The 57,544-nt window shown below is 52.9% G+C and carries 54 protein-coding genes, 3 tRNA genes and 1 other annotated feature (1 of these 58 running past the window's edge); of the genes, 40 read left to right on the forward strand and 17 right to left on the reverse strand.

Going from position 1 to position 57,544, the window contains the following annotated elements; genetic code table 11:
* Positions 1-149: 149 nt before the first annotated feature.
* The 4 genes from pobA (at position 150) to bglJ (ending at position 3,819) form a co-directional block, all read left to right on the forward strand.
* Positions 150-1,334, forward strand: coding sequence for a 4-hydroxybenzoate 3-monooxygenase (pobA, locus tag ABK821_RS02515; RefSeq protein WP_343178659.1), 1,185 nt, complete (start codon positions 150-152; stop codon positions 1,332-1,334).
* A gap of 21 nt (positions 1,335-1,355) precedes the next feature.
* On the forward strand, positions 1,356-2,225 hold the full coding sequence (locus tag ABK821_RS02520) for a helix-turn-helix domain-containing protein (protein WP_138361831.1): 870 nt from the start codon (positions 1,356-1,358) through the stop codon (positions 2,223-2,225).
* 273 nt (positions 2,226-2,498) lie between these two features.
* Positions 2,499-3,191 carry a LuxR C-terminal-related transcriptional regulator gene (locus ABK821_RS02525; RefSeq protein ID WP_395033809.1) on the forward strand — a complete coding sequence of 231 codons (693 nt, stop codon included), beginning with the start codon at positions 2,499-2,501 and terminating at the stop codon, positions 3,189-3,191.
* The gene (gene bglJ, locus ABK821_RS02530) at positions 3,181-3,819 is read left to right on the forward strand and encodes a DNA-binding transcriptional activator BglJ (RefSeq protein WP_171034904.1); all 639 of its coding nucleotides are present in this window, start codon (positions 3,181-3,183) and stop codon (positions 3,817-3,819) included. Before ABK821_RS02525 ends, bglJ begins: the two co-directional genes overlap by 11 nt.
* Before the next feature lie 57 nt (positions 3,820-3,876).
* On the opposite strand, the gene ABK821_RS02535 is transcribed toward bglJ, so the two are convergent.
* The gene (locus tag ABK821_RS02535; RefSeq protein ID WP_343178660.1) at positions 3,877-4,335 is read right to left on the reverse strand and encodes a YbaK/EbsC family protein; all 459 of its coding nucleotides are present in this window, start codon (positions 4,333-4,335) and stop codon (positions 3,877-3,879) included.
* Between the two features lie 344 nt (positions 4,336-4,679).
* Here ABK821_RS02535 and ABK821_RS02540 point away from each other — a divergent pair, with 344 nt between their 5' ends.
* The gene (locus ABK821_RS02540) at positions 4,680-6,023 is read left to right on the forward strand and encodes a PTS sugar transporter subunit IIC (RefSeq protein WP_138361833.1); all 1,344 of its coding nucleotides are present in this window, start codon (positions 4,680-4,682) and stop codon (positions 6,021-6,023) included.
* A 42-nt stretch (positions 6,024-6,065) separates the two neighbouring features.
* Here the strand turns inward: ABK821_RS02540 and fhuF are convergent, their stop codons facing one another.
* Together fhuF and ABK821_RS02550 are read right to left on the reverse strand one after the other, a co-directional pair.
* Positions 6,066-6,854, reverse strand: a complete 789-nt coding sequence (fhuF, locus tag ABK821_RS02545; RefSeq protein ID WP_343178661.1) for a siderophore-iron reductase FhuF — start codon at positions 6,852-6,854, stop codon at positions 6,066-6,068.
* 111 nt (positions 6,855-6,965) lie between these two features.
* A complete protein-coding gene (locus ABK821_RS02550; RefSeq protein WP_138361835.1) occupies positions 6,966-8,012 on the reverse strand; it encodes a GGDEF domain-containing protein in 1,047 nt (348 codons plus the stop codon).
* A gap of 265 nt (positions 8,013-8,277) precedes the next feature.
* On the opposite strand from ABK821_RS02550, the gene ABK821_RS02555 reads away from it, so the two are divergent.
* Complete coding sequence (locus ABK821_RS02555; RefSeq protein WP_138361836.1) at positions 8,278-8,517, forward strand: DUF1435 domain-containing protein; 240 nt, start codon at positions 8,278-8,280, stop codon at positions 8,515-8,517.
* Positions 8,518-8,536: 19 nt separating this feature from the next.
* Here ABK821_RS02555 and ABK821_RS02560 read toward each other — a convergent pair.
* The 4 genes from ABK821_RS02560 to rsmC all read right to left on the reverse strand — a co-directional run bounded on the left by ABK821_RS02560 (position 8,537) and on the right by rsmC (position 10,050).
* Positions 8,537-8,623: transfer RNA gene (locus ABK821_RS02560), tRNA-Leu, on the reverse strand.
* Between the two features lie 31 nt (positions 8,624-8,654).
* Positions 8,655-8,741, reverse strand: a tRNA-Leu gene (locus ABK821_RS02565).
* A 27-nt stretch (positions 8,742-8,768) separates the two neighbouring features.
* Positions 8,769-8,855: transfer RNA gene (locus tag ABK821_RS02570), tRNA-Leu, on the reverse strand.
* Positions 8,856-9,021: 166 nt separating this feature from the next.
* Entirely contained in the window at positions 9,022-10,050 is a 1,029-nt protein-coding gene (rsmC, locus tag ABK821_RS02575; protein WP_138361837.1) for a 16S rRNA (guanine(1207)-N(2))-methyltransferase RsmC, read from the reverse strand.
* A gap of 157 nt (positions 10,051-10,207) precedes the next feature.
* Between rsmC and ABK821_RS02580 the strand changes: the two genes are divergently transcribed.
* From ABK821_RS02580 to deoD, 13 genes are all read left to right on the forward strand, one after another.
* Entirely contained in the window at positions 10,208-10,621 is a 414-nt protein-coding gene (locus ABK821_RS02580; RefSeq protein ID WP_138361838.1) for a DNA polymerase III subunit psi, read from the forward strand.
* Complete coding sequence (gene rimI / locus ABK821_RS02585; RefSeq protein WP_138361839.1) at positions 10,590-11,036, forward strand: ribosomal protein S18-alanine N-acetyltransferase; 447 nt, start codon at positions 10,590-10,592, stop codon at positions 11,034-11,036. The genes ABK821_RS02580 and rimI overlap by 32 nt, the downstream gene beginning before the upstream one ends.
* Positions 11,037-11,050: 14 nt before the next feature.
* A complete protein-coding gene (yjjG, locus tag ABK821_RS02590) occupies positions 11,051-11,728 on the forward strand; it encodes a pyrimidine 5'-nucleotidase (RefSeq protein ID WP_142503049.1) in 678 nt (225 codons plus the stop codon).
* A 92-nt stretch (positions 11,729-11,820) separates the two neighbouring features.
* Entirely contained in the window at positions 11,821-13,410 is a 1,590-nt protein-coding gene (gene prfC / locus ABK821_RS02595; RefSeq protein WP_138361841.1) for a peptide chain release factor 3, read from the forward strand.
* Positions 13,411-13,628: 218 nt separating this feature from the next.
* Positions 13,629-14,240: a molecular chaperone OsmY gene (gene osmY / locus ABK821_RS02600; RefSeq protein ID WP_308564564.1), complete on the forward strand. Its 612-nt coding sequence runs from the start codon at positions 13,629-13,631 to the stop codon at positions 14,238-14,240.
* 123 nt (positions 14,241-14,363) lie between these two features.
* Positions 14,364-14,525: a DUF1328 domain-containing protein gene (locus ABK821_RS02605; RefSeq protein WP_071200058.1), complete on the forward strand. Its 162-nt coding sequence runs from the start codon at positions 14,364-14,366 to the stop codon at positions 14,523-14,525.
* 120 nt (positions 14,526-14,645) lie between these two features.
* A complete protein-coding gene (locus ABK821_RS02610) occupies positions 14,646-15,719 on the forward strand; it encodes a patatin family protein (RefSeq protein WP_138361843.1) in 1,074 nt (357 codons plus the stop codon).
* Complete coding sequence (locus ABK821_RS02615; protein WP_138361844.1) at positions 15,716-16,495, forward strand: TatD family hydrolase; 780 nt, start codon at positions 15,716-15,718, stop codon at positions 16,493-16,495. Before ABK821_RS02610 ends, ABK821_RS02615 begins: the two co-directional genes overlap by 4 nt.
* Before the next feature lie 146 nt (positions 16,496-16,641).
* A complete protein-coding gene (locus tag ABK821_RS02620; protein ID WP_138361845.1) occupies positions 16,642-17,919 on the forward strand; it encodes a NupC/NupG family nucleoside CNT transporter in 1,278 nt (425 codons plus the stop codon).
* A 421-nt stretch (positions 17,920-18,340) separates the two neighbouring features.
* Entirely contained in the window at positions 18,341-19,120 is a 780-nt protein-coding gene (deoC, locus tag ABK821_RS02625) for a deoxyribose-phosphate aldolase (RefSeq protein WP_343178662.1), read from the forward strand.
* Between the two features lie 135 nt (positions 19,121-19,255).
* Positions 19,256-20,578 (forward strand): thymidine phosphorylase, encoded by a 1,323-nt coding sequence (gene deoA / locus ABK821_RS02630; RefSeq protein ID WP_138361847.1) that lies wholly within the window; start codon positions 19,256-19,258, stop codon positions 20,576-20,578.
* A gap of 52 nt (positions 20,579-20,630) precedes the next feature.
* Positions 20,631-21,854, forward strand: a complete 1,224-nt coding sequence (gene deoB, locus ABK821_RS02635) for a phosphopentomutase (RefSeq protein WP_308564580.1) — start codon at positions 20,631-20,633, stop codon at positions 21,852-21,854.
* Positions 21,855-21,955: 101 nt separating this feature from the next.
* The gene (gene deoD, locus ABK821_RS02640; protein ID WP_138361849.1) at positions 21,956-22,675 is read left to right on the forward strand and encodes a purine-nucleoside phosphorylase; all 720 of its coding nucleotides are present in this window, start codon (positions 21,956-21,958) and stop codon (positions 22,673-22,675) included.
* A gap of 78 nt (positions 22,676-22,753) precedes the next feature.
* Here the strand turns inward: deoD and lplA are convergent, their stop codons facing one another.
* Positions 22,754-23,770, reverse strand: a complete 1,017-nt coding sequence (gene lplA / locus ABK821_RS02645) for a lipoate--protein ligase LplA (protein WP_138361850.1) — start codon at positions 23,768-23,770, stop codon at positions 22,754-22,756.
* A 10-nt stretch (positions 23,771-23,780) separates the two neighbouring features.
* Positions 23,781-24,422: a YtjB family periplasmic protein gene (locus ABK821_RS02650; protein ID WP_138361851.1), complete on the reverse strand. Its 642-nt coding sequence runs from the start codon at positions 24,420-24,422 to the stop codon at positions 23,781-23,783.
* 104 nt (positions 24,423-24,526) lie between these two features.
* Here ABK821_RS02650 and serB point away from each other — a divergent pair, with 104 nt between their 5' ends.
* From serB to nadR, 3 genes are all read left to right on the forward strand, one after another.
* Positions 24,527-25,498: a phosphoserine phosphatase gene (gene serB / locus ABK821_RS02655; protein WP_138361852.1), complete on the forward strand. Its 972-nt coding sequence runs from the start codon at positions 24,527-24,529 to the stop codon at positions 25,496-25,498.
* A 9-nt stretch (positions 25,499-25,507) separates the two neighbouring features.
* A complete protein-coding gene (gene radA, locus ABK821_RS02660) occupies positions 25,508-26,890 on the forward strand; it encodes a DNA repair protein RadA (protein WP_343178664.1) in 1,383 nt (460 codons plus the stop codon).
* 139 nt (positions 26,891-27,029) lie between these two features.
* Positions 27,030-28,271 (forward strand): multifunctional transcriptional regulator/nicotinamide-nucleotide adenylyltransferase/ribosylnicotinamide kinase NadR, encoded by a 1,242-nt coding sequence (gene nadR / locus ABK821_RS02665; RefSeq protein WP_138361854.1) that lies wholly within the window; start codon positions 27,030-27,032, stop codon positions 28,269-28,271.
* Positions 28,272-29,155: 884 nt separating this feature from the next.
* On the opposite strand, the gene ettA is transcribed toward nadR, so the two are convergent.
* Positions 29,156-30,823 (reverse strand): energy-dependent translational throttle protein EttA, encoded by a 1,668-nt coding sequence (gene ettA / locus ABK821_RS02670; protein ID WP_138361855.1) that lies wholly within the window; start codon positions 30,821-30,823, stop codon positions 29,156-29,158.
* A 336-nt stretch (positions 30,824-31,159) separates the two neighbouring features.
* Here ettA and sltY point away from each other — a divergent pair, with 336 nt between their 5' ends.
* Positions 31,160-33,097, forward strand: a complete 1,938-nt coding sequence (gene sltY, locus ABK821_RS02675) for a murein transglycosylase (RefSeq protein WP_142503044.1) — start codon at positions 31,160-31,162, stop codon at positions 33,095-33,097.
* A 117-nt stretch (positions 33,098-33,214) separates the two neighbouring features.
* Positions 33,215-33,547, forward strand: a complete 333-nt coding sequence (gene trpR / locus ABK821_RS02680) for a trp operon repressor (protein WP_138361857.1) — start codon at positions 33,215-33,217, stop codon at positions 33,545-33,547.
* On the opposite strand, the gene yjjX is transcribed toward trpR, so the two are convergent.
* Entirely contained in the window at positions 33,534-34,049 is a 516-nt protein-coding gene (gene yjjX, locus ABK821_RS02685; protein ID WP_343177945.1) for an inosine/xanthosine triphosphatase, read from the reverse strand. The two genes, trpR and yjjX, sit on opposite strands and share 14 nt — an antisense overlap.
* A 115-nt stretch (positions 34,050-34,164) precedes the next feature.
* On the opposite strand from yjjX, the gene gpmB reads away from it, so the two are divergent.
* A complete protein-coding gene (gpmB, locus tag ABK821_RS02690; RefSeq protein WP_138361859.1) occupies positions 34,165-34,812 on the forward strand; it encodes a 2,3-diphosphoglycerate-dependent phosphoglycerate mutase GpmB in 648 nt (215 codons plus the stop codon).
* On the opposite strand, the gene robA is transcribed toward gpmB, so the two are convergent.
* The gene (gene robA / locus ABK821_RS02695; protein ID WP_138361860.1) at positions 34,809-35,678 is read right to left on the reverse strand and encodes an MDR efflux pump AcrAB transcriptional activator RobA; all 870 of its coding nucleotides are present in this window, start codon (positions 35,676-35,678) and stop codon (positions 34,809-34,811) included. The genes gpmB and robA overlap by 4 nt on opposite strands.
* Before the next feature lie 209 nt (positions 35,679-35,887).
* On the opposite strand from robA, the gene creA reads away from it, so the two are divergent.
* Positions 35,888-36,361 carry a protein CreA gene (gene creA / locus ABK821_RS02700; RefSeq protein ID WP_138361861.1) on the forward strand — a complete coding sequence of 158 codons (474 nt, stop codon included), beginning with the start codon at positions 35,888-35,890 and terminating at the stop codon, positions 36,359-36,361.
* A 305-nt stretch (positions 36,362-36,666) separates the two neighbouring features.
* Here the strand turns inward: creA and arcA are convergent, their stop codons facing one another.
* Positions 36,667-37,383, reverse strand: coding sequence for a two-component system response regulator ArcA (gene arcA, locus ABK821_RS02705; protein ID WP_138361862.1), 717 nt, complete (start codon positions 37,381-37,383; stop codon positions 36,667-36,669).
* 95 nt (positions 37,384-37,478) lie between these two features.
* Here arcA and yjjY point away from each other — a divergent pair, with 95 nt between their 5' ends.
* From yjjY to thrC, 6 genes are all read left to right on the forward strand, one after another.
* Complete coding sequence (yjjY, locus tag ABK821_RS02710) at positions 37,479-37,619, forward strand: protein YjjY (protein WP_138361863.1); 141 nt, start codon at positions 37,479-37,481, stop codon at positions 37,617-37,619.
* Between the two features lie 397 nt (positions 37,620-38,016).
* A complete protein-coding gene (locus ABK821_RS02715) occupies positions 38,017-38,703 on the forward strand; it encodes a tRNA/rRNA methyltransferase (protein WP_138361864.1) in 687 nt (228 codons plus the stop codon).
* A 212-nt stretch (positions 38,704-38,915) separates the two neighbouring features.
* Positions 38,916-38,984: a thr operon leader peptide gene (thrL, locus tag ABK821_RS02720; RefSeq protein ID WP_138362052.1), complete on the forward strand. Its 69-nt coding sequence runs from the start codon at positions 38,916-38,918 to the stop codon at positions 38,982-38,984.
* Positions 38,923-39,040 (forward strand) — a sequence feature (Thr leader region). (Overlaps the previous gene by 62 nt.)
* 26 nt (positions 39,041-39,066) lie before the next feature.
* Positions 39,067-41,529, forward strand: coding sequence for a bifunctional aspartate kinase/homoserine dehydrogenase I (gene thrA / locus ABK821_RS02725; RefSeq protein ID WP_138361865.1), 2,463 nt, complete (start codon positions 39,067-39,069; stop codon positions 41,527-41,529).
* A 1-nt stretch (position 41,530) separates the two neighbouring features.
* Positions 41,531-42,460, forward strand: coding sequence for a homoserine kinase (thrB, locus tag ABK821_RS02730; RefSeq protein ID WP_138361866.1), 930 nt, complete (start codon positions 41,531-41,533; stop codon positions 42,458-42,460).
* Positions 42,461-42,463: 3 nt separating this feature from the next.
* Positions 42,464-43,744, forward strand: coding sequence for a threonine synthase (gene thrC, locus ABK821_RS02735; protein WP_142503042.1), 1,281 nt, complete (start codon positions 42,464-42,466; stop codon positions 43,742-43,744).
* Positions 43,745-43,790: 46 nt separating this feature from the next.
* Here the strand turns inward: thrC and yaaA are convergent, their stop codons facing one another.
* Together yaaA and ABK821_RS02745 are read right to left on the reverse strand one after the other, a co-directional pair.
* A complete protein-coding gene (gene yaaA, locus ABK821_RS02740) occupies positions 43,791-44,564 on the reverse strand; it encodes a peroxide stress protein YaaA (protein ID WP_138361868.1) in 774 nt (257 codons plus the stop codon).
* A 77-nt stretch (positions 44,565-44,641) separates the two neighbouring features.
* Positions 44,642-46,072: a sodium:alanine symporter family protein gene (locus tag ABK821_RS02745; protein WP_138361869.1), complete on the reverse strand. Its 1,431-nt coding sequence runs from the start codon at positions 46,070-46,072 to the stop codon at positions 44,642-44,644.
* Positions 46,073-46,275: 203 nt separating this feature from the next.
* On the opposite strand from ABK821_RS02745, the gene tal reads away from it, so the two are divergent.
* From tal to ABK821_RS02760, 3 genes are all read left to right on the forward strand, one after another.
* Positions 46,276-47,229 (forward strand): transaldolase, encoded by a 954-nt coding sequence (gene tal, locus ABK821_RS02750; RefSeq protein WP_138361870.1) that lies wholly within the window; start codon positions 46,276-46,278, stop codon positions 47,227-47,229.
* A 99-nt stretch (positions 47,230-47,328) separates the two neighbouring features.
* A complete protein-coding gene (gene mog, locus ABK821_RS02755; RefSeq protein ID WP_142503039.1) occupies positions 47,329-47,916 on the forward strand; it encodes a molybdopterin adenylyltransferase in 588 nt (195 codons plus the stop codon).
* A gap of 121 nt (positions 47,917-48,037) precedes the next feature.
* Positions 48,038-49,348 (forward strand): MFS transporter, encoded by a 1,311-nt coding sequence (locus ABK821_RS02760; protein ID WP_138361872.1) that lies wholly within the window; start codon positions 48,038-48,040, stop codon positions 49,346-49,348.
* Between the two features lie 48 nt (positions 49,349-49,396).
* Here the strand turns inward: ABK821_RS02760 and satP are convergent, their stop codons facing one another.
* A complete protein-coding gene (satP, locus tag ABK821_RS02765; RefSeq protein ID WP_138361873.1) occupies positions 49,397-49,963 on the reverse strand; it encodes an acetate uptake transporter in 567 nt (188 codons plus the stop codon).
* A 474-nt stretch (positions 49,964-50,437) separates the two neighbouring features.
* Here satP and dnaK point away from each other — a divergent pair, with 474 nt between their 5' ends.
* The 4 genes from dnaK to nhaR all read left to right on the forward strand — a co-directional run bounded on the left by dnaK (position 50,438) and on the right by nhaR (position 55,981).
* Positions 50,438-52,354 (forward strand): molecular chaperone DnaK, encoded by a 1,917-nt coding sequence (dnaK, locus tag ABK821_RS02770; RefSeq protein WP_343177944.1) that lies wholly within the window; start codon positions 50,438-50,440, stop codon positions 52,352-52,354.
* Between the two features lie 86 nt (positions 52,355-52,440).
* A complete protein-coding gene (dnaJ, locus tag ABK821_RS02775; RefSeq protein ID WP_138361875.1) occupies positions 52,441-53,571 on the forward strand; it encodes a molecular chaperone DnaJ in 1,131 nt (376 codons plus the stop codon).
* A 282-nt stretch (positions 53,572-53,853) separates the two neighbouring features.
* A complete protein-coding gene (gene nhaA, locus ABK821_RS02780; protein ID WP_138361876.1) occupies positions 53,854-55,029 on the forward strand; it encodes a Na+/H+ antiporter NhaA in 1,176 nt (391 codons plus the stop codon).
* A gap of 52 nt (positions 55,030-55,081) precedes the next feature.
* Positions 55,082-55,981 carry a transcriptional activator NhaR gene (gene nhaR, locus ABK821_RS02785; protein ID WP_138361877.1) on the forward strand — a complete coding sequence of 300 codons (900 nt, stop codon included), beginning with the start codon at positions 55,082-55,084 and terminating at the stop codon, positions 55,979-55,981.
* 167 nt (positions 55,982-56,148) lie between these two features.
* Here the strand turns inward: nhaR and rpsT are convergent, their stop codons facing one another.
* Positions 56,149-56,412 (reverse strand): 30S ribosomal protein S20, encoded by a 264-nt coding sequence (gene rpsT / locus ABK821_RS02790; protein ID WP_003018940.1) that lies wholly within the window; start codon positions 56,410-56,412, stop codon positions 56,149-56,151.
* 330 nt (positions 56,413-56,742) lie between these two features.
* Here rpsT and ribF point away from each other — a divergent pair, with 330 nt between their 5' ends.
* Positions 56,743-57,544 carry the 5' portion of a bifunctional riboflavin kinase/FAD synthetase gene (ribF, locus tag ABK821_RS02795; protein WP_138361878.1) on the forward strand. It continues 137 nt past the right edge of the window, so the window shows 802 of its 939 coding nt (coding positions 1-802); its start codon is at positions 56,743-56,745; its stop codon lies off the right edge, out of view.

The raw sequence follows: 57,544 nt of genomic DNA on the forward strand, positions 1-57,544 counted from the left end.
ACCTCTGCCACATTTCCGCAAGATTGATAAAAAGTGCAATTTTTGCACCAATTCTTACCTTCTTTTTCCTGCCCGACTTATCAAAAATGCAAATTCGAACTTCTAATAAACAAAAAATCAACAAATAATTAACTTACCGAGGCGATCCTATGAAAACACAGGTTGCGATTATCGGCGCGGGTCCTTCCGGACTCCTGCTGGGGCAGTTGTTACATAACGCGGGGATCCAGACGGTCATTCTTGAGCGGCAAACGCCTGAGTATGTGTTAGGGCGGATTCGTGCGGGGATTCTGGAAACTGGAACGGTGGAGTTGTTGCGTGAAGCGGGCGCTGCCCGGCGGATGGATGCTGAGGGTCTGGTGCACCACGGGATCGAGTTTCTGTTTGAGGGACAGCGCGTACCGGTTGCGTTGACGGAGCTTACTGAAGGCAAAAGCGTCATGGTTTATGGGCAGACCGAAGTGACGCGCGATTTAATGGCGGCGCGTGCGGAATGCGCAGCACCGATTATGTATGGCGTTACGGACATCATCATTAATGATGCGAAAAGCGACCGGCCCTCGATCTCGTTTCGCTGCGATGGTGAAAACTACCGTCTGGCGTGCGACTTTATTGCGGGCTGCGATGGGTTTCACGGTGTTTCCCGGCAAAGTATTCCTGACGGCATCCTTAAAGAGTATGAAAGCGTCTGGCCGTTTGGCTGGCTTGGGCTGCTGGCGGATACGCCGCCGGTTAATCCGGAGCTCATTTACGCCCATCATGAGCGTGGGTTTGTGCTTTGCAGTCAGCGTTCACTAACCAGAAGCCGCTACTACTTGCAGGTACCGCTCAGTGAAAAGGTTGAAGCATGGTCTGATGAACGTTTCTGGGATGAGCTCAAACGTCGGTTGCCTGATGATCTGGCGAATAAGTTAGTGGTTGGTCACTCACTTGAGAAAAGTATCGCGCCGCTGCGTAGCTACGTGGTGGAACCGATGCAGTATGGGCGATTATTTCTGGTGGGGGATGCGGCGCATATCGTACCGCCAACGGGGGCAAAAGGGCTGAATCTGGCGGCATCCGATGTCAACTATTTGTGGCGGATCCTGCGTGAATATTATCACCATGGACGCGCCGATCTGTTAGCAAGCTATTCTCGTCTGGCGCTGGATCGTGTCTGGAAAGGTGAGCGATTCAGCTGGTTTATGACGCGTCTGTTGCATGACTTCCCCCAGCAAAGCGAGTTTGACAGAAAAATGCAGGCGGCGGACCGTCGCTATTTTCTTGAATCACGTGCCGGTTTAACCACTATCGCTGAAAACTATGTCGGTCTGCCGATGGTGTGTGTGGCGTAAGCGATAAGATCCGGAGCCATCATGCAGACAGATAACATCGTTCCCGTTTTTAAACTGTATGGTGAAGATCGCGACTGGCCAACGCCCGACCTTTTGCACTGTGAATCGATACTGCAGCGTAGCCGTCTGTATGAATGGCATATCCGCGTGCATCAGCATGCGGAGTTGGTGCAATTGCTGTATCTGCATAAAGGGCAGGCTGCCATCGAAATTGAAGGGGCCACCACCGTGATGACGGAATCCTGTATTCAGGTTGTTCCGGCGTTATGTATTCATGGGTTTCATTTTTCGCCGGGAACGGAAGGATATGTTTTATCGCTGGCGTTGCCGCTGCTTAGAGGTTTCGAAAATCAGTTTGGGCGGCAACTGGATGTACTCGACCAGCCGCAGTGTGTGCCGGTGAAAACGTCCAGGAGCCATATCCGGGCCCTGTTTACCGCCATACAGGAAGAGTACCGTGAGGATCATGATGCGCGCGAAATGATGCTGCATTCGCTGTTGGGGGCGCTGCTGGTCTGGTTAAACCGGCGGTATCGACCGCAGCTAATCACGGAGGATAAAGCTGAGCGTAAGCGCACCGTCATGCGTCATTTTTCGCGTCTTATTGAAAGCCACTATCGCGAGCATATGCCTTTGACGGGTTATGCCCGGCGGGTTGGTATATCTGTGACGCATCTGAATTATTTATGCCATGAATTTTATGGCTGTAGCGCGCTGGGCGTTCTACATCAACGGTTGATGCTTGAGGCTCGTCGTAACCTGCAGTATACCAGCATGACAATTGCGCAACTTTCTGATTATTTGGGATTTACTGAGGCTGCTTATTTCTCCCGTTTCTTTCGTCGCTATAGTGGGGAATCACCTAAAGCATTTCGGAAGAAAATAAAATAAATCATAGTTGGCTCATCTCTCTTGCGTTAGCATATCTAACGAAGGTTTTAACCATTTCTAATTTATTGCTGACAAATACCTGTGTTAATGTTAATTATTGGCATGGATAACGGCAATATGTTGCTCGCCATAATATAAATTGACTTCAGCGCACGAGATAGTGTGCTCGCCAGGGACGACAAAGATTTATTTCGGCAGAATAATCTGATGGATGCACAATTATTCATCTGATCTTTTGCCTGGGCTGAATCTTCAACAGGAAGCGGAGAGTTTATGTTACCAGGAGAGGGGAAGCACTGTATTATTATTAGTAGCGCTCCGGTTATGCAGTGTGGGCTAAAGGCCATTGTGGGGGAGTATCGCCCTGATTACGAATTCAGTTTCTGTCGCTCTCCGGAAGCGTTAACCTTACTACAATTACGTTGTGCGCTGCTGGTTATTGCAGATCTCTCCAGCGGAATCGATCAACCTGGAGATATATGTGAATATTACCATTCTTTAATGATTCAATATCAGAATATACACTGGGTATTTATGGCCGGAGATGCCTGTTATCCATTAGCGGTTGAGTTATTAATGCGGTCGGGAAGCACATTAATTTCTAACAGTGAACCGGTGAACTACCTCATTGACGCGATTTGCCCCGGAGGAAATGCGACTGAACGCGTCAGCGAGGTGGGATGCCGCCCGGAAAGGGGAAATATTGATGAAGAGATGCATCAACGGGCCATACTGACGTTTTCTGAGCGGAAGGTGCTGAGGCTTCTCGCAAAAGGGTGGGGAATTAATCAAATCGCCGCTTTATTGAAGAAAAGTAATAAAACAATAAGCGCGCAAAAAAATAGCGCTATGCGGCGCTTATCTTTACGCAGCAACGCAGAAATGTATGCCTGGATTAACAGTGTTCAGGGAATGAGAACGCTGAATATTGATTCGGCCAATGAGGACCGGCAGAATGGAAAATAATCACATAACGCGATATATTGCTGTCGTCGAAAAATGTACGATGACGGAAGTGGCGCTTCACCACATATTAATGAATGAAAGCGATAAGAAATTTTGTGTTCGTTTTTTTAAAGATACTCAGACATTAAAGCAAGCATTTAAATCTGATAATTTTTCCGCGATTATTTTTTCACTTTCGGGTAATCGTCGAGCGCGTCTGGAAAGTTTACTTTTCCTTAATGAAGTCGCACACTATTACCCTGAAATACAAAGAATTGTCCTGGCAAATGATGAAGCCGAAATGCGTTTGATCGTTCATCTGGTATCTTCTCGTTTACATGGTCTGTTGAATAAATCGGCGTGTCGGATTGAGTTGCAGGAACGCTTGCTGCAGATTCTTAATCTCAACCCTCAGGTAAATGCGGCAGATATGAACCCAAAAACGAGGTTGTGTCATCAGATCCTGAGCCCAATGGAACATACGATTCTGAGATATATGTCCTACGGCTATTCCCTGGCGGAGATAGCGACGCAGCTGAAACGAAATATCAAAACTATCCGTGCGCATAAATCGAATGCGATGACTAAGCTTGGCGTCAGTTCTGATATGGGGCTATTGAGCGCAGCAGATATTCTGCTGCGCCTGTAGTGGAGCTCGGATGTTGCCAGAAGCACGAGAGGCCTGCTCTCTCCAGCCTGGTGTTACTTAACAGCAAACATCAATCCAGGTGGCGTCAGTCAACTGCGCCATTCGTTCGGGTGAAATGCGAACGGCGCTATGGATTGATCCTGCGGCTGGCAGGACTTCGGGGTATTGCTTGAGTGATATGTCACAGTAAACCGCCAGCGGAATTTCCAGGCCAAATGGGCACACACCACCGACGGGATGCCCGGTTAGCGTAACCACCTCATCACTGCTTAGCATACGTGCTTTAGCGCCGAACGCTTCCTTGAGTTTTTTATTATCCAGGCGTGCATCGCCTTTCGCGACAACAAGTACGACACTTTCTTTGACTTTTAAGGACAGGGTTTTTGCTATTTGCCCGGGCTCAACGTTATGCGCCGCTGCGGCTAAGGCGACCGTTGCTGTACTCTGATTAAGTTCGATGATTTCGATATCGGGGGCGCGGTCAGCAAAGAACTGCCGCACGGACTGCAGACTCATTGGAATCTCCTGATTAAGGCTTGTTAAAAATCTGTCACAAGCTTCGCAAAGTGTAAATATCATTGGGGGATAATCAAGAATCTTTCCAATTTCTGGATCTCCTTCACAATCACTGCAACCGGTTACTGTAACCGGTTGCGGGTTTTCATATAGATATGAATACTGGCAACGTGATTTCCCGCGTCACCTATAACAAAAGAGCCGTATATGAACCGGATCTGGTTGCGCAGCCAGTGCGCCAGGAGTGCTATCCGACGTGCTGACCCACTCACCAAGCCGGGGTCATTGCTGCGGCAAGATAATCGTTGCCGGGACTGTTTATCTAGCCTGTCAGGAGGGCTGCTATGTCTGCTAACCATGCTGCATTTAATTTGATATTTCGCTTTGTAGAAAATTACATCAGCCCGGCCGCGGGACGTATTTCGTCTCAGCGCCATGTTATGGCTATCCGCGACGGTTTTATTTCCGCCATGCCGTTTATGATTGTTGGCTCTTTTCTTCTCGTCTTTGCTTACCCGCCGTTTTCGCCGGATACCACCTGGGGGATTGCCCGTGCCTGGCTGGATCTGGCAAAAGAGTATGAGGGGCGAATTCTGACGCCGTTTGATATGACGATGGGCATTATGTCTATCTATATTTGTGCCGCGATTGCCTATAACCTCGGCAAGCATTACGAAAAAACGAATCAGCTTGATCCTTTTATGTGCGCGATGCTGTCGATTATGGCCTTTCTGCTCGTAGCGGCACCAAAGACGAATGGCAGTTTGCCGGTTGATAGTCTGGGGGGAACGGGGATCTTTACCGCCCTTCTTGTGGCGGTTTACTGCGTCGAAATGATGCGCTTTCTGAAAGCGCATAACATCGGTATTCGCCTGCCGGATCAGGTGCCGCCGATGATTAAAAACTCTTTTGATCTGCTGATCCCGGTGCTGGTTGTGGTGGTGACGCTCTATCCGCTCAGTCTGTTTATTCAGCATCATTTCGATATGCTGATCCCTCAGGCCATTATGGCTATCTTCAAACCGCTGGTTTCTGCGGCGGATTCGTTGCCCGCCATTTTACTGGCGGTACTGATTGCTCATCTGTTGTGGTTTGCCGGTATCCACGGTGCGGCGATTGTCTCCGGTATGCTGCAGATGTTCTGGCTAACCAATCTTGGCATGAACCAGCAGGCCCTGGCGCAGGGCGCACCGTTACCGCATATCTTTATGGAAGCGTTCTGGACATTCTTTATCGTCATTGGTGGTTCGGGAGCCACAATGGGGCTGGTATTTTGCTATCTGCGCAGTCGCTCCGCGCATTTGCGTTCGATTGGTCGTTTGAGCGTGGTGCCAAGCCTGTTTAACATCAACGAACCGGTGATTTTCGGTACGCCAATTGTGATGAATCCGGTGTTCTTTATTCCTTTCCTGTTGGCGCCGATGGTTAATGCGGTACTGGCCTGGGCGACAATGAAGCTGGACCTGATTAGCCGGGTGATTTCAGTGGTGCCGTGGACGGCGCCGGCACCGATTGGCGGCGCATGGGCGTTAGGCTGGGATTTCCGGGCAGCTATTCTGGTCGTTATTCTGGCGTGCGTTTCGGCGATCATTTATTTCCCATTCTTTAAAGTGTACGAGAAACAGTTGCTGACCCAGGAGGCAGAAGAGGCGCAGCGTATTGCCGCGGAGAGTCAGCAGACGGCATAAACATGACGGGTGGCCGGGCTGGTCGCCCGTTTCAGGAGAAGGCTATTTCAGCGTACAGTCGCCGCACTGTTGAACATCCGCCAGACGATAGCGCTGGCAGCAGGTGCGGCGCACGAGCTGTCCTTCGCGTAAAACCACCGTTCGCCACAGCGGGTTATCCTGACCGTCGGCAAGCTGTTTTTCAAAGAAGCAGTGTTGGCGAATTTCGGTGACTTTTTCATCCCCCAGCAGGGCTTTCATTTCCCCCAGATACCAGTTGATCAGATAGCCAGTATTGCTCCAGATAAGCTTGCCGTTGATATCACCAGTGGCTTCCAGCGCCTGAACGACGGGCTGTAAAGCATGGGTGACCAGCCTTTCCATTCGTGATGAAGCGGATTGTCCGGAGATGTTCTCCGCTGAATGGATGGCGATCCAAAAACAGGCGGCACGGCCAGTTTCATGAAATTCGACGCGAATATGCTCCGGCGCCAGGCTAATGGCACGCTCCTCGCTCAGCAGAGCCAGCATTAGCGGCGGAACCAGTAAACCGATGTACCATTGCGCCCACAGGGATAACAACGGTTTTTGTTCACGCGCATGCTTGGGATGGTTGCGATAAATGTGGTCTGAATACGTCGCCAGCAGGGAACTTAGCGCCACCGGCTGTGACCATTCCGTCAGGGTTAATGCATGATGTGGCGCTTGTTCATTCAGTCGGAGAAAATCCAACAGATGGGGGCGTAATGTCGCGATCTTGTCCCGAATCGTATTCGCCAATGCCTGCTCAGGCGAAGGGAGCGGCGCCCGCCAGATGAGATCATTGTTGAATGAGAGTGATCGGTAAGCCATCTGATATAAAATGAAAATATAAATGAGAATGATTTTTGATATTAATATCCTGGCGTTGACCTGGCAAGAGATTTGTCTACGCGATGATGTCGTGCAGGGGGACAGCCAGATCTAGCTGGCGAGAATGATGTTACGCCCCATATTTTTGGCTTCATAAAGGGCGTTATCCGCCCGTTTCAGCGCACTATCAACATCGGCATCAATCAGCGGCGTCATACCAATACTGATAGTGACATTGGTCGCGACACTTTCATTAAACATATGGGGAATTTTCAGGTCGTAGACTCGTTGACGGATCCGTTCCGCAGCCTGAAGCGCATTTTCCGCCGTACTGTTGGTCAACAGCACCATAAATTCTTCGCCGCCAAAGCGGGCAACGATATCGCGTGAGCGCACGGCGTTGCGGATGGCGGCGGAGACCTGAATCAGCGCCTGATCGCCCATCATATGCCCATAATGATCGTTGTAAGCTTTGAAATGATCAATATCCAGCAGCAGAACGTAGTGCTCGGTATTTTCTAATGAAAGAACAGTATTCAACTGATTCTGTAAACCTCGGCGGTTATACAAACCAGTAAGCGGATCTAACATACTGAGATCGTTAAGCGTGTTACGTTCCTTCAGAAGCTTATCCATAAGCCCTTGAGTGAATATTTCGCTACGCTTCTGAATGACGTTCTGTAGCGTGATACCGACAATGGGCAGAAAAAAGTACCAGCACATCCGTATCCATTGCCCTCTGTCATCAAGAATCAAACAGACAGTAAATGTCGGCAAAGAGTACAGGGTGAACGCAATGATATTGCTGGAAAAAGCAATAGTGCCAATAAACAGTACGCTTAATAAGGCAATCACCAGGTAGTTAAAATGCGGTGAACCTATCACCGCTGATTTTACCGCAATGTGCCATGCCCAAAGCAGGCCAAATATAAGAGAAATAACTGAAATACTTATTTTACGCCGGGAAAATCGCCAGTGCCATAGCAACAAAACCGTACTGCAGCCAACAATCATAAAGCAAGGCAGAGTATAAGTAATGACGCTAAAGAGTGGACTGACCAGAGACAACGTGGCAGAAACAAAACTAAGCAACAGGAAGAGCCGTAAGGAATACTGATATTTTTGCTTGTGATGTACGCGCCAGGATTGTGCAGTCATGTTGGGGTAGTCATTATTAGTCGTTAAAATACAATATGATGGGTGCTAAAAATAAATAATGAAAAAACACCACACAAAATAAGCTTTTTTGTGCATTAATCAGGAATTTTAATATATAGTTTTCGTCCGCTTAATTTATCACCTTCATGAATGTATGTCATTACCGTAAACGTAAAGAATAGAGTCTTGCAGCTTACCAGATATGACAAATGATAAAAATTACCATATGATATTGGTTATCATTATCGTTGTGAGAGGTGGAAACATGTTGCAGCGAACCTTAGGGAGTGGTTGGGGCGTTCTGATCCCTGGCATATTGATTACCGCCCTCGGTTTTGCCGATTTGTCGGTTGAGGCCTGGCGCGGATTAGTCACTTCAGGAATGCTGATGTCAGCCGCGATGATTTGGCATCGTCAGTTACGGCATTTCGTTCTGTTACCGTCATGTCTCGCGCTGGTAAGTGGGATGATGCTGATGATAATGAATTTAAGGCTGATGGGATAATTCAGAAGAGGAAGAATATTGGTGCGAGGGGGGGGACTTGAACCCCCACGTCCGTAAGGACACTAACACCTGAAGCTAGCGCGTCTACCAATTCCGCCACCTTCGCACAGTATTCTTCATTTTTGATATCGCCTCGTTGGTGCGAGGGGGGGGACTTGAACCCCCACGTCCGTAAGAACACTAACACCTGAAGCTAGCGCGTCTACCAATTCCGCCACCTTCGCCCAGTGCGAGCAATATCAACGTGGTTTTGGTGCGAGGGGGGGGACTTGAACCCCCACGTCCGTAAGGACACTAACACCTGAAGCTAGCGCGTCTACCAATTCCGCCACCTTCGCATACCATCGACACTATGAAAGTATCGCTACCACGGAGGCGCATTCTAGTGGTTTTCAGCTATTCGTCAATAGTTAATTGTATCAGTTGGATTGATTGTTGCAAAAATGGACGGCTGAAGGGGGATGTCGGCGACAGGCATGCGCTGTCGCCGGAACAGGTGAAAGATTATTTCTTTGCCTGATGGGTCATAACCGTCCGGTAGACCTTAAAGCGACCGGTTTGGGCGATAACTTCGTGAAAGCCGAAGGTCTCATCCAGCACGTTCGGATAAGGCAGGAAGGCGTTGGCGACGATACGCAACTCTCCGCCGCTATTCAGATGACGGACGGCCCCGCGAATCAGCGTTTGCGCGGCTTCCAGACTGGTCTGCAGACCATCATGGAAAGGCGGGTTGGAGATAATCATGTCGAAGCGCCCCTTCACTTCGGAGAAGACGTTGCTGGCGAACACTTCCCCTTCCATGCCGTTGGCGGCAAGCGTGGCGCGGCTGGCCTCTACCGCCGGAGCGCTGACGTCGCACAGGGTTAAACGAACTTTTGGTGAATGGCTTGCCAGCACGGTTGCCAGCACGCCAGCGCCGCAGCCGACATCAAGCACTTTGCCTTTCGTATGGGGTGTCAGGGTAGAAAGGAGCAACTGGCTGCCAATATCCAGCCCATCGCGACTGAAGACGCCCGGCAGGGTTTTAATTGTCAGATTGTCCAGCGCGTATTCGCCCCAATACTGTTGTGGATTGAATTCGGGCTGTTTTTCCAGACGACCGTGATACAGCCCGCAGCGCCGCGCGCTGTCGATTTTGCTTAGCTGCGCATATTCGGCCAGCATCTGCTCCGCGCTGCGTACGCCGCTGCGGTTCTCGCCAACCACGAAAATATCGCTACCTGTGGGTAATAGCGAAAGCAGGTTCATCAACTGAAACTGCGCTTCCGGCTTGTTCTTTGGCCAGTAGTAAATAAGTGTGTCGCAACCGGCGACGTCGCTGGCTTCAGCGACCAGACTAAAGCGGGCATGTTCACCCATCTGGCGGCTCAGTACCTGCCAGTGGTGAAACTGCTGGGTATGGGCGCGGCTGGCGGCTGTGTCCAGACGTGCGGGCAGATCATCCTGCAGGTCACCGGCAAACAGAACGCGGGCGGACTCGAAATCATCACTGTGGCGCAGCAAGACTTCACTTGCCGGGGTAAAAGCGGACATGAAACACTCCTTCATTGAGACTGGCGCCGATTATACACGTTATCTTTCGGGCTGCCTCTTTGTCAGACGCGGGACACCGACCAGCGGCAGCGGCTTTGTTGGCGCAGATACGACGGATTTGTTATATTGCGCGCTGGATTAACAGGAGTGTTTCGCTATGACATCCCGACGAGACTGGCAATTACAGCAACTGGGGATTACTCAGTGGTCGCTACGTCGTCCTGGGGCGTTACAGGGTGAAATCGCTATCTCGCTGCCCGGGAGTATCCGTCTGGTGATGGTGGCGGAAGCATTGCCATCGCTTAGCGAACCGCTGGTCAGTGATATTTTACGCGCGCTGGCCCTGGCCCCGGAACAGGTTATGCAATTGACGCCTGAACGTGTCGCGATGCTGCCGCAGGATACCCGCTGTAATAGCTGGCGATTGGGCACGGACGAACCGCTGCCGCTGGCGGGGGCTCAGATATCGACACCCGCATTCGATGAACTTCAAACCAGTACGCCTGCCCGCAGGGCGCTCTGGCAACAAATTTGCGCACATGAACACGATTTCTACCCTCAACGCGGCTGATTTGCCCCGCGCCTGGCAAATCGAAACGCGCGCTCACGCGTTTCCCTGGAGCGAGCAGACGTTTGCCAGCAATCAGGGAGAACGCTATCTCAATTTTCAACTGGCAGTGGACGGCGAGATGGCGGCCTTTGCCATTACGCAAATCGTGCTCGACGAAGCAACACTCTTTAATATCGCGGTCGATCCTGCTTTTCAGCGTCGCGGCCTCGGCAGAGAACTGCTGGAACATGTGATTGACGAAGTGGAAAAACGCGGCGTCGTCACCCTGTGGCTGGAGGTGCGCGCCTCTAATCTCGCCGCCATCGCACTCTATGAGCGCTTAGGCTTTAACGAGGCGACCCTTCGTCGCAACTATTATCCCACGGTCGACGGGCGTGAGGATGCAATCATTATGGCGCTGCCAATCAGTATGTAAGACAAGGTGAGACGATGAAATGGGACTGGATTTTCTTTGATGCCGATGAAACGTTATTTACGTTCGACTCATTTAGCGGTCTGCAGCGAATGTTTCTCGATTATAGCGTGACGTTTTCCGCCGAGGATTTTCAGGATTACCAGGCCGTGAATAAGCCGCTGTGGGTGGATTATCAGAACGGCGCTATCACGTCTCTTCAACTGCAGCATCAGCGCTTCGATAACTGGGCCGAACGGCTGAATGTCCCCCCTGGCGAATTGAATGCCGCATTTATGAATTCGATGGCGGAGATCTGTTCGCCGCTGCCGGGGGCGGTATCGTTACTTAATGCGTTGCAGGGGAAGGTGAAAATGGGGATTATCACCAACGGTTTTACCTCACTGCAGCAGACGCGACTTGAGCGTACCGGATTATGCGATCACTTTGATTTATTGATTATTTCCGAAGAGGTTGGGGTGGCGAAGCCGGATGTGCGTATTTTTGACTATGCGCTGGCGCAGGCGGGAAATCCCGAGCGTTCCCGGGTGTTGATGGTCGGCGATACCGCTGAGTCGGATATTCGTGGCGGCGTCAACGCCGGTCTGGCGACCTGTTGGTTCAACCCTCATCAACGGGAACTGCCTGCGGATCTCCATCCGGACTGGACGGTCACCTCGTTAAGCGAACTGGAGCAACGCCTGTGTAAACACTGATTGCCTCCCCTCCATTGATGGGTAAAATAGCCGCAATTTTTTCGTATTCAACATGCGCGGCGCGTTGTCGCGTTTACTAAGAAGATTGAATTATGACGTTGTCTCCATATTTGCAGGAGGTGGCTAAGCGCCGCACTTTTGCCATTATTTCTCACCCGGATGCCGGTAAAACCACCATTACGGAAAAGGTGCTGTTATTCGGACAGGCGATTCAGACCGCTGGTACGGTAAAAGGCCGTGGCTCCAGCCAGCATGCGAAATCTGACTGGATGGAGATGGAAAAGCAGCGTGGCATCTCTATTACCACCTCCGTTATGCAGTTCCCGTATCACGACTGTCTGGTTAACCTGCTGGATACCCCCGGGCACGAAGACTTCTCCGAAGATACCTACCGTACCCTGACGGCGGTAGACTGCTGCCTGATGGTTATCGACGCCGCGAAAGGCGTTGAGGATCGTACCCGTAAGCTGATGGAAGTTACCCGCTTGCGCGATACGCCGATCCTGACCTTTATGAACAAACTGGACCGTGACATCCGCGACCCGATGGAACTGCTGGATGAAGTGGAAAATGAGCTGAAAATTGGCTGTGCGCCGATCACCTGGCCGATTGGCTGCGGTAAGCTGTTCAAAGGCGTCTACCACCTTTATAAAGACGAAACTTACCTGTACCAGACCGGCAAAGGCCACACCATTCAGGAAGTGCGCATTGTTAAAGGTCTGAACAACCCGGAACTCGATGCTGCCGTGGGCGAAGACCTGGCGCAGCAGCTGCGCGACGAGCTGGAACTGGTGCAGGGCGCTTCTAACGAGTTCGATAAAGAGCTGTTCCTGGCCGGTGAAATCACGCCGGTTTTCTTCGGTACCGCGCTGGGTAACTTCGGCGTTGACCATATGCTGGACGGCCTGGTGGCATGGGCGCCCGCGCCGATGCCACGTCAGACTGATACCCGTAAGGTAGAAGCGAAAGAAGAGAAGTTCACCGGCTTCGTGTTTAAGATTCAGGCCAATATGGACCCGAAACACCGTGACCGCGTGGCGTTTATGCGCGTCGTTTCCGGCAAGTACGAGAAGGGCATGAAAATGCGCCAGGTTCGCACGGGCAAAGACGTGGTGATCTCTGACGCCCTGACCTTTATGGCTGGCGATCGTTCCCATGTGGAAGAGGCGTATCCGGGGGATATTCTCGGTCTGCACAACCACGGCACCATTCAGATTGGCGATACCTTTACCCAGGGCGAGATGATGAAGTTCACCGGTATCCCGAACTTCGCGCCGGAGCTGTTCCGTCGTATTCGCCTGAAAGATCCGCTGAAGCAAAAACAACTGCTGAAAGGGCTGGTCCAGCTCTCTGAAGAGGGGGCGGTGCAGGTTTTCCGTCCGATCTCTAACAACGATCTGATCGTCGGGGCCGTTGGTGTGCTGCAGTTTGACGTAGTTGTGGCGCGTCTGAAGAGCGAATATAACGTAGAGGCGATTTACGAATCGGTTAACGTGGCGACTGCGCGCTGGGTTGAATCAACCGACGTGAAAAAGTTCGAAGAGTTTAAGCGTAAGAACGAAACTCAGTTAGCGCTTGATGGCGGTGATAACCTCACTTATATCGCTCCGACGATGGTTAACCTGAACCTGACCCAGGAACGTTATCCTGACGTGCAGTTCCGAAAAACACGCGAACACTAATCCACTCCGGAGCGCGGTTTTCGCCGCGCTCCACGCACTTTACCCTCTGCGATTGCCTGTCTGGAAAGTTCTTAATTGTGGCGCTTCGTCGCGCTTTTTTACCTGCTCATGCCGCGTTTTCTGGTTTTTCTACTACATTTAATAAGTCATTCTTACATTTCTGGCTTAATAGACTGCTTATTTTGCTTTATCTGTTAAAAAATAACGAGGAACTCACAATGACAAGACCAAAGAACGCCAGGACAGTACTGGCTCTCCTCTTCGGCTCAGCCATCATCAGCGCCTCGGCATATGCGGAAAACTCAACCCTCGATAGCGTCAAATCTGCTGCCAGCCGTGCGGGGCAGGCGGTGGATAATTCGATGGATAAAGTCGGTAATTTCATGGATGACAGCACCATTACCGCCAGAGTGAAGGCGGCACTGATTGACCATAAAGAGATTAGCAGCACCGATATTTCTGTGAAAACCGAAAATAAAGTCGTTACGTTAAGCGGGACGGTGGATAGCGCTGAGCAGCGTAAACAGGCGCTTAGCGTTGCCAAAGCCGTTGAAGGTGTGGCCTCCGTTAACGACAAACTTAGCGTGCAGAACGAACAATCCGCGTCCCTGAAGGGTTACGCTGGCGATACGGCAGTCACCAGTGAAATCAAAGCTAAATTACTGGCTGACGATATTGTTCCGTCGCGAAACGTGAAGGTAGAGACCACCGATGGCATCGTGCGTTTATCCGGCACGGTCGCCTCCAGCAAACAGTCGGCGCGGGCGGAGGCGATTGCCCAGGCCGTTTCCGGCGTCAAAAGCGTAAAAAACGATCTTAGCGTCAAATAAATCCATTCATTAACAGCATTTCTCTGCGGTCTTTCCGCTGAATGTGTAGCACCACAGGGTTGTGTATGCGCGGTCTGAACGCGCAGAAAATCAACCGTCATTAACTCTGGTAAGGAGAGACGTATGTTTAGATGGGGTATTATTTTTCTGGTGATCGCGTTAATTGCCGCTGCCTTGGGCTTTGGTGGCCTGGCGGGCACCGCTGCCTGGGCTGCTAAAATTGTCTTTATCGTTGGTATTATTCTGTTTCTGGTCAGTCTCTTTACCGGCCGTCGGCGCCCCTGAACGTTAGCCTGTGAAATACCGTCTTACATAAAGCCAGTCGCTGCGACTGGCTTTCTCTGCTTTCGGGCGTTAAAAATTGCGTTACCTTTGTTTTTTACAATACGTAAGGCAGGAAGCAGGGTGGGGCATCGCATTCCCGTTACGCTGGGCAACATCACGCCATTATCTGTAAAACCCTTCCCGCCGGGCAAACTCGCCCTGGTGTGCGAAGGTGGGGGGCAGAGAGGGATTTTTACCGCCGGAGTGCTGGACGAATTTATGCGCGCGGGATTTAACCCATTCGATATGATGTTTGGCACTTCAGCCGGAGCGCAAAACCTGTCTGCCTATATCTGTAACCAACCCGGTTATGCCCGTAAGGTCATCACGCGTTATACCACCTCTCGCGAATTTTTCGACCCGATGCGTTTCGTTCGCGGCGGTAACCTTATCGATCTGGACTGGCTGGTGGAGACCACCGCGCAAAGGATGCCGCTGGCAATGGCTTACGCGGAAGAACGCTTTGCGCAGGGAAAAGCGTTCTGGATGTGCGCCTGCCGGGGTGATGACTATATGGCAAATTATTTTTCCCCGACCCAACAAACCTGGCTTGATCTGATCCGCGCGTCCAGCGCTATTCCCGGCTTTTATCGCAGCGGCGTGATGCTGGATGGCGTCAGCTACCTCGACGGCGGCGTCAGCGACGCGATACCCGTGCAGGAAGCGGCCCGCCGGGGGGCGCAGACCATCGTGGTGATTCGCACCGTTCCCTCCCAGATGTACTATACGCCGAAGTGGTTTCAACGAATGGAACGGTGGCTTGGCGAAAGTAGCCTGCAGACGTTTGTGAACCTGGTGCAGCATCACGAAACCACCTATCGTGCTACGCAACAGTTTATTGAGAAACCTCCGGGCAAGCTGCGTATTCTGGAGATATATCCGCAGAAACCCTTGAAGAGTATGGTGTTAGGTAGCCGTATTCCGGCGTTACTGGAAGACTACAAAACCGGACGCCAGTGCGGGCGTTATTTCCTCGCCACGATCGGTAAACTGTTGGCCGACCAGCCGCCGCTGTTGCGCCATGCGCCGCGTATCGCGGTGCCGAAAACGAGCGTTGTTCCGCCTGCACCTGTGGCCAATGAGATTCATCAGGCGTCGATTGTCGCCACGTCACAGGCCAATGATACCAGCATGAATAATGAGGATCTGGCGTGACCTTACGATTTATTGATACTCACTGCCACTTTGACTTTCCACCTTTTACCGGTGATGAAACCGCCAGTCTTGCCCGGGCGGCGGCCGCTGGCGTTACGCAGATCGTGGTACCGGCAATTGAAGCGGATAATTTCAGTCGGGTATTGGCGCTGGCGGAGCAACATGATGCGATATATGCCGCACTGGGCTTACATCCGATAGTCATTGAGCGGCATGATGAGCGTAGCCTTGAACAGCTTGAAATCTGTCTGACCGGGCGTCACGACAAGCTGGTGGCGGTGGGGGAAATCGGCCTCGATCTTTATCGTGAAGATCCGCAGTTTGAACGCCAGATTTCAATATTTGAAGCGCAACTGCGGCTGGCCAAACGTGACGATCTTCCCGTTATTATTCACTCCAGACGCACCCACGATAAGCTGGCGATGCTGTTGAAAAAACATGCTTTACCGCGAACCGGCGTGGTACATGGTTTTTCCGGTAGCCTGCAGCAGGCGGAGCGCTTTGTACAGTTGGGCTATAAAATTGGCGTAGGTGGGACGATTACCTATCCACGCGCCAGTAAGACCCGCGATGTGATGGCCAGGTTGCCGCTTTCGGCGCTGCTGCTGGAGACCGATGCGCCGGATATGCCATTGAATGGCTTTCAGGGACAGCCGAACAGCCCTGAACAGGTGGCTCGCGTTTTCGCCAGCCTGTGCGAGCTTCGACGGGAACCTGCGGAAGTGATCGCCCATGCCATAATGTGTAATACCAAAGACGTTTTTGCCCTCCTGTGACGATCTGTTAAGTGACGGATATCTCATTATTGCCTTTTTATATCATCGATTTGCTTAAAATATGTGAGCTGAAATGAGAATGATGATTTCATACCGTTATAATCGCGTGGCTTTTAGGTCGAACTATTAATACACAGGTATTCTGTATGCAAATTCTCATGGGACTTTTTGGCATGGTGGTGCTGTTAGCTATCGCTGTGCTTCTCTCCAGCAATCGAAAGGCCATCAATCTGCGTACCGTCCTCGGCGCCTGGATTATCCAGGTGGGGATCGGTGCACTGGTTCTTTATGTACCGGCGGGTCGCACGGCGCTGTTGGCCATGTCGAACGGTGTTGCCAACGTGATTGCTTATGGCAATGAGGGGATCAGCTTTATTTTCGGTGGGCTGGTTTCCGATAAGATGTTTGAGGTTTTCGGCGGCGGTGGATTTGTTTTCGCTCTCCGCGTACTGCCGGTGATTGTCTTCTTTTCTTCGTTGATCGCGGTACTCTACTACCTCGGCATTATGCAGTTTATTATTCGCATTCTTGGCGGGGCGCTGCGCGCGGTGCTGAAAACTTCGCGCACGGAGTCGCTCTCAGCCACGGCGAATATCTTTGTTGGTCAAACAGAAGCGCCGCTGGTGGTGCGTCCTTATATTGCGACGATGACGCGCTCGGAACTGTTTGCGGTGATGTGCGGCGGCCTGGCGTCTGTTGCCGGGTCGGTTCTTGCCGGCTATGCGCAGATGGGTGTGCCGCTGGAATACCTGATTGCCGCTTCGTTTATGGCGGCGCCTGGCGGCCTGCTGTTCGCGAAGATTATTGTACCGGAAACCGAGAAACCGCAGGACAGTCCGGCGATGGGGAAAAATGACGCCGACCCAGAGGCTCCGGCGAATGTGCTGGATGCCGCCGCCTCCGGCGCGGCTTCCGGGATGCAGTTAGCGCTTAACGTTGGCGCGATGCTGTTGGCGTTTATCGCCCTGATCGCGCTGGTGAACGGTATTCTTTCCGGCGTTGGCGGCTGGTTTAACTATCCCGATCTCTCTTTGCAATTGATCCTCGGTTGGGTTTTCTCGCCGCTGGCGTGGGTGGTTGGCGTACCGTGGAGTGAGGCTACCGTTGCCGGTTCTTTTATCGGCCAGAAGCTGATCATCAATGAATTTGTCGCTTATATGAATTTTGGTGAATATCTGAAAGCTGATGCTGACGTTGCCGCCGCAGGTTTACAGGTGATTTCCACGCATACCAAGGCTATCATCTCTTTTGCGCTTTGCGGCTTTGCTAACCTGTCATCCATTGCGATTCTGATCGGTGGGTTAGGAGGAATGGCGCCTAACCGTCGTCAGGATATTGCCCAGTTGGGTATCCGCGCCGTTGCGGCAGGTACGCTCTCTAACCTGATGAGCGCCACAATCGCGGGTGTATTCCTCGCGTTATAACTCACGCTTAACGATAAAACAGGCCAGCGGCAACACCGCTGCTGGCACTCGCCTTCTGATTGTTAAAATTCCCTCATTTCCGCAATAAAATAAATTTATTATTTATCAATAAATAATAAGGATTCTCTGTCGTTTTGGGTAAATATTGCACACAGACAGCACGTTTTAATATGGTGTTATGTTATTATTGTCACATTTGCGATCTGGCAGAAGAGGGGATGATGCGTACGCACCGGTTGACCCTGAACGCCTGGGTTCGGGTTTTTGTGTGAGTAATATCACATTTAATTAATGCAAATTAGCAATTGTCTTTCATTAATTGTGATACGTATCGAAGTGTGAGTGCGAGGTGATGTTACAATAGTAACAGTCTCGCAAAGTGAATAAACGTTAAACCGGCAATACGCCGTCGGAGTATAAAATGACTGATTTAGCTGCAAGCAGCCTGCGGGCGCTGAAACTGATGGACCTGACTACCCTGAATGACGATGACACCAATGAAAAAGTGATCGCGCTGTGCCATCAGGCAAAAACCCCGGTTGGAAATACTGCTGCAATCTGCATTTACCCGCGTTTTATCCCTGTTGCCCGTAAGGCCCTGAAAGAGCAAGGCACGCCGGAGATCCGCATTGCGACCGTCACCAACTTCCCGCACGGTAATGATGACATCGACATCGCGCTGGCGGAAACCCGCGCAGCCATCGCGTACGGCGCGGACGAAGTTGACGTGGTATTCCCGTACCGTGCGCTGATCGAAGGTCGACAGCAGGTGGGCTTCGATCTGGTGAAAGCCTGTAAAGAGGCCTGTGCATCGGCAAATGTGCTGCTGAAAGTGATCATCGAAACCGGTGAGCTGAAAGAAGAAGCGTTAATCCGTAAAGCGTCTGAAATTGCTATCACAGCCGGTGCGGATTTCATCAAAACCTCTACCGGTAAAGTCCCGGTTAACGCAACGCCGGAAAGCGCACGCATCATGCTGGAAGTAATCCGCGATATGGGCGTTTCCAGAACCGTTGGTTTCAAACCGGCTGGCGGCGTGCGTACCGCTGAAGATGCGCAGCAGTTCCTGGCCATTGCTGACGAACTGTTTGGCGCTGACTGGGCGGATTCCCGTCACTACCGTTTCGGCGCATCCAGCCTGCTGGCAAGCCTGCTGAAAGCGCTGGGCCACGGGGATGGCAAGAGCGCAAGCAGCTACTAAGCCTTATATTGCCGGAGTTGTAGTGACGTAGGCCAGATAAGGCGCAGCCACCATCCGGCATCAATACGACTGCCGGGTGGCGCGTTGCTTACCCGGCCTACAATGGCCTTCTACTCTTTTCCCCTGGGGGTTACCGTGTTTCTCGCACAAGAAATTATTCGTAAAAAACGTGATGGTCATCCGTTAAGTGACGAAGAGATCCGCTTCTTTATCAATGGTATTCGTGATAACACCATCTCTGAGGGGCAGATTGCCGCGCTGGCGATGACCATTTTCTTCCACGATATGTCGATGCCTGAGCGTGTGTCGCTGACCATGGCGATGCGAGATTCAGGAACCGTTCTGGACTGGAAGAGTCTCAACCTTAACGGCCCCATTGTTGACAAACACTCCACAGGCGGCGTGGGTGATGTGACTTCGCTGATGCTTGGCCCTATGGTGGCGGCCTGCGGCGGCTACATTCCGATGATCTCCGGGCGCGGCCTCGGTCATACCGGTGGTACGCTCGACAAACTGGAAGCGATCCCGGGATTTGATATTTTCCCGGACGACAACCGTTTCCGCGAAATCATTAAAGACGTGGGTGTGGCGATTATTGGGCAGACCAGTTCGCTCGCACCGGCGGATAAACGTTTTTACGCCACCCGCGACATTACCGCGACGGTGGACTCCATCCCGCTGATCACCGCTTCAATCCTCGCGAAAAAACTGGCGGAAGGGCTGGATGCGCTGGTGATGGACGTGAAAGTGGGCAGCGGCGCCTTTATGCCGACCTACGAACTTTCTGCCGCACTGGCTGAAGCCATCGTTGGCGTTTCCAACGGTGCAGGCGTGCGCACAACGGCGCTGCTCACCGACATGAACCAGGTGCTGGCCTCCAGCGCCGGTAACGCCGTCGAAGTGCGCGAAGCGGTGCAGTTCCTGACAGGTGAATACCGCAACCCGCGTCTGTTCGACGTCACGATGGCGCTGTGTGCGGAGATGCTGATCTCCGGCAAGCTGGCGAAAGATGACGCCGATGCGCGAGTGAAACTACAGGCGGTGCTGGATAACGGCAAAGCGGCGGAAATCTTTGGTCGCATGGTAGCGGCACAGAAAGGGCCGAGCGATTTCGTGGAAAACTACGCGAAATACCTGCCGACGGCGATGCTCAGCAAAGCCGTCTATGCCGATACGGAAGGTTTTGTCTCCGCGATGGACACTCGCGCATTGGGCATGGCGGTGGTCTCAATGGGCGGCGGTCGTCGCCAGGCGTCGGACACCATTGATTACAGCGTCGGCTTTACCGATATGGCGCGTCTGGGGGACAGCGTTGACGGGCAGCGTCCGTTGGCTGTTATCCACGCCAAAGACGAAGCCAGCTGGCAGGAAGCGGCGCAAGCCGTCAAAGCGGCAATCAGCCTTGACGACAAAGCGCCTGAAATTACACCGACAGTCTATCGTCGTATTACCGAATAGCGGTATACTGATCTGATCGCTTTTTTGCAGCGCAAAAGGTACGGAGAATAAGATGAAACGTGCATTTATTATGGTGCTGGACTCTTTCGGCATCGGTGCGACTGAAGATGCGGATCGCTTTGGCGACGTAGGTTCAGATACCCTGGGCCATATTGCAGAAGCCTGCGCCAAAGGCGAGGCTGACCACGGCCGCAAAGGTCCGCTGAATTTGCCTAACCTGACTCGTCTGGGGCTGGTGAAGGCGCATGAAGGTGCTACCGGTAAAATTGCTGCGGGTATGGACGGTAACGCAGAGGTTATCGGTGCTTACGCATGGGCGCATGAGCTCTCTTCCGGTAAAGATACCCCATCAGGACACTGGGAAATCGCCGGTGTGCCGGTTCTGTTCGACTGGGGCTACTTCAGCGACCACGAAAACAGCTTCCCGCAGGAACTGCTGGATAAGCTGGTAAAACGCGCCAACCTGCCGGGTTACCTCGGTAACTGTCACTCTTCCGGCACGGTCATTCTGGATCAACTGGGCGAAGAGCATATGAAAACCGGTAAACCGATTTTCTATACCTCCGCTGACTCCGTATTCCAGATCGCCTGTCATGAAGAGACCTTTGGGCTGGATAAGCTGTACGAGCTGTGCGAAATCGCCCGTGAAGAGCTGACCGAAGGCGGCTACAATATTGGTCGCGTTATCGCGCGTCCGTTTATCGGCGATAAGGCCGGTAACTTCCAGCGTACCGGCAACCGTCACGATCTGGCCGTTGAACCGCCGGCGCCGACCATCCTGCAGAAACTGGTCGACGAGAAAAAAGGGCAGGTGGTTTCCGTCGGTAAGATTGCGGATATCTACGCCAACTGCGGCATCACCAAAAAAGTGAAAGCCACTGGCCTGGACGCGCTGTTCGACGCCACCCTTAAAGAGATGAAAGACGCGGGCGACGAGACGATCGTCTTTACCAACTTCGTTGATTTCGACTCATCCTGGGGGCATCGCCGCGACGTAGCGGGCTATGCTGCGGGTCTGGAGCTGTTTGACCGCCGTCTGCCGGAACTGATGGAACTGGTCGGTGAAGATGACATTCTGATCCTCACCGCCGACCACGGTTGTGACCCGACCTGGACCGGTACGGACCATACTCGCGAGCACATTCCGGTGCTGATTTATGGCCCGAAAGTGAAAGCGGGCTCGCTCGGTCACCGTGAAACCTTTGCGGATATCGGTCAGACGCTGGCAACGTACTTCGGTACGTCGCCGATGGAATACGGCAAAAACATGCTGTGATGCAATTGCCCGGCGGCGCAAGCTTACCGGGCCTACGGTTTGCAGGCCGGGTAAGGCAAAGCCACCACCCGGTAAAAACAACTAATTAAAGAGAGCTGAAGATGGCAACTCCACATATTAATGCAGAAATGGGTGATTTCGCTGACGTCGTTTTGATGCCGGGCGACCCGCTGCGTGCGAAGCACATTGCTGAAACTTTCCTTGAAGATGTACGTGAAGTGAACAACGTGCGCGGCATGCTGGGTTTCACCGGGACGTACAAAGGCCGTAAGATTTCCGTTATGGGGCATGGCATGGGGATCCCATCCTGCTCTATTTACGCGAAAGAACTGATCACCGACTTCGGAGTCAAGAAAATCATTCGCGTGGGTTCCTGCGGTGCTGTGCGTATGGACGTTAAACTGCGCGATGTGGTGATCGGTATGGGTGCCTGCACCGATTCCAAAGTTAACCGTATCCGCTTCAAGGATCATGATTTTGCGGCCATCGCCGACTTTGACATGGTGCGCAACGCGGTAGACGCGGCGAAAGCGCTGGGTGTTGACGCGCGCGTGGGCAACCTGTTCTCCGCCGATCTGTTCTACTCTCCTGACGGCGAAATGTTCGACGTGATGGAAAAGTACGGCATCCTGGGCGTGGAAATGGAGGCGGCAGGTATTTACGGCGTTGCGGCTGAGTTTGGTGCGAAAGCGCTGGCTATCTGCACCGTATCCGACCATATCCGTACTCATGAACTGACCACCGCCGCTGAACGCCAGACGACGTTCAACGACATGATCAAAATCGCGCTGGAATCCGTTCTGCTGGGCGATAAAGAGTAAGGCCTGTTGTGCCGGGCGGAGCTTCACCCGACCCGGCCTGCGGTTTTGAGGCCCGCTAAGCGCAGCGGGCTTTTTTAATTAGCGCACCGCTCCGGCAATCCATGCCGACAACTCCCGTAGCGCTTTCTCCTGCTCTGGGAAATCGACTAACAGCGCATCACAAGCCTGCTGTAGCATTTCAGCGCGATACAGGCAGCCCTGTAATTTCGTGGCCAGCGCTTCCAGCGGCGCAGGGTCAAGGCTGTCGGTAAAAACCTGAGCACGTGTGATATGCCCTTTCTCAACGTCGAAGTGCAGTTCAACGCCGCCCCAGATAAAGCGTTCATCCAGAAGATGCGTAAAAGCTGGCGCCTGGCCGAAGTTCCATTGCCAACTGCTCTGGCGAGCGAACGTTTCGGCAAAATTGGGCAGATCCGGCGTTTTATCTGGAGAGATTATCTCGGCGTCCACGCGTTCGCCGTAATGGCTGAAGAACGCCTCGGTAATAGCGTCGCAGATGTGTTCATGGGTAATGCCTGGCAGCAGATCCACCAGATTTGCGACGCGCCCGCGTACAGAAGTGATCCCTTTGGCCTGTAACTTTTTCTTATCAGGGTTGAGGTAGTTCGCCAGACGGCCGAGATCGGCATTCAACAGCAATGTACCGTGATGGAAGCCGCGATCTTTGGTTTCCCGGTAGGCCGAGCCGGAAACCTTGCGGTCGCCTTCCGCTGTTTTCACCACCAGATCGTTACGGCCGGAAGCTTCTGCGGTAACGCCCAGCGCGTTCAGCGCATTGAGCACTATCGCGGTGGAGATCGTTTTGTCGTACTCCGGCTTCCCGGCCATAAAGGTAAAACAGGTATTGCCCAGATCGTGAAACACCGCGCCGCCGCCGCTGCTGCGGCGCGCCAGGCGGACATTGTCTTCTTCCATGCGCCGGGTGTTGCACTCTTTCCACGGGTTTTGCGCGCGGCCAATGACCACAGTGTCGGCATTCCGCCACAAAAACAGCACACGCTGGCTGGCGGGCATCTGACGGAAAATAGATTCCTCAACCGCCAGATTGAACCACGGGTCGTAAGAGTCAGAGAGCAGCAGACGAAGTCCAGGCATCGCGATTTCCTTATTCCGATTCATCTTTATCTTCATCCTGCACCGGTTTATTCGCGGTCAACAGGAAGGGCGATTGCTGCCAGCGGGTGCGCTTACCTTGCAGCAGGGTACGCGTCAGTACCACGCCGATGGCCAGTGATAATAACAGCATCAGGCGTAAGATATTGGTGGTATTATCGACCTGTTGCGATTCAGTGGCTAAGGTATGTGTATCCAGCGTCAGCCGCAGGTAGCCGAGTGGACCATTTTTACCCTGAACAGGCTCGACGATTTGCTGGTTGAAGTAACCGCCCGCTTTTTTGCCGTCCAGCGCCAGCCGATCGCGTACTTCAACGCTTTCACCGGAACGCGCGATCAAATCGCCCTGTTGGTCATAAACACCCGCATCCAGGACCCGACTTTTGTCGGTAAGCTGTTCCAGCAACTGGCCGATCCTTTTCTCATCTGGCGTTTCGCTACGCATCAGCGGCGTCAGATTTAGCGTCACCTGTTGTGCCAGCGTGCGTGCCAGTTCTTCCAGTTGCGGATTACGCTGTTTTTGACTGTTCTGGCTGAACCACGACGCGCCCTGCATCAGAGCAACGAGCAGCGCCAGACAGATCAAAACGATCACCGCGCGATGCAGCCGGAATTTAAGTTTTGCGCGTACCATATTCCACCTTTGAAAATTTGCAGCTTAATGTTGCCAGAAGCGTTGGTTACAAGGTAGCCTCATGCGTTATTTTCCTCGCCTGAATGAAGTGATGTGGAGCCGTGATGCCAAATAGTTTGACCTGGTGCGACCTGCCTGAAGATGTTTCCCTGTGGCCTGGATTGCCGCTTTCCCTCAGCGGTGATGAAGTTATGCCGTTGGATTACCACGCCGGACGTAGCGGCTGGTTGCTGTATGGCCGGGGCCTTAACAAGCGTCGTCTGACGCAGTGGCAGCGTGAGCTGGGCGCGGCGCTGGTTATCGTCTCCTCGTGGGCGGTCGAAGATTATCAGGTGATTCGTCTGGCAGGTTCATTGACGCTACGGGCGACGCGGCTGGCCCACGAAGCGGGACTGGATGTCGCGCCGCTGGGCAAAATCCCGCACTTGCGCACGCCCGGTTTACTGGTGATGGATATGGATTCAACGGCGATTCAGATTGAGTGTATCGACGAAATCGCCAAACTGGCCGGTACCGGCGAACTGGTTTCGCAAGTCACCGAACGAGCGATGCGTGGCGAACTTGATTTCACCGCCAGTTTGCGTCAGCGGGTGGCGACCCTGAAAGATGCCGACGCCAACATTTTGTTGCAGGTGCGCAAAACCCTGCCGCTGATGCCGGGGCTGACGCAACTGGTTCAGAATCTGCAAACGCTCGGCTGGAAAGTGGCGATCGCCTCCGGCGGTTTCACCTTCTTTGCCGAGTATCTGCGCGACAATTTGCATCTCGATGCGGTATTTGCCAATGAACTTGAGATTATGGACGGTAAGCTGACCGGCAACGTTATTGGCGATATCGTCGATGCAAAATATAAAGCCAATACGCTGCGCAAACTGGCGGAAAAGTATGCGCTCCCGGCGGCGCAAACCATAGCGATTGGCGATGGCGCTAACGATCTTCCGATGCTTAAAGCGGCAGGGCTCGGCATTGCCTATCATGCCAAACCAAAAGTAAATGAACTGGCGGAAGTGACTATCCGTCACGCTGACCTGATGGGGGTATTCTGTATTCTCTCCGGCAGCATGAATCAAAAGTAAGAGGTGAACGTGGCGAAAGCTCCAAAACGCGCATTTGTCTGTAATGAATGTGGTGCGGACTACCCGCGCTGGCAGGGGCAGTGCAGCGCCTGTCATGCGTGGAATACGATCACCGAGATGCGCATAGCCGCTTCACCGCAGGTGGCAAGGAACGAGCGCCTGTCAGGCTATGCCGGTAATGCCGGGATCTCGAAAGTACAGAAGCTTTCTGATATCAGCCTTGAGGCATTGCCCCGTTTTTCCACTGGCTTTAAAGAATTCGACCGTGTGCTGGGCGGTGGTGTCGTGCCTGGCAGCGCCATCCTGATTGGCGGCAATCCCGGGGCGGGTAAGTCGACGCTGCTGCTGCAAACCCTGTGCAAACTGTCTGAAGGTATGAAAACGCTGTACGTTACCGGGGAAGAGTCGTTGCAGCAGGTGGCGATGCGCGCTCATCGTCTGGGGTTGCCGACCGCCAATCTCAATATGCTGTCAGAGACCAGTATTGAGCAGATTTGCCTTATTGCGGATGAAGAAAAGCCGCAGCTGATGGTTATCGATTCCATCCAGGTGATGCATATGGCCGACGTGCAGTCGTCGCCGGGGAGCGTGGCTCAGGTGCGCGAAACGGCCACTTATCTGACGCGCTTTGCCAAAACGCGCGGCGTGGCTATTGTGATGGTTGGTCATGTCACTAAAGATGGCTCTCTGGCCGGGCCGAAGGTGCTGGAGCACTGTATCGACTGTTCGGTGCTGCTCGATGGTGACGCCGATTCTCGTTTTCGCACCCTGCGCAGCCATAAAAACCGTTTTGGCGCAGTAAATGAACTGGGCGTGTTCGCGATGACCGAGCAGGGACTGCGTGAGGTCAGCAATCCCTCCGCAATTTTCTTAAGCCGTGGTGATGAAGTGACTTCCGGCAGTTCGGTGATGGTGGTCTGGGAAGGGACGCGCCCGCTGCTGGTGGAGATCCAGGCGCTGGTGGATCACTCGATGATGGCCAATCCACGCCGTGTGGCTGTGGGGCTGGAGCAAAACCGTCTGGCGATCCTGCTGGCGGTGCTGCATCGCCACGGTGGCCTGCAGATGGCGGATCAGGATGTGTTCGTCAACGTCGTCGGTGGGGTAAAGGTCACTGAAACCAGCGCCGATCTGGCGTTGCTGCTGGCGATGGTCTCCAGTCTGCGCGACCGCCCATTGCCGCAGGATCTGGTGGTCTTCGGCGAAGTGGGGCTGGCCGGGGAGATTCGCCCGGTGCCGAGCGGTCAGGAGCGTATCTCGGAAGCGGCTAAGCATGGATTTCGTCGCGCAATCGTTCCGGCGGCCAACGTACCGAAAAGAGTGCCGGAAGGGATGCAGATCTTTGGTGTGAAAAAACTTGCGGACGCGTTAAGCGTCTTTGACGACTTATAATCATCTGTATGCACTGATGTTGTATAATTTGCCGGATGGCGGCGCAATGCGTCGCCATCCGGCCTACGGATTGATGTTGTAGGCCTGATAAGCGAAGCGCCATCAGGCATTGTTACGCGTTTTTTAGCAGGAGGCTCTTGTGTCATCGTTTGACTATCTTAAAACCGCGATCAAGCAGAAAGGTTGTACGCTACAGCAGGTGGCGGATGCCAGCGGGATGACCAAAGGCTATCTGAGCCAGTTGCTGAACGCTAAAATCAAAAGCCCGAGCGCGCAGAAGCTGGAAGCGCTGCATCGGTTTCTGGGGCTGGAGTTTCCGCGTCGGCAAAAGAGCGTGGGTGTCGTTTTTGGTAAGTTTTATCCGCTGCATACCGGGCATATTTACCTGATTCAGCGTGCCTGCAGCCAGGTCGATGAACTGCATATCATTATGGGTTACGACGCTCCCCGTGACCGTGAACTGTTTGAAAAGAGCGCCATGTCACAGCAGCCGACCGTACCCGATCGTCTGCGCTGGTTGCTGCAAACCTTTAAATATCAAAAAAATATTCGCATTCATGCTTTTAATGAAGAAGGAATGGAGCCTTATCCGCACGGCTGGGATGTCTGGAGCCGCGGGATCCGTGCCTTTATGAGCGAGAAGGGTATTGAGCCAAACTGGATTTATACTTCAGAAGAAGGGGATGCGCCCCAGTATCTGGAGCATTTAGGGATCGAGACCGTCCTTATCGATCCGAAACGCACTTTTATGAACATTAGCGGGGGGCAGATCCGTGAAAACCCATTCCGCTACTGGGAATATATTCCGACTGAAGTAAAACCATTTTTTGTGCGTACGGTGGCGATTCTTGGTGGTGAGTCCAGCGGTAAATCGACGCTGGTAAATAAACTGTCCAATATTTTTAATACGACCAGCGCCTGGGAATATGGTCGTGACTATGTGTTTTCGCATCTTGGCGGCGATGAGATTGCGTTGCAATATTCTGACTATGACAAAATAGCTCTTGGACATGCGCAATACATTGATTTTGCAGTAAAATATGCCAATAAAGTGGCGTTTATCGACACCGACTTTGTCAGCACTCAGGCTTTTTGTCTGAAGTATGAAGGGCGTGAGCATCCTTTTGTTCAGGCGCTGATCGATGAGTATCGCTTCGACCTGGTTATTTTGCTGGAGAACAATACTCCGTGGGTAGCGGATGGTTTGCGCAGTCTTGGCAGTTCAGTCGATCGTAAGGAGTTCCAGTCGCTGCTGGTCTCTCTGCTAAAAGAGAATGAAATAGACTTCGTGCATGTGAAAGAAGCGGATTACGACGCGCGCTTTCTGCGCTGTGTTGAACTGGTGAAAGAGATGATGGGCGAGCAGGGGCAGCCCGGATAAGGCACGGACAGTGCGGCCTGATGCCCTCACCCCGGCCGTCTCAGCCTACAGAGAGACGGGATGCATAAAAAAGGGCAATTTGCTTTGTAATGCCGTTCACTTAAGCAAATCATCGGTGTTGTCTTCTGTTTTATTTGCCAGCGGCAATTGCATTATTGGTGGTTTAAACGAAAATCTGATTCAGTTGATTCGCTTACTGAGCTGATACGGGCTGAAATATAAAGGATATGACTTTTTTTATGATTTTCAGCCTCTGAAAAGCCACTGACGAATAACGGACTCACCGCATGGGGGTTGGGCGCATCAAGGAAACCTGGCGAGAACGCAGGCGCGCATCCAGGACTGGCCGCCAGGACGGCGGCCAGAGGCTGAGTCGCGGCAAGGATGCCGCGTCTCAGCCGGTCCGCCAGATGAAGCCGGAGTGGAGCGGACCGCGGAGCGGCAGGTTTTCAGCGCCATGCCGGGGGTGCAGGGGGACGGGCGAAACGTCCCCCTGCCCGTTCACACGCTGTGGATATAACGAATATCTTCGTATTACCCGTGAACGGAACAGACCACGGAATTTGAATGGGCGAAAACGAAAAACGCGCCATGTTCGCCATAACTACCGATTAGCGGAGCTGCTTACCCGCTATAACACCGGGTGAATTTCCCTAAACTGACCAGCACCACAACTTGCTTTGTCTTTTTCAACGAGCGTTCTTCAGGAATTGTCCGGCGGCGCTTCGTTTGCACGGGCCAGCAGGTGATTGATAATTTATTGATATTTTAGAACATGTAGGCCGGATAAGGCGTTAGCCGCCATCCGGCGGAAATGCGGGCACAGTATCTGATGCAGGTTTGTCATCAGCCTGAAAAGGGCAACTTGCGTTGCCCTTTTGCATTTATTTCGAGATACGCTTGTACTTGATACGCTTCGGCTCAAGGGCATCGGCGCCCAGGGTGCGTTTCTTGTACTCTTCGTACTCGGTAAAGTTCCCTTCGAAGAACTCCACCTTACCTTCATCCTGGTAATCCAGGATGTGAGTGGCGATACGGTCAAGGAACCAACGGTCGTGCGAGATAACCATTGCGCAGCCCGGGAACTCCAGCAGGGCGTTTTCCAGCGCGCGCAGGGTTTCAATATCGAGGTCGTTGGTCGGTTCATCGAGCAGCAGCACGTTGCCGCCAACCTGCAGCAGCTTCGCCAGATGCAGACGACCGCGCTCACCGCCGGACAGCTCGCCCACGCGTTTGCCCTGGTCAACCCCTTTGAAGTTAAAGCGGCCAACGTAGGCGCGGCTCGGCATCTCGGTATTGCCGATCTTCATGATATCCAGCCCGCCGGAAACTTCTTCCCACACGGTTTTGCTGTTATCCATGGCGTCACGGAACTGGTCGACGGAAGCCAGCTTGACGGTATCACCCAGGGTGATGGTGCCGCTATCCGGCTGTTCCTGACCGGACATCATGCGGAACAGCGTGGATTTACCCGCGCCGTTCGGGCCGATGATGCCGACAATCGCGCCTTTCGGCACGGAGAAACTCAGGTCGTCAATCAGCAGGCGGTCACCGTAGGACTTACGCAGATTGCTGACTTCCACCACTTTATCCCCCAGACGTGGGCCAGGCGGAATAAACAGTTCGTTGGTTTCGTTACGTTTCTGGTATTCGACGCTGTTAAGTTCTTCAAAGCGTGCCAGACGGGCTTTGCCCTTAGACTGGCGGCCTTTCGCGCCCTGGCGTACCCACTCCAGCTCTTTCTCGATCGATTTACGACGGGCCGCTTCCTGAGAGGCTTCCTGCGCCAGACGCTGATCTTTCTGCTCCAGCCAGGAAGAGTAGTTACCTTCCCACGGAATCCCTTCGCCGCGGTCAAGTTCAAGGATCCAACCGGCAACGTTATCGAGGAAGTAACGGTCGTGAGTAATCGCCACGACGGTACCTTCGAAATCGTGCAGGAAACGCTCCAGCCATGCCACGGATTCTGCATCCAGGTGGTTAGTTGGTTCGTCAAGCAGCAGCATGTCCGGCTTTTCCAGCAGCAGACGGCACAGCGCGACGCGGCGGCGCTCACCACCGGAAAGATTGGCGATTTTCGCCTCCCAGTCCGGCAGACGCAGAGCGTCGGCGGCACGCTCCAGCTGTACGTTGAGATTGTGGCCGTCGTGCGCCTGGATTATCTCTTCAAACTTACCCTGTTGCGCGGCGAGTTTGTCGAAGTCGGCATCCGGCTCAGCGTACTTAGCGTACACCTCGTCGAGACCCTTCAACGCGTTGACCACTTCGGCCACCGCCTCTTCGACTGACTCACGTACGGTCTGCTCCGGATTTAACTGCGGCTCCTGTGGCAGGTAACCAATCTTGATGCCGGGCTGCGGGCGCGCTTCGCCTTCGATATCGGTATCAATACCGGCCATAATGCGTAACAGGGTCGACTTACCGGCGCCGTTCAGACCGAGAACGCCGATTTTCGCGCCAGGGAAGAAGCTCAGGGAGATATTTTTCAAAATATGACGTTTCGGCGGAACCACTTTGCCGACACGATGCATAGTATAAACGAATTGAGCCACGTTGGAGTTCGCCTCTCATTTATATACTCTCCATCCTTCTGGCGGCCTCTGTGTTGGCTGCATTCGGAACACCCGGTAATGCTTTCAGGGATCTCTTCTTATTGCCGCTTTGATGCAGCCAGAATAATTTTGAGTAGCGTAGTGAATAGTTTTCAAAGGCGAAGTGTAGCCTTTTTCGCGCGTTAATCCCAGCGAGGCGATGGGATTAACAAAAGCGTAAAAAAATGTTCAGGACATGGCGTGATTTGCGTTGTCTGATTAGCATATCTATCTGATACATGAAATTTTGCCAGCGGCATGATGCTGCAGTGGCGCACCTGAAGAGAGGATGAGCTTGTGGAAAAAGCCAAAACTGTGGCCTGGCGTGTTCTGGCTGCCAGCGTGAGTCTGTTGGTGTTAAGCCAACTGGCGCATGCGGATTCACTGGATGAACAACGCAGCCGCTATGCTCAAATTAAACAGGCGTGGGACCATCGACAGATGGATGTTGTCAACCAACTGATGCCCACCCTGACGACCTATCCGCTCTATCCTTACCTTCAGTATCGGCAGATAACCGACGATCTCATGAATCAGCCTGCGTTGGTGGTGACCAATTTTATCGCTGCCAACCCGACACTGCCTCTGGCGCGGTCGCTGAAATCACGATTTGTTAACGAGCTGGCGCGTCGTGACGACTGGCGTGGCCTGCTGGCCTTTAGTCCGGATAAACCGGCCAGCACTGAAGCGCAGTGTAATTACTACTATGCAAAATGGAACACAGGCCAGACTCAGGAAGCCTGGAGCGGTGCAAAAACGCTGTGGTTGAGCGGAAAAAGTCAGCCAAACGCCTGCGATCGGCTATTTGGCGCCTGGCGCGCTTCCGGTCAGCAGGATCCGTTGGCGTATCTTGAGCGGATCCTGCTGGCGATGAAAGCGGGGAATACCAGTCTGGTGCGAGTTCTTGCCCAACAGATGCCGCCTGATTATCAAACGATTTCGACAGCGGTCATTGCGCTGGCTAACGATCCGAATAGTGTAATGACGTTCGCCCGTACCACCGGCGCGACGGATTTCACCCGCCAGATGGCAGCGGCGGCCTTTGCCAGCGTTGCGCGTCAGGATGTGGAAAACGCGCGCCTGATGATCCCCGCATTGGCGCAGGCGCAGAAGCTGAATGAAGAGCAGACTCAGCAACTGCGGGATATTGTCGCCTGGCGACTGATGGGTAACGACGTTACCGAAGAACAGGCTAGCTGGCGCGACGACGCCATTATGCGTTCGCAATCGACGACTCTGGTGGAGCGTCGGGTGCGTATGGCTTTAGGTCTCGGCGACAGACGCGGTCTGAACACCTGGCTGGCTCGTTTGCCGATGGAGGCGAAAGAGAAAGATGAATGGCGATACTGGCAAGCAGATCTGTTGCTGGAGCGCGGGCGCGATGATGAAGCGAAAGAGATTCTGCACGCTCTGATGCAGCAACGCGGTTTTTACCCGATGGTCGCGGCCCAGCGTCTTGGCGAGGAGTACACTTTTCGCATCGACAAAGCGCCCGCTAATATCGATCCGGCGTTGACCTCCGGGCCTGAAATGGCTCGCGTGCGTGAGCTGATGTACTGGAATATGGATAACACCGCCCGTAGTGAATGGGCAAGCCTGGTGACCAGCAAAACGAAAGATCAGCAGGCTCAGTTGGCGCGCTATGCGTTTAATCAGGACTGGTGGGATCTCAGCGTTCAGGCCACGATCGCCGGTAAATTATGGGATCAACTGGAAGAGCGTTTTCCACTCGCCTATAAAGATCTCTTTGCCCGCTATACCAGCGGCAAAGATATTCCACAAAGCTACGCGATGGCGATTGCCCGCCAGGAGAGCGCCTGGAATCCGAAAGCCGGTTCACCGGTTGGCGCCCGCGGCCTGATGCAGATTATGCCGGGAACGGCCACGCACATGGTCAGCATGTTCAGTATTCCGGGTTACAGCAGCCCATCGCAACTGCTGGACCCGGAAATGAACATCAATATCGGCACTCGCTACCTGCAATATGTTTATCAACAGTTTGGCGATAACCGCATTTTCGCCTCTGCAGCCTATAACGCCGGCCCAGGGCGAGTTCGAACCTGGCGCGGCAATAGCGACGGGCGGATAGACGCAGTGGCGTTTGTCGAGAGTATACCGTTCTCGGAAACGCGTGGTTATGTGAAAAACGTTTTGTCCTATGACGCTTACTATCGCTACTTTATGGGGCAGAAAGATACGCTGTTGAGCGATGCGGAGTGGAAACTGCGTTATTAGCCCCGTCGTTTTCAGGCAACATAGCATTTTGCTATGTTGCCTGAAATGCGTAGAGTACGGACAGAAGTATGTTATGCTTTGTACTCGTTAGTGAGTACATCCGACAGGTGGCGTAACATGACCCAACAATCCCCCTATTCAGCGGCGGTGGCCGAACAGCGTCATCAGGAATGGCTGCGTTTCGTGGCGCTATTACAGCAGGCGTACACCGACGATTTACAACTGCCGTTTTTACAGCTCATGCTGACCCCCGATGAACGTGAGGCGCTGGGGACGCGCGTTCGCATCATTGAAGAACTGCTGCGCGGCGAGATGAGCCAGCGCGAGCTAAAAAATGAGCTCGGCGCGGGGATCGCCACTATTACCCGTGGTTCAAATAGCCTGAAGTCCGCTCCGGCGGAATTGCGCCAGTGGCTGTCGCAGGTGCTGCCGAAAGTTAACGATAAATAGCGTTATGAAACGGGCTTAGCGCCAGCACGACCGCCTGATGATAAACGCTGCTGCGCGTTAGCTTTCCGGCGGTAAAGATGCCAATCGCTCCCTCTTTACGGCCAATTTCAATGATACCGGTATGCTGTGACATCACCGATCCCAGCGCTTCGCCAGCGTGAACCTTTTCCAGAATGGTTGGCGGTAGCGGCAGGGTAGCGGAGCGCGATTCTCCACGCTGTGCGCCATCGTCGATAACCACCCAGCTAAAAGTACTGCCTTCGTCGATCCCGGCTTCAATGGCTACCCAGAAGTCCGCGTTCGGCCGTATACGTCGCGCGTTGGCTATGCGATTTCGTGCGCCAGCGCGCGTTTCCTCGTTGCCAAAAGGCTGTTCCGGCACATCGCTCTCGACGGCGATAGACTCAATATGGCAGGATCCTTCGCCGAAGATCTCGTTAAAAGCCTGCAGAATTGCCTGAATTTTGGCGGGATTAGTGGTCGCTGAGACAACATGGTGCATAATCAAAACAACTCAGAGTGACATAACATCATCGCAGTATACTCCAGATCAGTCTGGTTGCAGGTAAGCTATGCTTGTAGCTCGAAGATTGAGAGTTCAGAACGGATAATAAAGCATGTTACAGGTTTACCTTGTTCGCCACGGTGAAACGCAGTGGAACGCCGAGCGACGTATTCAGGGCCAGTCTGACAGTCCGCTTACCGCCCATGGTGAGCGTCAGGCCTGGCAGGTTGGTGAGCGTGCCAGAACGTTAGGCATTACGCATATTATCACCAGTGATTTAGGCCGTACGCGGCGTACCGCGGAGATTATCGCCGAAGCTTGCGGTTGCCGTATCATTGCGGACGCACGCTTGCGTGAGCTGGATATGGGGGTGCTTGAAAAGCGCCATATTGACTCGCTGAATGAAGAAGAAGAGGGCTGGCGTCGACAACTGGTGAACGGCACGCCGGATGGCCGCATTCCGCAGGGGGAGTCAATGCAGGAGTTGAGCGAGCGCATGCACGCGGCGCTGGCATCTTGTCTGGCGTTGCCTGCGGGAAGTCGGCCGCTGCTGGTGAGCCACGGGATGGCGTTGGGTTGCCTGGTGAGTACAATCCTGGGTTTACCGGCTTATGCGGAACGTCGTTTGCGCCTGCGCAACTGCTCTATTTCCCGCATTGACTACCAGCAAAGCCCGTGGCTGGCCTCAGGATGGGTGGTGGAAACGGCGGGGGATGTTTCGCATCTGGATGCCCCCGCAATGGATGAGCTTCAGCGTTAACGGCGAATCGGGATCAGGTATTCACAGCGCACGTTAACTGGCGGTTCCTGATCCCCACTTTCAATTTCCGGGAAGAAGCGTTCGATATCCAGGCCTCTGCGTCGGGTAAGGTTGAGCATCGGCATACAGGTACCGTAAACCGTCAGGATGAATTCCTGTAACCCGGTGCCCAGGCCTTCGTAGGTAAACATCACGTACTCTCCGCCTTCAAGCGTCATCGGATGAGCGTTATGCAGGTGGCCGTTAGCCAGCTCCGGCGTCAGCGCAGTGGTGTAAAAAACCTCCTGCTCGTCATCTTTATCGAGGCTAGGACGCGGCTCATGCAGGCCATACAGGGTCGGCGGAATCGACGGCGTATTGGCAAGAAACTCTCGCCAGAATTGTACGCGCATCTGATTACGGAAGTCAGAAATCTCTTCGAGTTTGCAGGTATAGCTCTGGGTTAAGCCAACCAGTTCAGTAGTCTCAAGCGTGACGAACTCATGCTTTGGCATCGTGAATTCGCCGAGACGCAGCGGTGGACGTATACCATACGAACTCCAGTCAGGAGAGCGTCGGTAGAGCGCTGGCGTGAGCGAGAATTGCTTCTTGAACGCTCGGGTAAAGGTCTGCTGTGAGTCGAAGCGATACTGTAAAGCGATATCGAGAATCGGGCGTGCGGTCAGTCGCAGGGCGACAGCCGATTTGGATAAGCGACGGGCACGGATATAGGCGCCGATGGCATGACCGGTTACGTCCTTGAACATTCTTTGTAAATGCCACTTGGAATAGCCCGCTTTTGCTGACACATTATCCAGTGAGAGTGGTTGATCCAGGTGACCTTCCAGCCAGCTAAGGAGATCGCGAATAATCCCTGCTTGATCCATAAAATATCCCCATCCTTAAACTCAGGTGCCCGCTACTAAAGGTAGCGGATAATAGCATTTTTTGACGTTTTAGCATTCAGTGTTTTTTTTGCTTTTAAATGCGATTATTCAGAAAGTATTGGCGGTACGTTTTTAACGCTGTGATCTATAAAACTTTTCTTCTTGATGTGTGATAATGGCTCAGTAAATTATTTAATAATGGTAACAATATGAAATACAAGAAATTAGCTGCGGGCATGTTTTTATTCGCGGGCTGCCAGCTGGCGCAGGCGGAACAAATCGGCTCTGTTGATACTGTTTTTAAATTCCTCGGACCGGATCATAAAATCGTGGTTGAGGCCTTTGACGATCCCGATGTTCAGAATGTTACGTGCTATATCAGCCGGGCAAAAACGGGGGGAATTAAAGGCGGACTGGGGCTGGCGGAAGATACTTCCGATGCAGCGATCTCCTGCCAGCAGGTGGGGCCCATTGAGTTAACGGATAAAATCAAAAAGGGCAAAACCCAGGGGGAGGTGGTATTCCAGAAACGTACCTCGCTGATATTTAAAAAGCTGCAGGTTGTGCGTTTTTACGATGCCAAACGTAATGCGCTGGTTTATCTGACCTATTCAGATAAAATTGTCGACGGTTCGCCAAAGAATGCGATTAGCGCTGTGCCGATTATGGCATGGGATAAATAACGGGCAATGCTAATTCAGTCGCCGGTATATAATTGGTGCTGGATGGGCCGGGTATGGGATAATGCGCGTCTGTTCCCGTCAAACTGCAGGTGCGCAGGTCGCCGGAGTGGCCAGTCTTACTCATAAGACCCGCTCTCACGGGGCGCAGCTATTATGGTGTTCAACTCTGTTGCTGACCGATTTGCCGTTCATCGTTATCCGCTTCACGGTCTGAGAGCTGTGATGAGGCGGGAAGCGTGGCATCTGTAAATAAAAAACGGCGCTAGTTGCGCCGTTTTTACGTGATGACAGCAAGAAAAACGCTGTTATTCCTGCAGGTCGCCACAAAAACGGTACCCCTCGCCATGGATAGTGGCGATAATTTCCGGGGTATCCGGGGTGGACTCAAAATGCTTACGAATGCGACGGATGGTCACGTCCACGGTACGGTCGTGCGGTTTAAGCTCACGGCCGGTCATTTTCTTCAACAGTTCTGCACGCGACTGAATTTTGCCCGGATTTTCACAGAAGTGAAGCATGGCACGGAATTCACTGCGCGGCAGTTTGTACTGCTCGCCATTCGGGCTAACCAGCGAACGGCTATTGATATCCAGCTCCCAACCGTTGAACTTATAGCTTTCTACGCTGCGATGCTCTTCGCTTACGGTGCCGAGGTTCATGGTTCGGGACAGCAGATTGCGTGCGCGAATCGTCAGTTCACGTGGGTTAAATGGTTTCGTGATATAGTCATCGGCACCGATTTCGAGGCCAAGGATTTTATCCACTTCGTTGTCGCGGCCTGTAAGGAACATCAGCGCGACGTCTGCCTGTTCACGCAGTTCGCGCGCTAACAGGAGACCATTTTTACCTGGCAGGTTGATATCCATGATCACCAGGTTAATATCATTTTCAGACAGGATCTGATGCATTTCCGCGCCATCGGTCGCTTCGAATACATCATAACCTTCTGCTTCGAAAATACTTTTTAACGTGTTGCGTGTTACCAACTCGTCTTCAACGATAAGAATGTGCGGGGTCTGCATGTTTGCTACCTAAATTGCCAACTAAATCGAAACAGGAAGTACCAAAGTCCCTGACCTGCCTGGTACATGTCGCAAATTAACATGTCCGGCGTAACATGACTAAAGTACGTAATTGCGTTCTTGATGCATTTTCCATCAACGTCAACAACATCATTAGCTTGGTCGTGGGTACTTTCCCTCTGGACCCGACGGTGTCAAAAACGGCTGTCATCCTAACCATTTTAACAGCAACATAACAGGCTAAGAGAGCCCTGACACCCAATAAAACTACGCTTCGTTGACCTATATCAAGTTCAATTGTAGCACGTTAATAGTCATGTGAAATCATTGCATTGAAATGCGATTCATCATCACAATTTACCTACGGCTCAATTAATCGCGCTCAGCAAATAATGAATAGGGTGAATCCACTACCCGCAAAGACGCTTTGACATAAATATCATTGTCAAACATACGGATAAATGCGTTCTGTTAACATACTCCGGGTAATGGGGTCTTGGGAATAGTTTAGTTTTCTTTATGAGTGATAAAGCTCAAATTTAGCGTCTTTTGTTGCAAATTTGTAAATTCATGGCGCGTAAAATGAGGGGATGAATGGTCATTCCTGCCGCTGAAAGATAAAAGGGAAACCGAATGCGTTTATCAATTGTGTTAGTGTCTCCCGCTCGGGCAGAAAACGTTGGCGCTGCCGCGAGAGCGATGAAAACAATGGGGTTTAGCGACCTGCGTATCGTCGATAGCGATGCCCATATGCAGCCTGCCGCGCGCTGGGTTGCGCATGGCTCCGGCGACATTCTCGATAATATCAGTACTTTTGCCACATTAGAGCAGGCGCTGCACGACGTCGATTTTACCGTCGCCACAACCGCTCGCAGCCGGGCGCGTTTTCACTATTACGTGACGCCGCAGCAGCTTTTGCCAATGCTGGAGGAGAAAGCGCAGTGGATGAATCATACCGCTCTGGTGTTTGGCCGGGAGGATTCCGGGCTTACTAACGAAGAGTTGCTCCTGGCCGACGTATTGACCGGTATCCCCATGGTGGCGGACTACCCTTCGTTGAATTTAGGGCAGTCTGTGATGGTGTATTGTTATCAACTGACTTCGTTGCTGCAGCAAAACCGGACCATGTTAGTCGACGGGGATGACAATCAGCTCCAGGCGTTACGTTTACGAACTCGCGATCTACTTACCCGTCTGGGCGTTGAAGATGATGTCAAACTCAGCGACTGGCTACAGCAGCGTATCGGTCTTTTGCAACAGCGCGACACCGCAATGCTTCATCGTTTATTGCACGACATTGAAAAAAAACTCTCAGACTAAAATCCCGTCATAGCGTTTTAGTATGGATATGTGTGCTGATTATTGACATTTCTTTGCATAAATTCCGGTGAGTAATTGGGGTATTTTGGCGGATTGTCTATTCACGAAAAAAACGCCTGTAAGTAGAAATTCGTTGACTTAAGGCGACAGATACTTTAACCAATATAGGCACAGGATACAGACAGATAAAAATTACAGAGTACACAACGTCCATGAATCGCATCGGCATGATCACCACGATTATCACCATCACTATTACCACAGGTAACGGTGCGGGCTGACGCGTACAGGAAACACAGAAAAAAGCCCGCACCTGAACAGTGCGGGCTTTTTTTTCGACAAAAAAATCAAGGGGTCACAACCATGCGTGTGTTGAAGTTTGGCGGTACATCAGTGGCAAATGCAGAGCGTTTTCTGCGCGTTGCCGATATTCTGGAGAGTAATGCCAGGCAGGGGCAGGTAGCGACCGTTCTGTCTGCCCCGGCAAAGATTACTAACCACCTGGTCGCAATGATCGAAAAAACAATCAGTGGTCAGGAAGCGCTAACGAATATCGCCGATGCTGAACGTATTTTTGCCGAACTTTTGCAAGGGCTCGCCGAGGCGCAACCCGGATTCCCGCTTGCGCAATTGAAAGTCTTTGTTGAGCAGGAATTCGCGCAAATTAAACACGTACTGCATGGTATCAGCCTGCTCGGACAGTGCCCGGACAGCGTCAACGCGTCGTTGATTTGCAGAGGAGAAAAGCTCTCTATTGCCATTATGGCCGGTTTGCTGGAAGCGCGCGGTTATCACGTTACGGTCATTAACCCGGTCGAAAAACTGCTTGCCGTAGGGCATTATCTCGAGTCGACCGTAGATATCGCTGAATCGACCCGGCGCATTGCCGCCAGCCAGATCCCGTCTGACCATATGGTGCTGATGGCAGGTTTCACTGCGGGCAACGAAAAGGGTGAACTGGTGGTGCTGGGGCGTAATGGTTCCGACTATTCCGCGGCGGTACTGGCTGCCTGCCTTCGTGCCGACTGCTGTGAGATCTGGACCGATGTTGATGGCGTTTATACTTGCGACCCACGCCAGGTGCCGGATGCCCGCTTGCTGAAGTCAATGTCCTATCAGGAAGCGATGGAGCTTTCCTATTTCGGCGCTAAAGTTCTCCATCCGCGCACTATCGCCCCCATTGCCCAGTTCCAGATCCCGTGCTTAATCAAAAATACCGGTAACCCGCAGGCGCCGGGTACCCTTATCGGCGCCAGCCGTGATGAAGACGATCTGCCGGTGAAGGGGATCTCTAATCTTAACAATATGGCGATGTTCAACGTCTCCGGGCCGGGGATGAAGGGGATGGTGGGGATGGCGGCGCGCGTATTTGCCACCATGTCTCGCGCGGGCATTTCCGTTGTTCTGATTACCCAATCCTCTTCCGAATACAGCATCAGCTTCTGTGTTCCGCAAAGCGACTGTGCGCGAGCGAAGCGGGTAATGGAAGATGAATTTTACCTGGAGCTGAAAGAGGGGTTGCTTGAGCCACTATCGATCATGGAACGCCTGGCGATTATCTCCGTTGTCGGCGATGGTATGCGGACTTTACGTGGGATCTCCGCCAAATTCTTCGCTGCGCTGGCGCGCGCCAATATTAATATCGTCGCGATTGCTCAGGGCTCTTCCGAGCGCTCTATCTCTGTTGTCGTAAGCAATGATGACGCGACAACCGGTGTACGCGTGACTCACCAGATGCTGTTCAATACCGACCAGGTGATTGAAGTGTTTGTGATCGGCGTCGGCGGCGTTGGCGGCGCGCTGATCGAACAGATCAAGCGCCAACAAAGCTGGCTAAAAAGCAAGCATATTGACCTGCGCGTTTGCGGCGTCGCCAATTCTCGTGCCCTGCTGACCAGCGTACATGGTCTGAACCTTGAGCACTGGCGCGACGAGCTGGCTGAGGCGAAAGAGACGTTCAATTTAGGCCGACTTATCCGTCTGGTGAAAGAGTACCATCTGCTGAACCCGGTTATTGTCGACTGCACTTCCAGCCAGACGGTAGCCGATCAGTATGCGGATTTCCTGCGTGAAGGTTTTCACGTGGTGACGCCGAATAAAAAAGCCAACACCTCCTCGCTCGATTACTACCATCAGTTGCGCCATGCTGCGGCCAGTTCCCGGCGTAAGTTTTTATACGATACCAACGTTGGCGCGGGTCTGCCGGTCATTGAAAACCTGCAAAATCTGCTGAACGCGGGTGATGAGCTGATGCATTTCTCCGGTATTCTTTCCGGCTCGCTGTCATTTATCTTCGGTAAACTTGATGAAGGCATGAGTTTTTCTGAGGCGACGAAGCTGGCGCGTGAGATGGGCTATACCGAGCCGGATCCGCGAGACGATCTGTCCGGCGTCGACGTCGCGCGTAAACTGCTTATCCTCGCGCGTGAAACCGGGTGTGAGCTGGAGTTGTCTGACATTATCGTCGAACCGGCGCTGCCGGCCGATTTCGATGCCAGCGGCGATGTTGAAAGCTTTATGGCGCGTCTGCCTTCTCTGGATGATGAGTTTTCCTCGCGGGTCGCGAAAGCGCGCGATGAAGGTAAAGTCTTGCGTTATGTGGGTAACATAGAAGAGGATGGCACGTGTCGGGTGAAAATTGCCGCGGTTGACGGCAACGATCCGCTGTTCAAAGTGAAAAACGGCGAGAACGCGCTGGCTTTTTACAGCCACTATTATCAGCCGCTGCCGCTGGTGCTGCGCGGCTATGGCGCGGGTAACGATGTGACGGCGGCGGGCGTTTTCGCCGATCTGTTGCGTACCCTGTCATGGAAGTTAGGAGTTTAAGATGGTCAAAGTATATGCCCCGGCTTCCAGTGCCAATATGAGCGTCGGGTTTGACGTGCTGGGGGCGGCGGTGACGCCGGTCGACGGTACGCTGCTGGGGGACAACGTGACGGTGGAGGCGGCTGAAAGCTTCAGTCTGCAAAACGTTGGCCGTTTTGCCAGCAAACTGCCGACGGCTCCGCAGGAAAATATCGTCTATCAATGCTGGGAGCGCTTCTGCCAGGAGGTTGGCAAAAAAGTACCGGTCGCGATGACGCTGGAAAAGAATATGCCGATAGGCTCCGGGCTTGGTTCCAGCGCCTGCTCCGTGGTCGCGGCGCTGGTGGCGATGAACGAATTTTGCGGTAAGCCGCTCAACGAAACCCGGATGCTGGCGCTGATGGGCGAGATGGAAGGGCGGATTTCCGGCAGCATCCACTACGACAATGTGGCGCCGTGCTACCTTGGCGGTATCCAGTTGATGCTTGAGGAAAACGGCATTATCAGCCAGCAGGTTCCGGCATTTGACGAGTGGCTATGGGTGCTGGCTTATCCGGGCATTAAAGTTTCGACGGCGGAAGCGCGGGCGATTCTCCCGGCGCAGTATCGCCGTCAGGACTGCATTGCTCATGGTCGTCATCTGGCGGGCTTTATTCATGCCTGCTATACCCGTCAGCCGCAGCTGGCGGCGAAATTGATGACGGATGTGATTGCCGAGCCGTATCGTACCAAATTGCTGCCGGGCTTCAGCGAAGCGCGTCAGGCGGCGATGGAAATTGGCGCGCAGGCGTGTGGTATTTCCGGCTCCGGCCCGACGATGTTCGCGTTATGCGATAAACCGGAAACCGCGCAGCGTGTCGCCGATTGGCTGGCAAAGCACTATCTACAAAATCAGGAAGGCTTCGTTCATATTTGCCAGCTGGATACGGCGGGCGCTCGAGTAGTGGGATAACCAATGAAACTCTATAACTTAAAAGATCATAACGAACAGGTCAGCTTTGCGCGGGCCGTGACGCAGGGGCTTGGCAAGCAGCAGGGGCTGTTCTTTCCGCACGATCTACCGGAATTTAGCCTGACTGAAATTGACGATATGCTGAAGCTGGATTTCGTCCCGCGCAGCGCGAAAATCCTGTCTGCGTTTATTGGTGACGAGATCCCGCAGGACATGCTGCAACAGCGTATTGCCACGGCATTCACCTTTCCGGCGCCGGTCAGTAAAGTGCAGAAAGATGTGGGATGCCTGGAGTTGTTTCATGGCCCGACGCTGGCGTTCAAAGATTTTGGCGGCCGCTTTATGGCGCAGATGCTGACCCATATCGCGGGCGACAAACCGGTGACCATCCTGACGGCAACCTCCGGCGACACCGGCGCGGCGGTCGCCCATGCGTTCTATGGTCTGCCGAACGTTAACGTCGTCATTCTCTATCCGCGCGGTAAAATCAGCCCGCTGCAGGAAAAACTGTTCTGTACCCTGGGCGGCAATATTGAAACCGTCGCTATCGACGGTGATTTCGATGCCTGCCAGGCGCTGGTGAAACAGGCCTTTGACGACGAAGAGCTGAAAACCGCTCTGGGGCTGAATTCGGCTAACTCCATTAATATCAGCCGCCTGCTGGCGCAGATTTGCTACTATTTTGAGGCCGTCGCGCAGTTGCCGCAGGAGGCCCGTAATCAGTTGGTTATCTCGGTGCCAAGCGGCAACTTTGGCGATTTGACGGCTGGTTTGCTGGCGAAATCGCTGGGGCTGCCAATTAAACGCTTTATCGCGGCGACCAACGCCAATGATACTGTGCCGCGTTTCCTGCAGGACGGTAACTGGTCGCCGAAAGCGACCCAGGCCACGCTGTCTAACGCGATGGACGTCAGCCAGCCGAACAACTGGCCGCGCGTAGAAGAGCTGTTCCGGCGCAAAACCTGGCGTCTGAATGAGCTGGGCTATGCGGCGGTGGATGATGAAACCACGAAATCCACCATGCGCGAACTGAAAGCCATTGGCTATACCTCGGAACCGCATGCGGCGATAGCTTATCGCGCGCTGCGCGACCAGCTGCAGCCGGGCGAGTATGGTCTGTTCCTCGGTACGGCGCATCCGGCGAAATTTAAAGAGAGCGTGGAAGAGATTCTGCAAGAGACGCTGCCGCTGCCGAAAGCGCTGGCGGATCGTGCGGATCTGCCGCTGCTGTCGCATAATCTGCCGGCTGATTTTGCCGCCCTGCGTAAGCTGATGATGGGTTAAGCCTGACTCCCCTGCTGCCTTATCCGGCGGCAGGGGAGCGTGATTTTTACTGTTCGCGGCGTTTAAATACCAGTTCGTCCGGCCCTGATGCATCGGCATCAAAGAAATAACCTTCGCTATCAAAGCGGGCCAGCTGCTCTGGCCTGGTTAAGCGATTTTCAATGATGTAACGGCTCATTAATCCGCGCGCTTTTTTGGCGTAGAAGCTGATTACTTTAAACTTACCGTTTTTCTCATCAAGGAAAACCGGCTTAATTATCCGACCCGCAAGCTGTTTGGCTTTAACCGCCCGGAAGTATTCATCAGAGGCCAGGTTAATGACGATATCGTCGCCCTGCGCTTTCAGTGCCTGATTCAGCTTATCGGTAATCACCTCTCCCCAATACTGATACAGATCTTTGCCTTTCGCGTTTTCAAGCTTAATTCCCATCTCCAGCCGGTAAGGTTGCATCAGATCGAGCGGGCGCAGAACGCCATAAAGGCCGGAAAGCATCCGCAGATGCTGCTGGGCAAAATCAAAATCGGCTTCGCTAAAGGTCTCTGCCTGCAGACCGGTGTAAACATCGCCCTTAAAAGCCAGAATCGCCTGTCGGGCATTCGCCGGGGTAAAATCCGGGTGCCAGTCGTGAAAACGGGTGGCATTGAGGTCAGCCAGCTTGTCGCTGATGCTCATCAGTTTACCTATCTGCGGCGCAGACAGCTGGCGAGCGATATTGATCAGTTCCTGAGAGTATTCCAGCAGTTCAGGCTGGGTATAGCGAGCAGTCGCTAGCGGGCTTTGATAATCAAGCGTTTTGGCAGGTGAAATCAGAATGAGCATATCCAGTCCTTTCAGGAGATTTTTGACGACTTTAGCAAAAAAACGCCACAGAGGGAGCGATAGCTGTAATTGCCGCGCTATTTACGCGGCAGATTATCCCAGATACCCGACATCACCTGCTGATGAATTTCGGGGTAACGCGTAACGTCAAATTCCGGCCGCGTGCCCAGCCGACGCTGGCGTAGATAATCATCGGTGATGATCCGTACCGTTGGCGACAGGAGCAGGATAGCCGTCAGGTTCGTAATCGCCATCAACGCCATGACGATATCCGCCATTTGCCAGGCGACCGGTAAGCTGATTACCGTTCCGGCGATGACCATGCTCAGGGCGAGGAACCGCAGCGCCCAGATATTTCGCCTGCTGTCCATCCGCAGAAAGACAAGATTATTTTCCGCATAGATATAGTTTGCAATGATGGCGCTGAAGGCGAAAAGCAGCATGATAAAAGCGACAAAACCGGCGCCCCAGTCGCCAACAAGATTGTTCATGGCAAGCTGAAGCGCCTGAATACCGTTTATTGCGGCGCTGTTATCGTTCCTCGGGGCGAGCATGATGATGACGGCGCTGGCAGTGCAGATCACCACCGTATCAATGAAGACGCCAATCATTTGCACGATCCCTTGAGTGGCAGGGTGCGACGGCCAGGTCGCTGCCGCCGCTGCGACATTGGGCGTCGACCCCATGCCCGCTTCATGGGAAAACATACCGCGCTGAAAGCCGCTGGTGAGCGCCTGGCTGATGGTATAGCCGACAGCGCCTGCCGCCGCCTCTTGCCAGCCGAAGGCGCTGCGGAAAATGGTGGCAAAAACGGTTGGTAGCTCGTCGATATGCCACAGACTGATAACCAGGCTCGTCAGGATCCATACCATAGCCAACAGCGGCACAAACCACTGCAGTAATCGCGCCACGCCTCGAATGCCGCGGACGATAACCAGCAGAATAAGAATGGCCAGCACGCAACCTGTGACGATTTCAGGTGCATGGAATGCATACTTCATGGCATAGGCAACGGAGTTTGCCTGCACGGTGTTAAAAATAGTGCCATAGGCCAGCAGCAGCAAAATGGAAAACAACACCCCCATCCAGCGCATACCTAAACCCCGGGCCATATACCAGGCGGGGCCGCCGCGAAACTGGCCACGGGCATCGCGTTCTTTATAAAGCTGAGCAAGAGAACATTCGGCAAAGCTGCTTGCCATCCCGAGCAGCGCCGAGATCCACATCCAAAAAACGGCTCCCGGTCCACCGGCGGTGATGGCCAGGGCGACTCCCGCCAGGTTGCCGCTCCCGATACGTGCCGCCATACCTGTGCACAATGCCTGAAAAGACGTGACTCCGCCGGGCCGGGACGCAAGGCTTTTTTTCAGACCCTGGCTAAACTGATGGACGCAACGAAACGGAATAAACTTTGTTCGCCAGGTAAACCAGGCGCCAGCGCCCAGTAACAGATAAATCATTACCGAGCCCCAGAGTATTTCATTGATGAAGAACAGAAAATCAGGCATTAAACATCCCCTGGCCCATACTGGCGCGTGAGTGTAAGCGCCACCAATTCAGTGGTAATCCCTTTACGTTCAGATAATTAATTGGTGTAGTTTATCACACTCTGCGCTCGTGCATTGTCGGCGGTTGCGCTGATCCAGCAGCGTGTTATCATCTTGGCAGACCGGTTACATCCCCTTAACTGCTGTTTAAGAGAAACACTATCATGACGGATAAATTAACTTCTCTGCGTCAGTACACCACTGTCGTAGCTGATACCGGAGATATCGCGGCGATGAAGCTGTATCAGCCTCAGGACGCCACGACTAACCCTTCTTTGATTCTCGGTGCGGCTCAGATCCCTGAGTACCGTAAGCTGATTGATGATGCTGTTGCCTGGGCTCGCAGCCAGAGCAGCGATCGCGCGCAGCAGATTGTTGATGCTTCCGATAAGCTGGCGGTGAACATTGGTCTCGAAATCCTTAAGCTGATCCCTGGCCGTATTTCCACTGAAGTTGACGCTCGCTTGTCCTATGACACCGACGCCTCCATCGCTAAGGCTAAACGCATCATCAAGTTGTACAACGATGCCGGCATCAGCAACGATCGTATTCTGATCAAACTGGCTTCCACCTGGCAGGGCATCCGCGCGGCGGAGCAGCTGGAAAAAGAAGGCATCAACTGTAACCTGACTCTGCTGTTCTCTTTCGCTCAGGCTCGTGCTTGCGCGGAAGCAGGCGTATTCCTGATCTCTCCGTTTGTTGGTCGTATTCTTGACTGGTACAAAGCCAATACCGATAAGAAAGAGTATGCGCCGGCTGAAGATCCGGGCGTGGTTTCCGTAAGCGAAATCTACGAATACTACAAACAGCATGGCTACGAAACTGTGGTTATGGGCGCAAGCTTCCGTAATGTCGGCGAGATTCTGGAACTGGCTGGCTGTGACCGTCTGACCATCGCGCCGGCCCTGCTGAAAGAGCTGGCGGAAAGTGAAGGCGCTATCGAACGCAAACTGGCGTTCAGCGGCGAAGTTAAAGCGCGCCCGGCGCGTATCACGGAATCCGAGTTTCTGTGGCAGCACAACCAGGATCCGATGGCGGTAGATAAACTGGCGGAAGGTATCCGTAAGTTTGCGATCGACCAGGAAAAACTGGAAAAAATGATCGGCGATCTGCTGTAATCCCGCGCGTGGCCGACGTCCGTCGGCCACATTAAACTGTCTGCCTTGCTCCCCTCGGTGTATTATTCTGTTTATTAATACTGTTTGAACGGAATAATCATGAACACCTTACGAATCGGCTTAGTTTCCATTTCCGATCGCGCCTCCAGCGGCGTCTATCAGGATAAAGGTATCCCGGCGCTTGAAGAGTGGCTGGCGCGTGCGCTATCCACGCCTTTCGAATTGCTGCCCCGCTTAATCCCCGATGAACAGATTATTATCGAGCAAACATTGTGTGAGCTGGTTGATGAGATGGGCTGTCATCTGGTGCTGACCACCGGTGGTACCGGCCCGGCAAGGCGCGATGTGACCCCGGATGCGACACTGGCGATTGCCGACCGGGTGATGCCGGGCTTTGGTGAGCAAATGCGCCAGGTCAGCCTGCATTTTGTACCGACAGCTATTCTTTCGCGTCAGGTTGGCGTTATCCGCAAGCAGGCGCTGATCCTTAATCTGCCCGGTCAGCCAAAGGCGATTGAGGAGACGCTGGAGGGGGTGAAAGATGCCGAAGGTAACGTCCTGGTACAGGGTATTTTTGCAAGTGTACCGTATTGTGTACAGCTGCTTGAAGGGCCATATGTCGAAACAAATGGGGATGTGGTAGCAGCTTTTCGCCCTAAAAGTGCAAGGCGTGAAACTTTATCCTGAATTTGATGCATTTCTGATATAACCTGAATTGCCTGTGGTGTGTTGTTTTATTTACGGTATAGTGTTTTTTACTTTACACATTGCGTAAAACACCCTTCATACCTCTGGATGATTGCTCGTTATGTCACAATATACCCGACCTCTGAATCGACAAGATTATAAAACTCTGACGCTGGCTGCCCTGGGCGGCGCGCTGGAGTTTTATGACTTCATCATCTTTGTCTTCTTCGCTGCTGTCGTTGGCGAACTGTTCTTTCCGGCCGATATTCCGGAGTGGCTGCGTCAGGTGCAGACCTTCGGTATTTTTGCCGCAGGATATTTAGCCCGTCCCCTTGGCGGCATTATTATGGCGCATTTCGGCGATCTGGTCGGGCGTAAGAGAATGTTTACTCTGAGCATTCTGCTGATGGCGCTGCCAACGCTGGCGATAGGCCTGTTGCCGACTTACCAATCGATGGGCATCGTGGCGCCGCTTTTGCTGCTGTTTATGCGTATTCTTCAGGGGGCTGCTATTGGCGGGGAAGTGCCGGGTGCATGGGTGTTTGTTGCAGAACATGTTCCGGAGAAAAAAATCGGTATCGCCTGTGGCACGTTGACCGCTGGCCTGACGGTGGGGATCTTACTGGGATCGGTCGTCGCGACGCTGATTAACACTCATCTGACGCCACAGGGGATCCACGACGGCGGCTGGCGCATTCCTTTTTTGCTTGGCGGCGCATTTGGTCTTGTGGCCATGTATTTACGCCGCTGGCTACAGGAGACGCCGATTTTCCTTGAGATGCAACAGCGAAAAGCCTTAGCTCAGGAGATGCCGGTTAAGGCCGTTACGCTGAAGCACCAGAAAGCGGTGATCGTCTCAATGTTGCTGACCTGGCTATTATCTGCCGGAATAGTGGTCGTGATTTTGATGTCGCCAGTTTGGTTACAAAAGCACTACGGTTTTGCTCCGGCAATCACTCTGCAGGCGAACAGTATTGCCACCATTATGCTGTGCATTGGCTGTTTGTTGGCGGGTCTGGCAGTCGATAAGTTTGGCGCCAGCCGCACATTTATCGTCGGGAGTTTATTTCTGGCCGCCAGTAGCTGGGCTTTCTACCATCTTTCTGGCGGCAACTCGCAGCAGCTGTTCCTGCTCTATGGCGCGGTTGGCCTGTGTGTCGGCGTGGTGGGGGCGGTACCTTACGTGATGGTGCGCGCGTTCCCGGCGGAAGTTCGCTTTACCGGCATTTCATTCTCTTATAACGTCTCGTATGCCATTTTTGGCGGCCTGACGCCGATCGCGGTGACAATGCTGATGGGCGTTTCGCCGATGGCGCCGGCCTGGTACGTGCTGGCCCTGTCGTTTATGGGACTGGGATTGGGCGTGTGGCTGAATCAGGGACTGGATAAGCAGGTCGCTACGCCGGAAGCTGAACTGCAGCGCCTGTCTTAACGCCGTGCGGTTATCTCGTTGCCGCCCATGTTCGGGCGGCAACATCAATCAATGCTGTTCGCCGATTGGCAGAACGGTGCGGCCAAACTGTTCGTTCAGCACTTCACCCATCGCCAGATAAATCGCGCTGCCGCCGCAAATCAGTCCAACCCAGCCCGCAATCTTAACGATGCCTTCGTTATCTGCCAGGTGGCCGATCGCCAGCAGAGCAAACAGTATGCTCAGACTCAGAAACACGAACTGCAGCATACGCGGGCCTTTGAGAGTGCCAAAGAACATAAACAGCGTAAAGATCCCCCACAGTGCGAGATACATACCGAGAAAGTGTGCGTCAGACGCTTCGGCAAGACCTGTTTTCGGCATCAAAAGGATCGCGACCAGCGTCAACCAGAAAGCGCCGTAGGAGGTAAATGCAGTTAAGCCAAAAGTATTACCTTTTTTAAATTCCAGCAGACCGGCAAAAATTTGTGCGATACCGCCGTAAAAAATGCCCATTGCCAGGATAGCGACATCAAATGCGAACAAACCGCTATTTACGAGGTTAAGCAGAATAGTGGTCATGCCGAAGCCCATAAGGCCCAGCGGTGCCGGATTAGCTAATTTAGAGGTATCCATAATTTCCCAACTTAATGATTATAATAAAAATATTAACAGCCGCTGGAGAGCGGGGCGCGGCATAATAATGAGGCGCCAGAATACTGTCCATGATCTGGAGGGGGGTTTTTAAGCAATTTGTGATTCTGCCTGACGACGGTAGGTTATCGACCCTGGGCAGGCGGGGTGCCGAGAATTTATTGCGAATTATGCCTGGGTCATATATTACGCTACCGATTAGCGCTATTTTTATCGGGTGTACTCTTTTCCCTCTCTTGTTGCCAACTGCCGCCGTTTTGCCCATCCATCAGGGGAGCAGAGGTAAAATTTTTTTGTGTCTCCCCCTTGATGACGCGGTGGCTGACCCCATCTTGTAGTCAACCGCAGTGAATGAACCTGAAAAAAAATGATGTCCGGGCGGTTGAAACCGCACGTTTCGCCCTTATTACAGGTTCACAACCACATGTTGACTGAATTTTTAGTGGAGACGTTTAGATGGGTAAAATTATTGGTATCGACCTGGGTACGACCAACTCTTGTGTAGCGATTATGGATGGCACTACAGCTCGTGTGCTGGAGAACGCCGAAGGCGATCGCACCACGCCTTCTATCATTGCTTATACCCAGGATGGTGAAACTCTGGTAGGTCAGCCGGCTAAACGTCAGGCAGTGACAAACCCGCAAAATACCCTGTTTGCGATTAAACGCCTGATTGGCCGCCGCTTCCAGGATGAAGAAGTCCAGCGCGACGTTTCCATCATGCCGTATAAAATTGTTGCTGCAGATAACGGCGACGCATGGCTTGATGTGAAAGGCACCAAAACGGCACCGCCGCAGATCTCTGCTGAAGTGCTGAAAAAAATGAAGAAAACTGCAGAAGATTACCTGGGTGAGTCGGTAACCGAAGCGGTTATCACCGTACCGGCTTACTTCAACGATGCTCAGCGTCAGGCAACGAAAGACGCCGGTCGTATCGCTGGTCTGGAAGTCAAACGTATCATCAACGAACCGACCGCCGCCGCACTGGCTTATGGTCTCGATAAAGAAATCGGCAACCGTACTATCGCGGTATATGACCTCGGTGGGGGGACTTTCGATATCTCTATTATCGAAATCGACGAAGTTGATGGCGAAAAAACCTTCGAAGTTCTGGCAACCAACGGCGATACTCACCTGGGTGGTGAAGACTTCGATACCCGTCTGATCAACTACCTGGTTGAAGAATTTAAGAAAGATCAGGGCATTGACCTGCGTAACGATCCGCTGGCGATGCAGCGTCTGAAAGAAGCGGCAGAAAAAGCGAAAATCGAGCTTTCTTCCGCACAGCAGACCGACGTCAACCTGCCGTACATCACTGCAGATGCCACCGGTCCGAAACACATGAACATTAAAGTGACTCGCGCGAAACTGGAAAGCCTGGTCGAAGACCTGGTGAACCGTTCTATCGAGCCGCTGAAAGTCGCGCTGCAGGATGCTGGCCTGTCCGTATCGGATATCAACGACGTTATCCTCGTGGGCGGTCAGACGCGTATGCCGATGGTGCAGAAAAAAGTGGCGGAGTTCTTTGGTAAAGAACCGCGTAAAGACGTTAACCCGGACGAAGCTGTTGCTATCGGCGCAGCGGTGCAGGGCGGCGTACTGACCGGCGATGTGAAAGACGTTCTGCTGCTCGACGTTACTCCGCTGTCTCTGGGTATCGAAACCATGGGCGGCGTAATGACCGCGCTGATCAGCAAAAACACCACTATCCCGACCAAGCACAGCCAGGTGTTCTCTACCGCTGAAGACAACCAGTCTGCGGTAACCATCCATGTGCTGCAGGGTGAGCGTAAACGCGCGTCTGATAACAAATCTCTGGGTCAGTTCAACCTGGATGGCATCAACCCGGCACCGCGCGGTATGCCGCAGATCGAAGTCACCTTCGATATCGATGCTGACGGTATCCTGCACGTTTCCGCGAAAGACAAAAACAGCGGTAAAGAGCAGAAGATCACCATCAAGGCCTCTTCTGGTCTGAACGAGGACGAAATTCAGAAAATGGTTCGCGATGCTGAAGCGAACGCTGAATCTGACCGTAAGTTTGAAGAGCTGGTTCAGACCCGCAACCAGGGCGACCATCTGCTGCACAGCACCCGTAAGCAGGTTGAAGAAGCGGGCGATAAACTGCCGGCTGATGATAAAACCGCAATCGAGTCTGCGCTGAGCGCGCTGGAAACGGCGCTGAAAGGTGAAGACAAAGCGGCTATCGAAGCGAAAATGCAGGAACTGGCGCAGGCTTCCCAGAAACTGATGGAAATCGCTCAGCAGCAGCATGCACAGCAGCAGGCTGGCGGCGCTGACGCTTCTGCAAACAACGCGAAAGATGACGATGTTGTCGATGCTGAGTTTGAAGAAGTAAAAGACAAAAAATAATCGCCCTTTGAACGGGTAAATACTGGCACGGGCGAAGAGGGTTCCTCTCCGCCCGTGCACGCATGTTAAGGGGCTGAACAACACCAATGGCAAAGCAAGATTATTACGAGATTTTGGGCGTTCCCAGAACCGCGGAAGAGCGTGAAATCAAAAAGGCGTATAAACGCCTGGCCATGAAGTATCACCCGGACCGCAATCAGGGCGATAAAGAGGCCGAAGCGAAATTTAAACAAATTAAAGAAGCGTATGAAATCCTGACTGATGCTCAGAAGCGCGCTGCTTACGATCAATACGGTCATGCCGCCTTCGAACAAGGCGGCATGGGGGGCGGCGGTTTTGGCGGCGGTGCTGATTTCAGCGATATTTTCGGCGATGTTTTCGGTGATATTTTTGGCGGAGGTCGCGGCCGCCAGCGTGCGTCGCGCGGTGCCGATTTGCGCTATAACATGGATCTGACGCTGGAAGAAGCCGTTCGCGGAGTGACCAAAGAGATCCGTATTCCGACGCTGGAAGAGTGTGATGTCTGCCACGGTAGTGGCGCGAAAGCAGGCACTCAGCCGCAGACCTGCCCGACCTGTCATGGTTCCGGCCAGGTGCAGATGCGCCAGGGCTTCTTCGCCGTGCAGCAAACCTGTCCGCACTGTCAGGGCCGCGGTACGCTGATTAAAGATCCGTGCAACAAATGTCATGGTCATGGTCGCGTAGAGAAGAGCAAAACGCTGTCGGTTAAGATCCCGGCAGGCGTCGATACCGGGGATCGTATTCGCCTCGCCGGTGAAGGCGAAGCGGGTGAGCATGGCGCACCGGCTGGCGATCTGTACGTTCAGGTACAGGTTAAGCAGCACGCAATTTTTGAGCGTGAAGGCAATAACCTGTATTGCGAAGTTCCGATCAACTTTACCATGGCTGCGCTTGGCGGTGAGATTGAGGTCCCGACGCTGGATGGCCGGGTGAACCTGAAGGTGCCCGGCGAAACGCAGACCGGTAAGCTGTTCCGCATGCGTGGTAAAGGCGTAAAATCTGTGCGTGGCGGCGCGCAGGGCGATCTGCTGTGTCGCGTAGTGGTCGAAACGCCGGTGGGGCTTAATGACAAACAAAAGCAACTGCTGAAAGAGCTTCAGGAGAGCTTTGGTGGGCCCACGGGTGAGAAGAATAGCCCGCGCTCGAAAAGTTTTTTTGATGGCGTGAAGAAATTTTTCGATGATTTAACCAGCTGATCTTTTTTGATTGCCTGTTGCATCCCAAGCCTGGGTTTTGTTACTCAGGCTTTTTCTCTTTTAGCCGCTACACTACCTGAATTAACGATTATCCACCATCTCGCCTCGCCCCTGAATTATTGAGAGCGGTTTACGCTTATTCTTCCTCTGACAAACGCTATGTCGTCTTACTTGTTAATTCGGAAAAACCGTCTATAAAGGCAATTTAAAACTGGTTTTTTCGATGTATTTGCGTCTGTATGATTCTTTTATCGAGTTGTTTACCGATAAGGTGAGGTAAAAGTGAAACATCTGCAGCGTTTTTTCCATAGCGATGCATCCGGAGGCATTATCTTAATTTTTGCCGCCGTAATGGCGATGTTATTCGCCAATACTGGCTTGACCAGCGATCTGTATCGTTCTTTTCTGGAAACGCCCGTTCAACTGCGCGTAGGGGCGTTAGAAATCAACAAAAATATGCTGTTGTGGATTAACGATGCGCTGATGGCGATATTTTTCCTGCTGATAGGCCTGGAAGTGAAGCGCGAGATGAATCAGGGGGCGCTGGCCAGCCGTCGCCAGGCCGTGTTTCCGCTCGTCGCGGCGTTGGGCGGAATGGTGGTTCCGGCACTGGTTTATCTGGCGTTTAACGGCCGGGATCCGATTGCCAGAGAAGGGTGGGCGATTCCGGCTGCGACCGATATCGCCTTCGCGTTGGGCGTACTGGCGCTGCTGGGGAATCGGGTTCCCGCTGCGCTGAAGATTTTTCTGATGGCGCTGGCCATCATTGACGATCTGGGTGCCATTATTATTATTGCGTTGTTCTATACGCACGACCTTTCCGTCATGTCATTGATTGTTGCGGCTGGATCTATCACGGTACTGGCGGCATTAAATCTGAGCGGCGTACGACGCACCGGCATCTATATTCTGGTCGGCGCCATACTCTGGACCGCGGTTCTGAAATCGGGCGTTCACGCAACGCTGGCCGGCGTCATTGTCGGCTTTATGATCCCGCTAAAAGAGCAGAAAGGTAAATCGCCGGCGAAGCAGCTTGAGCACGTACTGCATCCGTGGGTGGCATTCCTGATCCTGCCGCTGTTCGCCTTTGCTAATGCGGGCGTTTCTTTGCAGGGGATCACGGTAGAAGGGCTGACCTCGCTGCTGCCATTGGGTATTATTGCCGGGTTGTTTATCGGTAAACCATTGGGAATTAGCCTGTTCTGCTGGCTGGCGCTAAAGCTGAAATGGGCCTCGTTGCCTGAAGGGACGAGCTGTAAGCAAATTATGGCGGTTGGCATTCTATGTGGGATTGGTTTCACCATGTCGATTTTTATTGCCTCCCTGGCTTTCAGCAGCGTTGATCCCGCATTGAACAACTGGGCCAGGCTTGGCATCCTTATTGGATCGATATTATCGGCAGTGACGGGATACATCATACTGCGTAAGCGCGTAGCGGATTCGGGCTACGCGGCTTAACATTTCATGGAAAGCCGCTACGGTTCTCCTCGACATAATCAGGGAGAGAAGCATGTCACATATCAATTACAACCATCTGTACTATTTCTGGCATGTCTATAAAGAAGGCTCAGTGGTTGGTGCTGCGGAGGCATTGTTCCTGACGCCGCAAACCATTACCGGACAGATCAAAGCGCTGGAAGAGCGTCTGCAGGGGAAGTTGTTCAAGCGTAAAGGACGAGGGCTTGAGCCCAGTGAACTGGGGGAACTGGTCTTCCGCTACGCCGATCGTATGTTTACCCTGAGCCAGGAAATGCTGGATATCGTTAATTATCGTAAAGAGTCGAATCTGTTGTTTGATGTCGGTGTGGCTGACGCACTGTCAAAAAGGCTGGTCAGCGGTGTACTTGATGCCGCCGTCGTCGATAACGAACAGATCCATTTACGCTGTTTTGAGTCAACTCACGAAATGCTGCTGGAGCAGTTGAGCCAGCATAAGCTCGATATGATCATCTCCGATTGCCCCATTGACTCCACCCAGCAGGAAGGCTTGTTTTCAGTGAAAATCGGCGAATGCAGCGTCAGTTTCTGGTGCATGAATCCTCCGCCGGAAAAGCCGTTCCCGGCCTGCCTGGAAGAGCGTCGTTTGTTGATTCCGGGGCGTTGTTCCATGCTGGGGCGTAAGCTGCTCAACTGGTTTAACTCGCAGGGATTGCAGGTGGAAATTCTGGGGGAATTCGACGATGCGGCGTTGATGAAAGCCTTCGGGGCGCTGCATAACGCGATATTCGTCGCGCCAACGCTGTATTCACATGATTTCTATAGCGATGAGTCGATCGTCGAGATCGGGCGTATGGATAATGTGATGGAAGAGTATCACGCTATTTTTGCCGAGCGCATGATCCAGCATCCGGCAGTGCAGCGTATTTGTCACCGCGACTATTCAGCGCTTTTCACCTCTTCCCGGAGATAGGCCAGAACAGTTTCCTGCTACGTGGAAAATGCCGCAGCCAGTCCATGCTGAAGTATGAACCGGCTGCGATAACCAGAACGCGAGTATTGACGTTTGACGTGATCAACGACAGACATAAAAAAACCCGCTTTCGCGGGCTTTTTTACAAAGCGACAACCAACAGACAATTAAGCCAGTTTGTTGATCTGAGCAGTCAGGTTTGCTTTATGACGTGCGGCTTTGTTTTTGTGGATCAGACCCTTAGCAGCCTGACGGTCCACGATCGGTTGCATTTCGTTAAATGCTTTCAGTGCAGTCGCTTTGTCGCCAGCTTCGATAGCTGCGTATACTTTCTTGATGAAAGTACGCATCATAGAGCGACGGCTCGCGTTGTGCTTGCGGGCCTTTTCAGACTGAACGGCGCGCTTCTTAGCTGATTTGATATTAGCCAAGGTCCAACTCCCAAATGTGTTCTATATGGACAATTCAAAGGCCGAGGAATATGCCCGTTTAGCCTTCTTTTGTCAATGGATTTGTGCAAATAAGCGCCGTTTAAACCAACAACGCTTTATTACGTAGTGATGGCGCAAGATTCTATCAGCTTGTTGCTGGCGAATACAGCCTTTCGACCAGAAAAATCGACGACAGCGGGGTGTTTTTCCAGCGATCTTGCGCTGAGTGAATGAATTACCGGGATCTTTCGGTGTAGAGGTGCAATCGCTGGTTAACGTTGCCAGTTGTACAAGGTATACTCGGACGATTTTCACTGTTTTGAGCCAGACATGAAGCTGATACGCGGCATACATAATCTCAGTCAGGCCCCGCGCGGGTGTGTGCTGACCATTGGAAATTTTGACGGCGTGCATCGCGGGCACCAGGCGTTACTGCAGCGTTTGCGTGCGGAAGGTCGTCAGCGTGGCTTACCGGTGGCAGTGATGATTTTTGAGCCGCAGCCGCTGGAGCTTTTTGCCGCCGATAAAGCGCCCGCACGTTTAACGCGTCTGCGTGAAAAGCTTAACTATCTGGCTGAAAGCGGCGTCGATTACGTACTGTGCGTGCGCTTTGATCGGCGCTTTGCGTCGTTGACCGCCCAGGATTTTATTAGCGAACTGCTGGTCCGCAGATTAGGCGTTCAGTTCCTCGTCGTGGGGGATGATTTCCGCTTTGGCGTTAGCCGCCAGGGGGATTTCTTATTATTACAAAAAGCTGGCGTGGAATACGGCTTTGATGTCACCAGTACCCACTCATTTTGCGAGGGCGGGGTGCGTATTAGCAGTACGGCGGTACGCCAGGCGCTGTCGGATGACGATCTGGCGTTGGCCGAGACTTTGCTGGGGCATCCGTTTACTATCTCCGGTCGCGTTGTCCACGGCGATGAACTGGGGCGCACCATTGGTTTCCCGACGGCGAATTTACCGCTGCGTCGTCAGGTCTCCCCGGTACAAGGGGTTTATGCGGTGGAAGTGATGGGGCTGGGAGAGCATCCCTTGCCTGGCGTCGCCAATATCGGCACCCGTCCGACAGTGGCAGGCGTACGCCAGCAGTTAGAAGTGCATCTGCTGGATGTTGTAATGGACCTCTATG

Source organism: Klebsiella sp. KE9456, from assembly GCF_043832615.1.
Lineage (GTDB): Bacteria > Pseudomonadota > Gammaproteobacteria > Enterobacterales > Enterobacteriaceae > Klebsiella > Klebsiella indica.

Excerpts from the sequence above, each read along its gene's own strand:
- ABK821_RS02760 (WP_138361872.1), top strand. The coding sequence starts at position 48,038 with ATGTCACAATATACCCGACCTCTGAATCGACAAGATTATAAAACTCTG.
- thrB (WP_138361866.1), top strand. The coding sequence starts at position 41,531 with ATGGTCAAAGTATATGCCCCGGCTTCCAGTGCCAATATGAGCGTCGGG.
- nhaR (WP_138361877.1), top strand. The coding sequence starts at position 55,082 with ATGTCACATATCAATTACAACCATCTGTACTATTTCTGGCATGTCTAT.
- ABK821_RS02650 (WP_138361851.1), bottom strand. The coding sequence starts at position 24,422 with ATGGTACGCGCAAAACTTAAATTCCGGCTGCATCGCGCGGTGATCGTT.
- mog (WP_142503039.1), top strand. The coding sequence starts at position 47,329 with ATGAACACCTTACGAATCGGCTTAGTTTCCATTTCCGATCGCGCCTCC.
- robA (WP_138361860.1), bottom strand. The coding sequence starts at position 35,678 with ATGGATCAAGCAGGGATTATTCGCGATCTCCTTAGCTGGCTGGAAGGT.
- yjjG (WP_142503049.1), top strand. The coding sequence starts at position 11,051 with ATGAAATGGGACTGGATTTTCTTTGATGCCGATGAAACGTTATTTACG.
- deoB (WP_308564580.1), top strand. The coding sequence starts at position 20,631 with ATGAAACGTGCATTTATTATGGTGCTGGACTCTTTCGGCATCGGTGCG.
- bglJ (WP_171034904.1), top strand. The coding sequence starts at position 3,181 with ATGGAAAATAATCACATAACGCGATATATTGCTGTCGTCGAAAAATGT.
- ABK821_RS02540 (WP_138361833.1), top strand. The coding sequence starts at position 4,680 with ATGTCTGCTAACCATGCTGCATTTAATTTGATATTTCGCTTTGTAGAA.
- rimI (WP_138361839.1), top strand. The coding sequence starts at position 10,590 with ATGAACACGATTTCTACCCTCAACGCGGCTGATTTGCCCCGCGCCTGG.
- deoD (WP_138361849.1), top strand. The coding sequence starts at position 21,956 with ATGGCAACTCCACATATTAATGCAGAAATGGGTGATTTCGCTGACGTC.
- serB (WP_138361852.1), top strand. The coding sequence starts at position 24,527 with ATGCCAAATAGTTTGACCTGGTGCGACCTGCCTGAAGATGTTTCCCTG.
- fhuF (WP_343178661.1), bottom strand. The coding sequence starts at position 6,854 with ATGGCTTACCGATCACTCTCATTCAACAATGATCTCATCTGGCGGGCG.
- prfC (WP_138361841.1), top strand. The coding sequence starts at position 11,821 with ATGACGTTGTCTCCATATTTGCAGGAGGTGGCTAAGCGCCGCACTTTT.
- ABK821_RS02580 (WP_138361838.1), top strand. The coding sequence starts at position 10,208 with ATGACATCCCGACGAGACTGGCAATTACAGCAACTGGGGATTACTCAG.
- ABK821_RS02605 (WP_071200058.1), top strand. The coding sequence starts at position 14,364 with ATGTTTAGATGGGGTATTATTTTTCTGGTGATCGCGTTAATTGCCGCT.
- thrA (WP_138361865.1), top strand. The coding sequence starts at position 39,067 with ATGCGTGTGTTGAAGTTTGGCGGTACATCAGTGGCAAATGCAGAGCGT.
- ABK821_RS02715 (WP_138361864.1), top strand. The coding sequence starts at position 38,017 with ATGCGTTTATCAATTGTGTTAGTGTCTCCCGCTCGGGCAGAAAACGTT.
- yjjY (WP_138361863.1), top strand. The coding sequence starts at position 37,479 with ATGACTAAAGTACGTAATTGCGTTCTTGATGCATTTTCCATCAACGTC.
- ABK821_RS02525 (WP_395033809.1), top strand. The coding sequence starts at position 2,499 with ATGTTACCAGGAGAGGGGAAGCACTGTATTATTATTAGTAGCGCTCCG.
- ABK821_RS02535 (WP_343178660.1), bottom strand. The coding sequence starts at position 4,335 with ATGAGTCTGCAGTCCGTGCGGCAGTTCTTTGCTGACCGCGCCCCCGAT.
- ABK821_RS02745 (WP_138361869.1), bottom strand. The coding sequence starts at position 46,072 with ATGCCTGATTTTCTGTTCTTCATCAATGAAATACTCTGGGGCTCGGTA.
- lplA (WP_138361850.1), bottom strand. The coding sequence starts at position 23,770 with ATGCCTGGACTTCGTCTGCTGCTCTCTGACTCTTACGACCCGTGGTTC.
- gpmB (WP_138361859.1), top strand. The coding sequence starts at position 34,165 with ATGTTACAGGTTTACCTTGTTCGCCACGGTGAAACGCAGTGGAACGCC.
- creA (WP_138361861.1), top strand. The coding sequence starts at position 35,888 with ATGAAATACAAGAAATTAGCTGCGGGCATGTTTTTATTCGCGGGCTGC.
- trpR (WP_138361857.1), top strand. The coding sequence starts at position 33,215 with ATGACCCAACAATCCCCCTATTCAGCGGCGGTGGCCGAACAGCGTCAT.
- ABK821_RS02550 (WP_138361835.1), bottom strand. The coding sequence starts at position 8,012 with ATGACTGCACAATCCTGGCGCGTACATCACAAGCAAAAATATCAGTAT.
- tal (WP_138361870.1), top strand. The coding sequence starts at position 46,276 with ATGACGGATAAATTAACTTCTCTGCGTCAGTACACCACTGTCGTAGCT.
- ABK821_RS02555 (WP_138361836.1), top strand. The coding sequence starts at position 8,278 with ATGTTGCAGCGAACCTTAGGGAGTGGTTGGGGCGTTCTGATCCCTGGC.
- pobA (WP_343178659.1), top strand. The coding sequence starts at position 150 with ATGAAAACACAGGTTGCGATTATCGGCGCGGGTCCTTCCGGACTCCTG.
- dnaK (WP_343177944.1), top strand. The coding sequence starts at position 50,438 with ATGGGTAAAATTATTGGTATCGACCTGGGTACGACCAACTCTTGTGTA.
- arcA (WP_138361862.1), bottom strand. The coding sequence starts at position 37,383 with ATGCAGACCCCGCACATTCTTATCGTTGAAGACGAGTTGGTAACACGC.
- dnaJ (WP_138361875.1), top strand. The coding sequence starts at position 52,441 with ATGGCAAAGCAAGATTATTACGAGATTTTGGGCGTTCCCAGAACCGCG.
- thrC (WP_142503042.1), top strand. The coding sequence starts at position 42,464 with ATGAAACTCTATAACTTAAAAGATCATAACGAACAGGTCAGCTTTGCG.
- ABK821_RS02520 (WP_138361831.1), top strand. The coding sequence starts at position 1,356 with ATGCAGACAGATAACATCGTTCCCGTTTTTAAACTGTATGGTGAAGAT.
- yaaA (WP_138361868.1), bottom strand. The coding sequence starts at position 44,564 with ATGCTCATTCTGATTTCACCTGCCAAAACGCTTGATTATCAAAGCCCG.
- ABK821_RS02620 (WP_138361845.1), top strand. The coding sequence starts at position 16,642 with ATGCAAATTCTCATGGGACTTTTTGGCATGGTGGTGCTGTTAGCTATC.
- deoC (WP_343178662.1), top strand. The coding sequence starts at position 18,341 with ATGACTGATTTAGCTGCAAGCAGCCTGCGGGCGCTGAAACTGATGGAC.
- rsmC (WP_138361837.1), bottom strand. The coding sequence starts at position 10,050 with ATGTCCGCTTTTACCCCGGCAAGTGAAGTCTTGCTGCGCCACAGTGAT.
- yjjX (WP_343177945.1), bottom strand. The coding sequence starts at position 34,049 with ATGCACCATGTTGTCTCAGCGACCACTAATCCCGCCAAAATTCAGGCA.
- satP (WP_138361873.1), bottom strand. The coding sequence starts at position 49,963 with ATGGATACCTCTAAATTAGCTAATCCGGCACCGCTGGGCCTTATGGGC.
- osmY (WP_308564564.1), top strand. The coding sequence starts at position 13,629 with ATGACAAGACCAAAGAACGCCAGGACAGTACTGGCTCTCCTCTTCGGC.